This is a genomic window from Vibrio sp. Vb1026 (genome assembly GCF_033338745.1).
Lineage (GTDB): Bacteria > Pseudomonadota > Gammaproteobacteria > Enterobacterales > Vibrionaceae > Vibrio > Vibrio alginolyticus.
This window is the reverse complement of record NZ_JAWOTH010000024.1, coordinates 1-42,696: the sequence shown is the minus strand read 5'-3', so window position 1 is coordinate 42,696 and position 42,696 is coordinate 1. Positions and strand designations below refer to the sequence as shown.

Genomic DNA, 42,696 nt, shown 5'->3' with positions numbered 1-42,696 from the left:
AATCAAATGAGGCCTCATACGGCTTTAAAATACAAAACGCCCGATGAAGTACATCGAGCGTTTTAGTTAAAAAGTGTTAACCCATATCAGGACGGGTCAATGAAACGATTAGCCTGTGTTGCGCATACCAGCAGCAATACCAGCAATCGTCACCATCAACGCTTCTTCCAAGTTTGCAGAAGCTTCTTCGGTTTGACGCGTGCGGTATAGTAGCTCTGCTTGTAGCATATTCAATGGCTCAACGTAGATATTGCGTAAGCGAATCGACTCGAGTCCCCAAGGGTCATGCTGCATCAAGTTTTCGTTGTTCTCTACATTCAGTACCGCTTTGATGTCTTCTTGAAGCTGAGCACGAAGTTTTTCACCGAGTGGACGGAGCGACTCATCCACCAATCGCTCATCGTAGTAGCGAGAGATATCAATATTACACTTCGAGTACACCATCTCTAGCATGCCGAGACGAGTAGAGAAAAACGGCCATTCGCGGCACATCTCTTCGAGCAATGCTTGGTGGCCTTTATCGATCGAGTATTGAATCGCTTCACCTGCGCCTAGCCATGCAGGAAGTACCAAACGGTTTTGACTCCATGAGAAGATCCACGGGATTGCACGTAAGCTCTCTACTCCGCCCTTAGGGTTTCGTTTTGCAGGACGAGAACCAAGTGGCAACTTGCCGAGTTCGAGTTCTGGTGTTGCTTGGCGGAAGTAAGGCACGAAATCTGGCTCGCCACGAACCACATTTCGGTAAGACTCACAGCTTACTTCTGATAGCACTTCCATCAAGTCGCGCCATTCTTGTTTTGGCTCTGGTGGCGGTAACAAGTTGGCTTCCAGAATCGCACTTGCATATAGGTTAAAGCTGTTTACTGCGACATCTGGGAGTCCCAGTTTAAAGCGGATCATCTCGCCTTGCTCTGTTACACGTAAACCGCCTTTCAAGCTTTTTGGTGGTTGCGACAAAAGCGCAGCATGCGCAGGCGCACCACCGCGACCGACTGTGCCCCCACGACCATGGAATAGAGTTAGCTCAACGCCTTCTTCTTCAGCCACTTTAACTAACGATTCCATCGCATGATACTGAGCCCAACCAGCAGACATAACACCTGCATCTTTCGCTGAGTCAGAGTAACCAATCATGACCATCTGGTGGTTTTGGATAAAACCACGGTAAAGGTCAATCCCCATAAGCTGCTTAATGACCGATTCTGCGTTGTTCAAATCGTCTAGCGTTTCGAACAGAGGACACACATCCATGCGGTAAGGGCAACCTGCTTCTTGTAGCAGTAGATGAACGGCTAGTACATCAGAAGCGGTACGTGCCATTGAAATAACGTAAGCGCCAAACGCTTCACGCGGTTGTGCTGCAACAATCTTACAGGTATCCAAAACCTCTTTGACGGGTTCAGACGGTTCCCAATCACGAGGGAGAAGCGGACGTTTAGATGCCAGCTCGTTAGTTAGAAAAGCAATCTTATCTTGCTCACTCCATTGTTCGTAATCACCAATACCTAAGTAGCGAGTTAGTTCAGACAAGACGTTTGAGTGACGCGTGCTCTCTTGGCGGATATCAAGACGTACAAGATGGATACCAAATGCTTTTACGCGGCGTAGTGTATCCAGTAATGAGCCGTTGGCTATTACACCCATGCCACATTCGTTTAGTGACTGGTAGCAGGCATACAACGGTTCCCAAAGTTGCTCGACTTTTTGCAGTGGTGCTTTAACGGCCAGTTTTTGACCGTGGATCTTAGCATCGAGAATATCTTTGGTTTCATTGAGCAGAGTGCGTAATTGCTTCAGGATCGCACGGTATGGTTCGTGCTGATCTTCGCCAGCAAGCTCACGGACTTGATCGTTTGAAACTGTCATAGACAGCTCGCTGATCAACTCGTTGATGTCATTGAGATAAAGATCGGCGGCTTTCCAACGAGACAAAAGTAAGACTTCACGCGTAACGTTGTGAGTAACAAACGGGTTACCGTCACGGTCACCGCCCATCCAAGAGGAGAAGTGCACTGGGCGAGCATCAATGGGTAAACCTTCTCCAAGGTAAGATTTTAGACGGTCATTCATCTCACGTAGGAAGTCAGGTACTGCTTCCCATAGCGAGTTTTCAACGACCGCAAAGCCCCACTTTGCTTCATCCAACGGAGTAGGGCGTTGTTGTCGAATCACGTCTGAATGCCAGCCTTGGGCAATCAGTTGCTCTAGGCGGCGTTCGGTTTTTCTGCGCTCTTTAGAAGAAAGATCGCTTAGCTCCAACTTTGATAAGCACTCGTTTATCTTGACCAGTTTGTTGATCATCGTGCGGCGCGTAATTTCTGTTGGGTGAGCCGTCAATACCAATTCAATATTCAGATCACGAACCGCTTGGGCAGTGTCCAGTTTGCTCACATCGTTTTGTACCAGTTTAGAAAACAGCGAGTTAATCGCGTCTGGTTCGCAAATGTGCTCTTCACAATGGCGTGAAATCGTGTGGTATTGCTCAGCGATATTGGTGAGGTTTAGAAATTGGTTAAACGCGCGAGTAACGGGCGTTAGCTGCTCATCAGGTAGATGTTTGATTTCTTCGATCAAGCTGTCCCTGTCTGCTTGATTCCCTGCTTGAGCTGATTTGGATAATTTACGAATGGTTTCCACTTTCTCGAAGATTTCTTCGCCATGGGCATCGCGAATGGTGTTACCCAATAAGTGGCCTAACATGCGCACATTACTTTTGAGTGCGGCGTATTTCTCGTTCATTGTCGTCCTGCCTCGTAAAAAAACTACATCCATTGTCCTTGTTAAGACTCCAATCTAGCGAAAAGCACCAGTTATAGTCAAATAAAGCAGACTAAGTTTGCAATTATTCCGCTGTCTCCTGATTTAGAGCAAATTTACGGCAGCCATAGAGTAAGAAGTGAAAATTAATTACAAAATAACAAGTTAAATAAGTGTTAAGACTAGCGCTAAATTGTGAAGATAAAAAGATGCAGCTCAATCGAGCTGCACAGACTTTCGAGCTTAAACGGGTATTAACAGCAGTACTTGACCATCGCCTTTGAAAGCACATCAATTGTGGGGTCGATAAAGTCGAAGGATAGAAACTCATCCGGTTGATGGGCTTGGTCGATTGACCCAGGGCCGAGCACCAAGGTTGGACACAACTGCTGTAGAAATGGTGCTTCAGTACAGTAGTTCACGGTTTCTGAACTGGTTTGGCAGATCTCTTCAACACCACCAATAAATGGGTGGTCATGTTGGCATTCGTAACCCGGAATAGGCTCATGCAATGGAATAATCTCCAGTCTCCCAGGCCATTTCGCTTCGACTTCTTTTAATGCTCCGCGCAACATGTTCTCTAAACCATCAAGGCTAATGCCGGGAAGAGGACGCACGTCGTAATGCAGCTCACAGCAACCACAAATACGGTTAGCGCTGTCACCACCGTGAATGTGTCCAAGGTTTAGGGTAGGGCTTGGAATGGCAAAACCCGGATGGTGATATTCTTTAATCAATTTGTCACGCAGTTGCATCATGGCGAACATGACTTCATGCATGATCTCAATAGCGTTAACGCCAAGCGCTGGGTCCGATGAATGACCGGACTTGCCTGTTACGCGAATGGCATTTGCCACATGCCCTTTATGACCTCGAATTGGCACAAGGCTGGTGGGTTCACCAATGATGCAGTAATCCGGCTTAAATGGGGCGTTTGCTGTGAAATGTCGCGCGCCCAACATGGTGGTCTCTTCGTCACAAGTGGCTAATACGTAAAGTGGTTTGCTCTGCTTGCTCCAATCGACTTTCTTCACTGCTTCATAAATAAAGGCGAAAAAGCCTTTCATGTCTGCTGTGCCTAAACCGTAGAAGCGGTTGTCTTTTTCCGTCAGTTTATGCGGATCAAAATTCCATCGCCCTTGATCGAATGGCACGGTATCACTATGGCCAGCAAGTAAAAGGCCACCTTCTCCCTCTCCCATACGTGCGATCATATTGTGCTTGCCTGGCTCGACTTCGATCACTTCAACGCTAAAACCCAGATCTTTAAACCAAGATGCGAGTTTTTCGATGACTTTTGCATTGCCCTGATCCCAGCTCGGATCCGTGGAGCTGATAGAAGAGGTGCTGATGAGTCCTTCATAGACCTCTAGAAAAGTTGGTAATTGCATGGATTCTTCAAATCTCCTGTTGACAGACAGACCACAAAAATGTAAAACACATATTAAATCATATTTAATGAATAAAAAATCAAAATAAAGCAAAAATTAAATATGAATAGTCATTTGAGCCTTTAAGTATATGGATGTTACACAATGCTAAAAACCACGATTATTGGAGCCAGCGGTTACACCGGCGCAGAGTTAGCGTTAATGGTTAATAAACACCCACAACTCACGCTATCAGGTTTATACGTTTCCGCCAACAGTGTTGATGCGGGAAAGAGCATCGCGCAGCTGCACGGTAAGCTAGCGGGCATCATTGATATGCCAGTTTTACCACTAACGGATCCACTGCAAATCGCTCAAGAATCGGACGTGGTGTTTTTGGCAACGACTCACGAAGTCAGCCATGATTTAGCCCCAACTTTCTTGGAGACAGGCTGTCAGGTATTCGATTTATCGGGTGCATTCCGTGTGAAAAGTGAAGGCTTTTACGACACTTTTTATGGCTTCGCACATCAACATAACAACTGGCTAGATAAAGCAGCATACGGCTTAGCTGAGTGGAACCAAGAATCAATAAAAACCACTCCTTTGATTGCAGTAGCAGGTTGCTACCCAACCGCTTCACAGCTTGCAATCAAACCTTTATTAGAACATGCGTTGCTCGATACCAACCAATGGCCAGTGATCAACGCAACCAGTGGTGTATCAGGTGCAGGGCGTAAAGCCTCCATGGTTAACAGCTTCTGTGAAGTGAGCTTGCAACCCTATGGTGTATTTAACCATCGTCACCAGCCAGAGATTGCTCAGCACTTGGGTTGCGATGTGATTTTTACTCCGCACCTCGGCAACTTTAAACGCGGCATTCTTGCCACTATCACTATGAAGCTTGCGCAAGGTGTGACAGAAGCACAAGTGGCACAGGCGTTTGAACAAGCTTATCAAGGCAAGCCTGCGGTGCGTCTTAAAGGCGACGGTATTCCACGTATTCAGGATGTCGAAAATACCCCTTTCTGTGATATCGGCTGGAAGGTACAAGGCGAACACATCATTGTGATTTCAGCTATCGACAACCTACTTAAAGGTGCATCGAGTCAAGCGATGCAATGTCTCAATATTCATTACGGTTACCCAGAACTGACAGCGTTGCTGTAGTCGTTGAAAGAGGGAAATGCGATGACGCAAACCAATCAAGCTCCTTTAGTCATTAAGCTAGGTGGTGCAGCTCTATCATGCACTCAAACCTTAAGCCAACTTTTTGGTGCCATTGCGGCTTACCAAAAATCGGCACAGCGACAAATCGCCATCGTTCATGGCGGTGGCTACCTAGTTGATGAGTTGATGGCAAAGCTTCAGCTTGAAACCGTAAAGAAAAACGGTTTACGCGTAACACCTTACGATCAAATTCCTGTGATTGCAGGCGCGCTTGCAGGCACTGCGAATAAGTTACTTCAAGGTCAAGCGATTGCGGACGGTCTTAACGCTGTGGGCCTTAGCCTTGCGGATGGTGGTTTGTGTCTTGTTGAAGAACTTGACCCAGAACTCGGCGCGGTAGGCAAAGCATCACCGGGTGACTCAGCACTATTACAAGCGGTGCTAAACACAGGTGCACTGCCGATCATCAGTTCAATTGGTTTAACCAAAGATGGCCAGATGATGAATGTGAATGCTGATCAAGCAGCAGTCGCGGTTGCGGGCGCATTAGATGCGGAGTTAGTCCTGTTATCAGACGTGAGTGGTGTATTAGATGGAAAAGGCCATTTGATCAAAACCCTGTCAGAGCAGCAAGCTAACTCGTTGATCGATGGACATGTGATCACCGATGGCATGATCGTCAAAGTTAAAGCTGCTTTGGAGGCCGCCAATGATCTTGGCCGTCCAATTGAAGTCGCGACCTGGCGTTACCCAGAAAAATTAGCACAGTTATTCGCTGGTGAAAGTATTGGTACTCAATTCTTGCCTCAATAAGCATCAGCAAAAGAATTCAATATTAGGAAGTCGTAGTTGGCACTGACCGCCGAGCGCAGCGCCAGTTAAGTTTGGAGAAAAAACATGAGCAAAGTGAACGTAAATAAAGTGGTAGTCGCATACTCAGGCGGTCTAGATACTTCAGTAATCATCCCGTGGCTAAAAGAGAACTACGACTGTGAAGTAGTGGCTTTCGTTGCCGATGTTGGTCAAGGTGCCGAAGAGCTAGAAGGCATTGAAGCGAAAGCAAAAGCCTCTGGTGCTTCTGAGTGTTACATCGCGGACTTGAAAGAAGAAATGGTCGCAGACTACATTTACCCGACACTAAAAACCGGCGCGTACTACGAAGGTAAGTACCTGCTAGGTACATCAATGGCGCGTCCAATCATTGCTAAAGCGCAGGTTGAAGTGGCACGTAAAGTGGGCGCGGACGCACTGTGTCATGGCTGTACAGGTAAAGGTAACGACCAAGTGCGTTTCGAAGGTGCATTTGCAGCACTAGCACCGGACTTACAAGTGATTGCACCTTGGCGTGAGTGGGACCTAGTGAGCCGTGAAGAGTGTTTGGATTACCTAGCTGAGCGTAATATTCCTTGCTCTGCGTCTCTTACTAAGATCTATTCACGTGATGCAAACGCATGGCACATTTCGACGGAAGGCGGCGTTTTAGAAGATACGTGGAACGCACCAAACGAAGACTGCTGGGTGTGGACTGTCGACCCAGAGCAAGCGCCAAATGAAGCGGAATACGTCACGCTGAAAGTAGAAAAAGGTGAAGTGGTCGAAGTTGATGGTGAAGTGATGACACCATATAACGCACTGGTTTACCTAAACGAGAAGGGCGCTAAGCACGGTGTTGGCCGTATCGATATCGTGGAAAACCGTCTTGTTGGGATGAAGTCTCGTGGTTGTTATGAAACACCGGGAGGCACCATCATGATGGAAGCGCTGCGTGCTGTAGAGCAGCTTGTGCTAGACAAATCATCATTCGAATTCCGTGAGGAGCTAGGTCTAAAAGCGTCTCACCTTGTATACGATGGCCGTTGGTTTACGCCACTATGTAAATCGATCCTTGCCGCTTCAGAAGAGCTAGCGCAAGACGTTAACGGTGAAGTGGTTGTTAAGCTCTACAAAGGTCAAGCGACAGTGACGCAAAAACGTTCTGACAACAGCTTGTATTCAGAAGAGTTCGCGACTTTTGGTGAAGATGAAGTTTACGACCAAAGCCATGCAGGTGGGTTCATCCGTCTTTACTCGCTATCAAGCCGTATTCGTGCATTGAACAGCCAGAAGAAATAATCCATTAACATCCATCTTGGATTGAATAAAGACCCGCCATTTATAGGCGGGTCTTTTGGTTTCTAAAAGCGAGTATCTAAAGTTTGTTTGAATATATATGTAAAAATATTGAATTTATACTTTATTTTTTATCGAAATTGCCGTAACGTTGACCCATAAGAAAAAGTGAGCAAATGACCATCAAATTGGTTACTACTCATTCGAGAACGTTAGAGTAAGCAATAGTCATCAGGAGAGACGCAATGGCATTATGGGGCGGAAGATTTACCCAAGCGGCAGACACCAGATTTAAAGAGTTCAATGATTCGTTGCGTTTTGACTACCGATTGGCTGAGCAAGACATCGTAGGTTCAATCGCATGGTCTAAAGCTCTGCTTTCTGTTGATGTGCTATCGGCAGAAGAACAGCAGAAACTGGAACTTGCTTTAAATGAGCTGAAGTTAGAAGTGATGGAAGACCCTCACCAAATTCTTCGCTCTGATGCAGAAGATATCCACTCTTGGGTTGAACAGCAGCTAATCAGTAAAGTGGGAGATTTAGGTAAAAAACTCCACACTGGGCGTTCTCGGAATGACCAAGTCGCCACAGACTTGAAACTTTGGTGTCGTCAGCAAGGTCAGCAATTATTGATTGCTTTAGATCGCCTACAAGCACAAATGGTCCATGTTGCTAAACAGCACCAAGGCACCGTATTGCCAGGCTATACTCATCTTCAGCGTGCTCAACCCGTAACCTTTGCTCACTGGTGCTTGGCTTATGTTGAAATGTTCGAGCGTGACTACTCTCGTCTGAATGATGCCTTACAGCGTCTCGACACTTGTCCACTTGGCTCGGGGGCGTTAGCGGGAACGGCTTATCCGATTGATCGCGAACAATTAGCACATAATCTCGGTTTCCACCGTGCTACGCGTAATTCACTCGATTCGGTTTCAGATCGTGATCATGTGATGGAACTGATGTCGGTGGCGTCGATTTCTATGCTTCACCTTTCTCGTCTTGCAGAAGATATGATCTTCTACAATTCAGGCGAGTCAAACTTCATTGAGTTAGCGGATACGGTGACATCTGGTTCGTCATTAATGCCACAGAAGAAAAACCCAGATGCACTTGAGTTGATCCGTGGTAAGACAGGGCGTGTCTATGGCGCATTATCGAGCATGATGATGACAGTTAAAGCCTTGCCATTGGCGTACAACAAAGACATGCAGGAAGATAAAGAAGGGTTGTTTGACGCTTTAGATACATGGAACGACTGCATGGAAATGGCAGCTCTGTGTTTTGACGGTATTAAAGTGAATGGCGAGCGCACACTAGAAGCGGCGAAACAAGGTTACGCAAACTCGACTGAGTTGGCTGATTACCTAGTGGCGAAAGGCATCCCATTCCGTGAAGCTCACCACATCGTCGGTGTCGCGGTCGTTGGTGCTATTGCTAAAGGCTGTGCGCTGGAAGAATTGTCTCTGCAAGAGCTAAAAGCCTTCTCTGAGGTGATTGAAGATGATGTGTATGACATTCTGACTATCGATTCGTGTTTGGAAAAGCGTTGTGCTTTGGGGGGTGTTTCGCCTCACCAGGTCGCTTACGCGGTAGAACAAGCGGATAAGCGCCTGAGCCAGCGTGACAGCTCGGCGGTGAAAGTGCGTCCTGCACGTTTGACGGACATTGAAACGCTGGAAGGTATGGTTGCTTACTGGGCGAACCTTGGTGAGAATCTTCCGCGCTCTCGTAATGAGCTCGTGAGAGATATTGGCTCTTTCGCGGTGGCTGAGCATCATGGTGAAGTGACGGGTTGCGCTTCTCTATATGTGTATGACTCAGGGTTGGCTGAAATACGCTCTCTTGGTATCGAAGCGGGCTGGCAAGGCCAAGGGCAGGGCAGTGCGATTGTGAACTATTTGGTTGAGAAAGCGCGCCAGATGGCGATCAAGAAAGTCTTTGTTCTAACGCGAACGCCTGAGTTCTTTATGAAGCAAAGCTTTTTACCGACATCGAAGTCATTACTGCCGGAGAAAGTTCTGAAAGATTGCGATCAGTGCCCACGTCAACATGCATGTGATGAGGTAGCGCTTGAGATCAATTTAATGGAGCAAGTGATCCAAAAAACGCATGTGGCATGAACTGAAGTTGTGGAGTGATTTTATTAGCATTCAATGACATAGTCATTTTCCTGTTTACTTACATCAGTATTCGCTAAAAAAATCGAAAAAATTTGGAACCTTTGAGAGGAAGCCCGGTCTATTAAAGTACCACTGCTTTTTCTTAGAAGAATCTAAGAGAGCCCCAGAACTGACATTGGTTTTGGGGCTTTTTTCTATCTGTCACTTTTCTCTTTTTTATTGGCCTTTTTTTGTCCCTTTCGACGTTGCCAAGGCAAGATGACAAAACGCATCCATAAGTGTAGAAACAACAAAACGTTGAAAGCGAAGCCGGCAAAGATCAAAGCGATCGACTCGATGCTTTGTGGATCATCTTTGAGCGTAAACCACCACACAATCCAACACAGTACAGAAAGTACCGTCAATTGATCCAAGCATCGTTGGCAACGTCCAAGTTTTTTCCAAAACCAATGTTCCTCGCAGCGGCGACAAGTCATAGTGTTTTCCAAACCATTAGTGTTGCTTCAGATTATATATCTAACTAAATGGTGGAAAGCGTTTCTTACACGGGCTTAGAGCGCCATGACACAACCAAAAATGGAAAGTTAGCTTTGTAAAAGCTTTGTGGCACGTAATTGATGTATGGTGTGCTGTCAGTCTTTAACAGGAAATATAATGATGTCGACAGAGTTGAAACTTGCGCTGAGTATCGCTGGTGGGTTCTTTATGATCGGTGTTGTCGCGATTTGTATGGTCAGCCGCTATGCAATGATGGCAGCGTAAGAGAGATTTCATTGCACCGAAGTAGTAAAGCAAAGCCTCGTTGATGACGAGGCTTTGCTTTATATTTAGATAGAAGCCTGAAAGCGTTAGCAGCCAGGGCCGCAGTCAAGACAATGTTTCACCATTTCTGGCCCTAAGTGTAGTTTTGCATTCAAATCACGTAGAGCGGTGCGGACGCCTTCTTCAATCACTGGGTGATAGAAGGGCATATCTAACATCTCAGAAATCGTCATCCTATTTTGGTGCGCCCATGCTAAAAGGTGAGCAAGATGCTCTGCATTCGGGCCCATCATTTCTGCACCTAAAAAACGTCCAGTGCCTTGCTCTCCGTAGACATGCAGAATGCCTTTATTACGAAGCATGACGCGCGAACGTCCTTGATTTTCAAACGAGACTTCACCGGTTGCGAAACATCCACATGTGCCTAGACGTGTTTCTAGTTGTTTATATGTTTCGCCAACCATAGCAATTTGAGGGTCGGAGAACACGGCTGAAATTGGTGAGCGACGCAGACCCGCACGAATATCTGGGAAACGGCCTGCGTTGTCTCCAGCAATACGGCCTTGGTCAGCGGCTTCGTGCAGCAGTGGAATTTGGTTACTTGCATCACCTGCGATGAAGATGCTCTCTACCGAAGTTTGCAATGTGTAGTGATCCGCCGTTGGTACGCCACGTTCATCGAGAGCCACATTGGTGTTCTCGATCGCCAGCTTATCGACGTTTGGACGACGACCCGTTGCGGCCAATACGTAATCGACAACGAAAGTTTCTAATTCACCATCATGGTTGATGAATTGGATTTCGACCTTGTCTTCGCCGTCATTGTCTGACGAAGCAATGCGTTTCATGCTTTCGACTTTTACATCTGCATCTAGGTAGAACTCTTCCTTAAAGGCTTTATCTGCATACGCCATCACCTCTGGGTCTGTCAGTGGGCCCACTTGTCCTCCAAGGCCAAAGAGCTTCACGTTTACTCCTAGGCGGTGTAAAGCCTGACCCAATTCAAGGCCGATGACTCCTGGGCCAAATACTGCAACGGACTCTGGTAAGTCATCCCAGTCAAATACATCATCGTTAATCACTAGGCGATCACCCAGTTCATTCCAAGCTGCCGGATATGCTGGACGAGATCCTGTCGCAATAACAATGCGCTGTGCGGTGACCTGAGTATGATCATCTATGATGAGAGTGTGGTCATCGGCAAACTTCGCGTAGCCCGATAGTTTGTCTTCAGCGGGAATATCATCGACACTTTCAAGCACAAAGCCAACAAAACGATCGCGTTCGCGCTTTACACGATCCATAACTTCTCGTCCGTTAATTCGTACTTCACCTTGCGGGTGTATCCCAAATCCAGGTGCTTTTTCGATTTGATGAACACTTTCTGCTGCCGCAATTAACAGCTTAGACGGCATGCATCCGACACGAGCACAGGTTGTTCCGTAGGGACCGCCCTCAATCATTACCACGCTGTTGGTATGAGCTTTTGCTGCTCGATAAGCACCAAGACCAGCCGTACCGCCACCAATAATCGCTACGTCGACATTTACTTGTTTCATCGTGAACTCTCGCTTTTGTTTTAAGCCAAGCTAGCTACATTGAGCTTGGAGAGTGAATTGGATAGTTGAATCTGGATAAGTAGTCACCTTAGTGGCAGATGACTACTTATCTAGACTAGTAGAAGAAGTGGTTTAGGGTTGGCCTCCGAGCCAAAAGGCACCGGAGACCGAGGGTGTAGGCTATGGACAGCTTAGCCTAGATACGCTTCTAGCTCTTCGCTACCGCCGATATGCTTGCCACCGATAAAGACTTGTGGAACAGTCGTGCGACCAGATATAGCTCGTAGACTAACTGTTGTTGCGTCTTTACCCAGAATCACTTCTTCATATTGAAGACCGTGGTCAATCAGATTTTGTTTCGCTTTCATACAGAAAGGGCAGCCTGGTTTAGTGAACACCGTGATGGATTCTTGCGTTTTGTAGTCAGGCGCTATGTAGTTCAGCATCGTATCTGCGTCTGACACCTTGAATGGGTCGCCTGGTTCGTTTGGCTCAATGAACATTTTTTCCACTACACCATCTTTTACTAACATGCTGTAACGCCATGAACGTTTGCCAAAGCCGATGTCGTTTTTATCCACTAACATACCCATGCCATCGGTGAATTCACCATTACCATCCGGGATGAAGGTAATGTTTTCTGCTTCTTGGTCTTGTTTCCATGCATTCATCACGAACGTATCATTGACCGAGATACAAATAATCTCATCCACTCCGTGCTCTTTAAATACAGGGAACAATTCGTTGTAACGAGGTAGATGGCTTGATGAACAGGTTGGAGTAAATGCACCCGGTAAGCTAAATACGATAACGGTCTTACCTTTAAATAGCTCATCGGTCGTTACATTCACCCAAGAGTCACCTTGACGAACTGGAAAAGTAACTTGAGGGACTTGTTGACCTTCTTTAGATACAAACATAATGATTTCCTTTAACTATTTTAAATTATGCGTATAGAGCTTAGCGTTTTTCGTCGCTCTGTTTCGTTTTGTTGAGCCCATTATTGTAAAAATCCTTTGATAGCTCTAATCGTTTGGTGTTATGGTTTTGATAGGTATTAGCTATTGTTAAAGAAGCGAAGCGTGAAGTATGAATATTCGAGATTTTGAGTACTTAGTTGCACTTGCGGAACATAAGCACTTTCGCAAAGCGGCAGAGGCATGTTTTGTTAGCCAGCCAACATTGAGTGGGCAAATTCGTAAACTAGAGGACGAACTCGGGACCACGCTTTTAGAGCGAAGCAGCCGACGTGTTTTGTTTACCGATTCAGGGTTACAGCTGGTGGAGCAGGCTAAACGCATCTTAAGTGAAGTGAAAACCTTCAGAGATATGGCAAGCGGTCAAAGCGGAGCCATGACTGGACCGATGCATATTGGTTTCATCCCGACGGTTGGGCCTTATCTACTACCCAAAATTCTGCCGCAGATAAAAGAAGCATTTCCTGAGCTGGAGCTATTTCTGCACGAAGCTCAAACACATCAATTAGTGCGTCAATTGGAAGAAGGCAAACTAGATTGCTTAGTTTTAGCTTCGGTTGATGAAACTGCGCCATTTAAAGAGATCGAAGTGTATCAAGAGCCATTAAGTGTCGCAGTGCCATGTGACCACGAGTGGGCCTCTCTCGACCATGTTGATATGTTGGAGCTGAATGGTAAAACCGTTTTAGCGTTGGGAGACGGCCACTGTCTGCGAGATCAAGCGTTAGGTTTTTGTTTTGCCGCTGGTGCAAAAGACGATGAGCGTTTTAAAGCCACCAGCTTGGAGACGTTACGCAATATGGTTGCTGCCGGTGCGGGGATTACGTTATTGCCTCAGCTTTCTATCCCTAATGAGAAGCAAAAAGATGGCGTATGCTACGTACCAGCTGTTAACCCAACACCCTCGCGTAATATCGTTCTCGTATATCGTCCGGGCTCACCATTACGAGCTAGGTTTGAAGCTTTAGCAGCGAAGATTAAAGAGGTGTTGGCTTCTTATCCATCATTGAATGCTGCAGCATAAGAAGCAGACATAAAAAAGGGAGAGCTTGATGCTCTCCCTTGTGCTTTTGTGATTTAGAACAGTTCTTCTGCGCCAGAGCCTGAAGAGTAAATACTATCTTCTAAACGGTCGCCAGCGTATTCGGTAGGCTCCGTGCCTTTTTCAAAGTATTCGAACATTGATGTGCTATCTACCTTGTGCGTTAGCATACCGCTGTTGCGATCAATACGAACTCGAATAATATCCTCTGGAATATTTTTACCTTGCTCCGGCGTCCCTTCTAGCGCAACACGCATGAAGTCAATCCAAGCAGGCTCTGCGGTTTTCGCACCCGACTCGGCACCAGAAATTTGGCCTTGCCCTAGGTTGCTGTTAACAGTGGTGCGGCCAAGTGCACGTGAGTGATCATCAAAGCCAACCCAAGCTATCGCAACGACACCAGGTCCATAGCCATTGTACCAAGCATCCTTGGAATCATTCGTTGTACCCGTTTTACCCCCGATATCACGACGACCAAGTTTTTGCGCGCGCCAGCCTGTACCATTCCAACCTGTGCCTTCACGCCAGTTACCGCCACCCCAAATGTTGCTGTACATCATCTCACGCATTAAGAATGCATTCTGTTCGGAGATAACTTGCGGTGCATATTGAGGTTCATCATTTTCAAGGGCATTGTCTGTTGCAAGGCCGTCAATTGCGACGTCTTGTTCGCCAAATTCATCAGCGTAGCGATTTTCTGGCTGCTCGCTCATTTGTGGACAATCCTTATGACAAACACTCTTTGGATTGGCTTTAAACAGTACTTCACCGAATGCATCTTCCACGCGTTCTACATAGAATGGTTCAACGTAATAACCACCGTTTGCAAACACAGAGTAACCTTGTGCCACTTTCATTGGTGTTAAGCTGCCAGCTCCGAGTGCGATGGTCTCAGAGCGTGGTACTTGGTTAATATCAAAACCGAAACGAGTAAGGTACTGACGTGTCTCCTCGAGGCCAACTTCACGGAGTGTACGTACTGCCATGACGTTTTTTGATTGAGCTAAGCCGAGGCGAAGACGCGTTGGACCACCATAAGTCGGTGGTGAGTTTTTTGGTCGCCAAGCTGAACCAGAACCTGCATCCCACTTGTTAATCGGCGCATCGTTAATCAAAGTGGCTAGAGTCAGTCCTTTGTCAATTGCTGCCGAGTAGATGAAAGGCTTGATACTTGAACCAACCTGACGCACTGACATGGTTGCACGGTTAAACTTGCTGTGAACAAAGTTGAAACCACCAACCAGCGACAATATCGCGCCATTTTCTGGGTTCATCGCAACAAACGCGGTGTTTGCTGTCGGCACTTGGCTCAGTTTCCAGCTCAGTGTTGTGTTGTCATCTTCATCGGTTTCACTTACTTCGCGAACCCAAACTTGTTGACCTGTCGCTAGCACATCATGCGCTGACTTTGGTGTTGAGCCTTGGCGGTTATCGGTAATGTACTTACGCGCCCAGTGCATTCCAGTCCAAGGGATGGTTTGCTCTTCATGGTTCTTAACCCATACTTGCGCCGTCTTATCATCGACTTTCGTCACAACCGCAGGGTAAAGGTCACCATAAGTTGGCTGTTTCTTCAGGTGCTTTTCTATTTGCTCATTGCCCCAGGCTGCTTCCCCTTCTTTCCAAAGCACACTTTCTGCACCACGGTAGCCATGACGTTCATCGTATGACAAGAGGTTATTTACCGCAGACGTATTTGCAGCATCTTGCAGTTTAGAATCCACAGTCATGTAGATATTCAAGCCAGAGGTGTAAGCTTCTTCTTCACCGTACTCTTTTACTGCCCATGCACGAGCCAACTCTGCTACGTAAGGCGCTGAAAGCTCAATTTCAGCGCTATGATAACGCGCCACAATAGGTTCATTGCGTGCTTCGTCATACTGCTCTTGTGTAATGTATTTCTCATCAAGCATTCGCATTAATACAACGTTACGGCGTTTTGTTGCGCGCTCAAGAGAGTAAATTGGGTTCATGGTTGATGGCGCTTTTGGCATACCAGCGAGTGTTGCAATCTCACTTAACGTCAATTCATCAAGGCTCTTGCCAAAATACACTTGAGCGGCAGCACCAAAGCCATATGAGCGGTAACCAAGGAAGATTTTATTGACATAAAGCTCCATGATTTCTTGCTTACTTAAAAGCTGCTCAATATGGATAGCAATAAAAATCTCTTTAATCTTACGCATGATCTTCTTCTCATTAGATAAGAAGAAGTTACGAGCTAGCTGTTGCGTAATCGTACTTGCACCCTGTTTAGCCGAGCCTGAAACCGCAACAACAACAGCTGCACGAGTGATGCCGATAGGGTCGATACCGGGATGCTCGTAGAAACGGCTATCTTCGGTTGCGATGAGCGCGTGAATTAAGTCTTGAGGAATTTCGTCATAAGTAACAGGAATACGACGCTTTTCACCGAACTGTGCGATCAGCTTCCCGTCTTGACTAAACACCTTCATAGGTGTTTGTAATTCAACGTCTTTTAGAGTTGCAACATCTGGCAATTCAGGCTTCACGTACTGATAGAAGCCAAATATTGTGGTGACTCCAAGAATTATGCAAATCAATGTTAAAAATAATAAACGCTTTATGAACTTCACCGGAGAATCCCTGATTGGTTGAGGCTGTGTAACGGCAAACCCTTGTACTCTTAGGTCAAAAATTTAGCACATAAGAGATATTAACTCTTATTTGGATGCTAATAACAACCTTTGCACGAAGAAATTTCGGAGCGAGAGTAAGAGATGGATAAGCTAATCGTTACCGGCATCGATATAGGCCATAACAGCCTCAAAGCCGTAGTACTTAAACCCACAGGCAACAATTACGCTCTGTTGGGTTACAAAGAAATATTACTAAAGGAAGGTATTGTCGCTGAAAATAACACCATAAATCATCAAGAAATTGTAAAGACCCTCAAGCAGATAAAAAAAGAACTGCCTTTTGGCGCTAAAAAAGTTGCGATTTCAGTTCCTGATAACTCGGTAATTAGCAAGAAACTGCAAATAGAACAAAATCTTGAAGAGAGTGAAGTTGAGTTTGCAGTGATACAAGCCTTTTCTCATCAATCGCCATTCCCTGTCGAAGAGCTGAGTTTAGACTTCGTTCGTCTTCGCGCTGAGGGCGGGCAGAGTGGCAGTGATAGCTATCAAGTGTTTGCGACAAGAAAAGATGTGGTAGAAGGCCGAGTCGATGCATTACAAAAGTCCGGACTAAAACCTGTTTTAGTGGACGTGCATTCGCAAAGCCTTGGTCATATCTGGAAGCTCACCGCCGATCGCTTTCCTGACAAAAACAAATACTGCTTACTCGATATTGGCACCTTATCGAGCTCCTTCACCATGTTTACCGAACAAGGTGAACTGTTTCACAAAGAGTTTGCTTACGGCACACGCGGAGTAAACAGCGCTTCTCCAGTCGATTTTCTGTCCGATGATGCTCAGGAGAAAACAGAGCTGTTTAACCGTCAAATCGTAGAGCGAGTAAAGCGCCAGATGCAGCTCTATACCTCAATCAATGGCTCACAAAACATCAAGGGTATCTGGTTATCAGGGGAAGGGGCCTCCACTCCCATGCTCGCAGAGGAGTTGTCTCAACAATTGTCGTTAGAGTGTGAATTGCTAAATCCGCTAGGGCTATTTGAGATGAAGGTGTCTAAGCGTAAGCGTCGTGCTGTGGATTGGCAGCATTTCTCAACAGCAGCCGGACTGGCCGTTCGTGGCATTCATTGGCTAGGAGGCGCCCGTGCTTTATCGCATTAATTTACTTCCTTGGCGAGAGAATCAAAGAGAAGAGCACCGACATCGTTTCATCAGTTTGGTCGCATTAGGCATGTTGGTCGCTGTTGGCATCCAGTGGGGTATTGGAAAGTTTTTTGAGTACCAACAAGATCAACAACAGGAGCGGCTCGATTACCTCACTCACTACATTGCCGAACTCGACCAGCGTATTGAAGCAATGAAAATTGCAGAGCTAGAGCACAGCAAAATCCTCGAACGTCTAAAGGTCGTTGAAGGTTTACAAAACGGACGAAACAAAACGACCGAGTTCATGAACTTAATGCCTGCCGTTATCCCTGAAGGTGTATATGTCGACAAGATCAAAATGAATGATCTGGAAATTGAGATCTCTGGGATCTCTGATAGCACTCCAAAACTTGCCACGATGCTGGACAACATGGAGCGCTCGGCCAAGTTGAACGACGTAGAAATGCATTCCATCGTTCACGGCAAAGCCCGTTTTGGGAAAGAGTTTCAAACATTCAAAGTGTCTTTCATGTTCAAAGTAACGGAGAAGAAATTGGAGGCTCAACGTGGTTGATTGGCAGGATCTCGAAATAGATGAAATGGCCGAGTGGCCATTGTTGCCCCAGATTGTAGTAATCGTACTTCTGATCATGGCGATTCAAGGCTTAGGTTATTGGTTTTACCTTAAACCGAAAGAAGAACAGTTGAATCACTTGATTCAGCAGGAGCAGACACTCAAGGTGGCATTGAAGATCAAAGCGAACAAAGTGGCAGCGTTGCCTCAGCTTCAATCTCAATTGGATGAACTTACCACTCGTTACGAGTTATTACTGCAACAACTGCCTGCGCAAAAAGAGCTGGCTACAATGCTCGCTTCAGTGAATGAGCTTGGCATCGACAATAAGCTGACTTTCACCCGAATCGACTGGGGCGAAAAACAATCAGAGCACTTCCTTTATCGTCTTCCTTTAAACATAGAGTTAACGGGCGACTTTCATGACATCGGCCATTTTTCTCAGGCAATAGCGACGCTACCTCGAATCATCACGTTTAAAGATGTGACTTGGCAACGTGTCAGCCAAGAGAGTGAAACCCTGCACTTTCGGGTGCGCGCTAACACCTATCAGTTTAAGCCGGAGGAGACGAAAAATGACAAGTAAGTCTTTGTTGCTGGTACTGATGGGTTCTCTATTGATGGGTTGCCAGGCGAATGATGAATCATTGACGGATTTTATTCGAGGAGTGGAAACACAGGCGCGTCGAGAGGTCGAGAAGCTTAAGCCCGCAGACAAATATGTTGCAGTCACGTACGCACCGGAAGTACAGCGTGCACCCTTTGAATTACCCAAAGAAGCCACTATCGCGACTCAGCCAGTTGCAAGAAAAGATTGTTGGCAACCGCCCTCAAGAAGGCGAACTGGTAAATTAGAAAAATTCCCATTAAGCCAATTACGTTTGAAAGGTGTCATGGGCATGGATAACACGGTTTCTGGCCTTGTTCAGGCTCCCAATGGCACCGTCTATAAAGTTAAGCCGGGTCAATACCTCGGACGCAATAATGGCAAAGTGACCCATGTCAGCCACTCCTACTTGTTGATTAATGAAACGTTGCCCGACGGCTTAGGATGTTGGCAAAAACGTAAAGTTAAGTTGGCTTTGAGATAGCCCCATTTATTTTTGATATTGAGTAATGAAAATGAGACAAGGATTAACACGTACACCAAGGATACTTACTGGGCTCTTCTCCTTATGGTTGTTTGTATTTTTAGCCCCTTTAGCGGCAGCTGAAGAAGTTTCGTCCAATGCCCTAAAAAGTATCGACTTTCGAACTAATAAAGATAAAGACGCCGTGATTGTCGTCGAATTGGCGTCACCGGCCGCGATTGTAGATATCAAGCGTGTACAGGAAGGGTTAAGTATCGATTTGCTTAACACTTCAGTAAAAGACGAGCAATTGTATCTCCTAGACGTGAAAGACTTTTCGACTGTGGTTGAGAGCGTAGAAGTGTTTCGCGACACCTCGACGACGCGCTTGGTTGCGCACATCAATGAAGAATACATGCATGATTACCGTTTAACGGGGCGTTTTTTGGAAATCAAAGTAGCGAAGATCAAACCCAATGAGAAAGCCCCAGATAAAAGCATTTTAGAAAGAGAAGGTAAGCTTATTTCGATTAACTTCCAAGATATTCCTGTGCGAAACGTCTTGCAGCTTATTGCTGATTACAACCAATTCAATTTGGTTGTCTCCGACTCTGTAGAAGGCAACCTCACGCTTCGTCTTGATGGTGTCCCTTGGCAGCAAGTGCTGGATATTATTTTGCAAGTTAAGGGGTTAGATAAGCGTGTTGATGGCAACGTGATTTTAGTTGCTCCGACTGATGAGCTGGACTTGCGTGAGAAGCAGCAGTTAGAAAAACAAAAACTGACGGAAGAAATGGGAGAGCTTTCATCTGAAATCATCAAAGTTAATTTTGCTAAAGCATCAGACATTGCGGAGATGATCAATGGTGAAGGAAATATCAGCATGCTGTCAGAGCGCGGCAGTATGACCATTGATGAGCGAACTAACTCGTTATTGATTAGAGAGTTACCTGAAAACATCGAGGTGATTCGAGAAATTATTGAGTCTTTGGATATTCCAGTTAAACAGGTTCAAATTGAGGCGCGTATTGTGACCATCAATGAAGGTAACATGGACGAGTTAGGGATTCGTTGGGGTTTTACGTCTATTAATGGCAGTAATACAGTGGGTGGTTCTATTGAGAACAACCTCGCCACGATCGGTCTTTATAATGGAGAAGGGGACGACGACGGTGGTGACGCTGATGGAGTGGGGATCGATGACTTCCTTAATGTAAACTTAGCTGCAACCAGCCCGAATGCGACCAGTCTTGCTTTCCAAGTTGCGAAGTTAGGATCAGACACACTACTTGATTTGGAACTTTCTGCGCTGCAACAAGAGTCTAAAGCTGAGATTATCTCGAGCCCACGTTTGATCACTACCAATAAGAAACCTGCCTATATCGAACAAGGTACAGAGATTCCTTACCTAGAGTCATCATCAAGTGGTGCAACGACGGTGACGTTCAAAAAGGCGGTATTAAGTTTGAAGGTAACCCCGCAAATCACACCGGATAACCGCTTAGTATTGGATTTAAGTGTCACGCAAGATAGACCAGGACAAGTCGTGAAGACAGGCACTGGTGAAGCTGTTGCGATTGATACTCAACGTATCGGGACGCAAGTGTTAGTGAATAACGGTGAAACGGTCGTTCTTGGTGGTATTTTTCAGCACAGCATTACTAACTCGGTGGACAAAGTGCCTTTGTTGGGCGACCTGCCGCTATTAGGTGCTCTTTTTCGTCGAAGTTATGAGAATGTTGGCAAAAGTGAGCTGTTAATTTTCGTCACGCCTAAGGTGGTGATTCAGTAGTTCTGTCTCGGGAAAAACTGATTAAATCAAAAATAAAGTTGCAATAGTGGCACCATGCTTGGATAATTTCGGGTCTTATCACGAATTATCTGTGAGGAACTGGTGCCACAAGCCTTGTAGAACAGCAGTTTAGCTGTGTTTTCTTGTGGCGATCTTATTGAATCAATGTTGTAAATTACTGCTAAACATGGCTGAGAAACGTAATATTTTCCTTGTTGGCCCAATGGGCGCCGGCAAAAGTACAATTGGTAGACATCTAGCACAGCAACTGCATATGGAGTTTGTTGACTCCGATACAGTGATCGAAGAACGCACTGGTGCAGACATCTCTTGGGTTTTTGATGTAGAAGGTGAAGAAGGCTTCCGCAAGCGTGAAGAAGCGGTACTTGAAGACCTAACACAAGAGCAAGGCATCGTGCTTGCGACTGGCGGTGGCTCTGTTAAGAGCAAAGAAAACCGCAATCGTCTTTCGGCACGTGGTGTTGTTGTTTACTTAGAAACGACGATTGAAAAGCAACTTGCGCGTACAAACCGCGACAAGAAGCGTCCTTTACTTCAAACGGATAACCCTCGCGAAGTACTGGAGCAATTAGCTGAAGAACGTAATCCTTTATATGAAGAAGTAGCGGATTACACTGTTCGCACTGACGATCAAAGTGCAAAAGTGGTAGCCAACCAGATCGTAAAAATGCTAGAAGAGAGATAAGTCTTTATCTTTTTTTAATTGGAGCAAACCGATGGAACGGATTACGGTCAACCTAGCTGAGCGTAGCTACCCAATCTCTATTGGCGCCGGGTTATTTGAGGACCCGGCGTACCTCTCTCAAGTTCTCTCAAACAAAAATGCAAAACAAAAAGTTGTTGTGATCAGTAATGTCACAGTGGCGCCTTTGTATGCAGACAAAATTTTAAAGCAACTCGAGCAGCTCGGTTGTAGTGCATCCTTGTTAGAATTGCCTGACGGTGAACAGTACAAAAACTTGGATGTATTTAATCAAGTAATGAACTTCTTACTGGAAGGGAGTTATGCTCGTGATGTTGTGATCATCGCGTTAGGTGGTGGTGTTATTGGCGACCTTGTGGGTTTTGCGTCTGCCTGTTACCAGCGTGGGGTCGACTTTATTCAAATACCGACCACATTACTATCCCAAGTGGACTCTTCGGTTGGTGGAAAAACCGCGGTTAACCATCCGTTGGGTAAGAACATGATAGGTGCGTTTTACCAACCTAAAGCCGTGATCATTGATACGAACTGCCTGTCGACGTTGCCTGAACGTGAGTTCGCTGCGGGTATCGCCGAAGTCATTAAGTACGGCATTATTTACGATGCAGATTTTTTTGTATGGTTAGAAGACAATCTTGAGCGCTTGTATGCGTTGGATGAAGAAGCACTAACTTATGCGATCGCACGTTGCTGTGAAATAAAAGCGGAAGTGGTGGCTCAGGATGAGAAAGAATCGGGCATCCGTGCTTTGCTTAACTTAGGTCACACCTTTGGTCATGCGATTGAAGCGGAACTTGGCTATGGCAATTGGCTGCATGGTGAAGCGGTATCTTCCGGCACTGTTATGGCGGCCAAAACGTCGCATCTACGCGGTCTGATCTCGGAAGAGCAATTTGAGCGTATTGTTGCGATTTTGCGTCGTGCAAAACTGCCTGTGCATACTCCAGACAGTATGAATTTCGATGACTTCATCAAGCACATGATGCGAGATAAGAAAGTCCTCTCTGGTCAATTACGATTGGTTTTGCCTACAGGCATTGGCACTGCCGAGGTAATTGCTGATACGACGCAAGACGTACTCAAGCAGGCAATAGACTTCGGTCGCGATATTTAACCTTGTAATGGCGCCTTTGGGCGTCATTCTTGTAGTGTATTAAGGTTATTAGATGAGTGTTGCTCACGTACTGGAATTAGATTCTCAAATCGAGTTGCTTGATAGATTAGGTCTACTGACTAACTTTGGTTCCAATCTCATTGCGATTAATGGTCATGATGGGTACGGGAAATCTTGGTTAGCGCAGCGATACCTTGAAGTGGGTGCCAGTAACAAGAATCAATGTTTGTTACTTTGTCATTCTAATCAAGACGATGTGCAGCATCGCGTCCTTATTTTGAGTCAACTGGTTTCAGACGCATTGTTTAATCAGCAAGAGCCTTTACTTGATAGCCTTGAAAGGCTTTTAGGTGATGAGGCGTGTGACATTGCAATTGTTGTAGATGATGCGCATTTATTGAGTGAGACACTTATCTCTGAGCTTTGGATGCTGGTCTTAGAGGCGCACCATAAGCCAAATTGGACCATCAATGTCTTACTGTTTACACAGTCTGGACGTTTAGACGGTTTGCTAGCACGTCTCAGTTATGGACAAGAGATAAAGCCTGTTGAGCTTGATATTGATATGTTGTCCGAAGTGGAAGCTCGTCGTTTCTTTGAGTCACTTGTTGCGCGCTACGTCGATGATGAGTCTGAGAAACGGGTTCGAGATGCATTTAAAAAAGTCGACCCAGTACCGGGTGACATCATGGCGTTAGGAGAGATGAAAGTGGAAAAAAGGATCATTATCCGCTCGATTGTCGGTTCACCCCTGAATATTGCGTTGGTGGTATTAGTCTTACTGTTGCTTGCTGCTGGTGGCTATTGGTGGATGCTTAGTCAACCAAGTCCTGATGATAAAGCGCAGCAAATTGCTGGCAGTTTAGAGCAAACGGCTATTCCAACTTTTGAAGAGTCAGGAGTCAGTGCAGCGCAGTCTTCACTGCAACCTGTAACCGATGGCTCTAGCAGTCTTGATAAGTCTGGTGCGGTTGATGATTCTGATTCATTACCGCCAGCTGTGACAGAAGAAGTAGCGAGCGTAGGCAGTGATGACAATCAACAAAGAGTGGTGATTGAGTCGAATGTGGTCGATGCATTGCTTGAAGGTAAAGCTGATTCAGCAGACACAAAAGCGATTGATGATGTCGTAGGTACTGAGAAGACAGAAACCGCCGATGAAACTAGCTCCCCTTTGATTAAAGTCGTAAAACCGAATCAAGATATGACGCAAGCACCTGCTCAGTCAGAAGAGGGTGAGGCAAACCAACCTGTTGTGAAATTTTCATTTGCTCGTGAAGAACTAAAAGCGCTATCGCCAAGAGCGTATACTTTACAACTCGCGGCTATGACCTCAATGGAAGATGTACAATCCTTTCTCAATGAGCATCAACTGAATAATCAAGTGCGAATTTATCCTACCGTTCGTAATGACACCGAGTGGTATATCATCACATATCAAGATTATCCGACAATTCAAATGGCTCGTGATGCCGTCGCAAGCTTGCCAGATTCGGTTAAGTCGGTGAGTCCTTGGGCAAAATCACTCCGTCAGGTTCACCGTGAAATTGAACGAGTGAAATAAACCTGAGCTTCCCTGAAAAATATGTTACATTCCGCAGCCTTAATTTTTGGTCGATAGATAGAGCAGTAGATGAAAAAGCAACGAGCCTTTCTTAAATGGGCAGGAGGAAAATACGGACTGGTTGAAGACATCCAACGTCATTTGCCGCCGGCTCGAAAGCTAGTTGAACCTTTTGTTGGTGCGGGCTCAGTGTTTCTGAATACCGATTATGACCATTATCTACTTGCAGATATCAATCCAGATTTGATCAATCTGTACAACCTGCTGAAAGAACGCCCTGAAGAGTATATCTCTGAAGCGAAGCGTTGGTTTGTCGCTGAGAACAACCGCAAAGAAGCCTACCTACACATTCGCGCTGAGTTTAATAAAACCGATGACGTGATGTACCGCTCTTTAGCGTTTTTGTATATGAACCGCTTTGGTTTTAATGGCCTATGCCGTTACAACAAAAAAGGTGGCTTCAATGTACCGTTTGGCTCTTACAAAAAGCCGTATTTCCCTGAGGCGGAATTGGAGTTTTTTGCAGAAAAAGCCAAAAAAGCTACGTTTGTTTGTGAAGGTTATCCTGAAACATTTCGTCGTGCGCGCAAAGGGAGCGTCGTGTATTGCGATCCACCTTATGCGCCGCTTTCAAATACGGCAAATTTCACCTCATACGCAGGTAATGGTTTCACGTTGGACGACCAAGCTGCATTAGCCGACATTGCTGAAAGAACAGCGACTGAACGTGGCATTCCTGTGTTGATTTCTAACCACGACACTACCTTGACACGTCGGTTGTATCACGGTGCGGATCTTAATGTGGTTAAAGTAAAGCGTACCATTAGCCGTAATGGTAACGGTCGTAATAAAGTTGATGAGCTACTTGCGCTTTTTCATGCGCCAGACATGGATAAATCAAGCTCTTAATTCTCACACTATTATATCTAAATAGTGGATCTCCCCACTGGCTTCGGTAGAATTGCGCGCAGATTGTTTGCTCATTACTACTGAGGTCAGGTATGAAAGATTTTCTTATTGCTCCATCCATTTTATCGGCAGATTTTGCTCGTCTCGGTGAAGATGTAGAAAAAGTACTCGCAGCGGGTGCGGATGTGGTGCATTTCGACGTTATGGATAACCACTATGTACCAAACCTGACTTTTGGTGCGCCTGTGTGTAAAGCACTACGCGATTATGGCATCACAGCGCCAATCGATGTTCACCTAATGGTGAAACCCGTTGACCGTATTATTCCTGATTTCGCAAAAGCGGGTGCGTCGATGATTACGTTCCATGTAGAAGCTTCTGATCATGTAGACCGTACACTACAGTTAATTAAAGAGCACGGCTGTCAGGCTGGTGTGGTACTAAACCCAGCAACGCCACTTGCAAGTCTTGAATTTATTATGGATAAAGTCGACATGATTCTACTGATGTCGGTAAACCCTGGTTTTGGTGGTCAATCATTCATTCCTCATACACTAGATAAACTGCGTGCCGTTCGTAAGATGATTGACGAGTCTGGTCGTGATATCCGCTTAGAAATCGATGGCGGTGTGAAGGTTGACAACATTCGTGAAATTGCAGAAGCGGGCGCAGACATGTTTGTTGCAGGCTCGGCGATTTTCGGTGAGCCAGATTACAAACAAGTGATCGATCAAATGCGCGCTGAACTGGCTGAAGTTAAATAAGCACCGATAAGCCAGCGCAATAACACGCTGATTTTAAAGGCTGCCAGCTTGTTGGCAGCCTTTGTGTTTTCTAGTATTAGAAGAAATTAAATATCCACTGCGCTGAGCAAATAATCACTTGCCTATTTTACGCCCTTTCTGTACTATTCGTGCTCCTTAAACTCAGTCAATTATCTTTAGTTCCTTGCTTCCTCTGGACGACTGAGCCATTTGTGGAAGCTGAATAATCCGTAAGGAGCAACCAATGCGTCATTACGAAATCGTATTCATGGTGCACCCAGATCAAAGCGAGCAAGTTGCTGGCATGATCGAGCGTTACACTGGTTCAATCACTGAAGCTGGCGGTAAAATCCACCGTCTAGAAGACTGGGGCCGTCGTCAACTGGCTTACCCAATCAACAAGCTTCACAAAGCTCACTACGTTCTTATGAACGTTGAAGCTGACCAAGCTGTAATTGATGAGCTAGAAACTGCTTTCCGTTTCAACGATGCAGTTCTACGTAACATGATCATGCGTACTAAAGCAGCGATCACTGAGCAATCTATCATGCTTAAGCAAAAAGAAGAGCGTGCTCCACGTCGTGAAGAGCGTTCTGAAGCTAAGCCTGAAGCTAAGTCAGAAGCTGCTGAGTAAGTTTTCTTATGGCCAATCGAATGGAGCTGAGCGGCACCATTGCCAAACCGCCCATTCGTAGTAAAAGCCCTGGTGGCATTGAACACTGTCGGTTTTGGCTGGAGCATCGCTCTACTATTATCGAAGCTGACTTACCTCGACAAGTTTATTGTCGTATGCCGGTAGTCGTCAGCGGGCTTGGGTCACAAGCACTAACTCAGAATTTAGTTCAAGGCAGTAACATTAAGGTAAGTGGTTTTGTCACTTATCAAACCGGCCGAAATGGCGTGGGAAAATTAGTGTTACACGCCGACAACATTACTCAAATTTAAGATCAGGAGATAGCCCATGGCTCGTTTCTTCCGTCGTCGTAAATTCTGCCGTTTCACTGCAGAAGGCGTACAAGAGATTGATTACAAAGACGTAGCAACTCTTAAAAACTACATCACTGAAGCTGGTAAAATCGTACCTAGCCGTATCACTGGTACAAGCGCTAAGTACCAGCGTCAACTAGCACGTGCTATCAAGCGTTCACGCTACCTAGCTCTACTACCGTACACTGACAAGCATCAGTAATCGGTTCATTTTATTAAGAAAGAGGATTAAGCAATGCAAGTTATTCTACTTGATAAAATTGGTAACCTAGGTGGTCTTGGCGATACTGCAAACGTTAAATCTGGCTACGCTCGTAACTTCCTTATCCCACAAGGTAAAGCAGTTATGGCAACTAAAGCTAACGTTGAAATGTTTGAAGCTCGTCGTGCTGAACTAGAAGCTAAAGTTGCTGAGCAACTAGCTGCTGCAGAAGCTCGCGCAGAGAAAGTTAACGCTCTAGAAGCTGTAGTTATCGCTTCTAAAGCTGGTGACGAAGGCAAACTATTCGGTTCTATCGGTACTCGTGACATCGCTGACGCTATCACAGCTGCAGGCGTTGAAGTTGCTAAGAGCGAAGTTCGCCTTCCTGAAGGTGCTCTACGTACAACTGGTGAGTTCGAGATCAGCGTTCAACTTCACTCTGAAGTTTTCGCAACTGTGAACCTACAAGTTGTTGCTGCTGAGTAATTCAGTATCAAGACGAAATACTAAAAAGCACCTCCTTGGAGGTGCTTTTTTTATTTCTAAAACTGAGAGAAAAAGGGTTAAAAAGCGAAAAGTAAATTAACGGAAAATACGCTGTCTGCTTTGCTTAAGCCTTCAGGCACTTTATCGTGATACTGACGAGAGTGCGCCAGTTTCAGTGCAATATCTTCAGTAATATCATTGGTTACACTGAGTTCACTATCAGTACGTGTGTTACTTCTACCTGTTACCAACGTAATATCAGCTGCGAAACTTAAATTATCCAACGCATGCCAAGTTGTGTTGATATTTCCTCGAAAAATGCCTTCTCTAACGATATCGGGAAAGACAATATCGTCATCATCTATTTCGTCTAAGTTTGGCTCTTGATAGCGAAAACCAGGGCCTACCTCTACCTCTAAAATGAAGTTCTCAGTGTAGGAGAACTGGTAACCCAAACCACCTGACAACGTATAGTCTTTAAAATAAGCACTGTAGCGAGAATCCACCCCTTTAAAGCTGCCATACAAATATGTCTTAGGGCCTAACTTGTAGTCACTCTGTAGGGAGTAGGTGGATGAGCGTTTGTCTTCTTCACCGTCTTTGTACAAGTTGTAGTACTTCCATTCACCATTAGAACGTTGTCGACCTGACGTATATTCAGCACTCAAACGAGCATTCAGGGAACGAGAGTCCGTGTTACCTGTGTGAGCTTGATAGCCGAACTCCACCTCGGTTTTTAGTGGGTCGGGTACATCAATATTTTGCTCTGGCTGTACTGATTCGTCAGCATACGATGCACTAGCGCACAGTAGGCTAAAGCTAAGTAACCAGTATCGGGACACATCAACCTCGAACGTAATCAAAAAGGAGGGGCATGATACTGATACAGATATTTGGTTGGGTCAATGGTAGGTTAATTTTTATTAGAGCTAGGCGGAAGAACCAGGCTATTACCTGGGTGGTTCACATGATGATTTCTTAACAAGTAATTGTCGCTTCGGGGAAGCATCTCAGTTAGGTTAAGGTTATAATCGTGGGTCAATAGTAGTTATCGAGCAAAGTCATGGCGGAAAACAGAAATCGCAAACCTTCAGACAGTCAGGTCGACGCAATCAAAGTGCCACCTCACTCACTAGAAGCCGAGCAATCAGTAATTGGTGGTCTTTTACTGGATAATGAACGTTGGGACACCGTTGCCGAACGTGTTGTGAGCAGTGATTTCTATAGTCGTCCACACCGCCTGATTTTTGAAGGTGTAAAAACCATTCTTGAAGCGGGTAAACCTCTCGATCTTATTACTTTATCGGAATATCTAGAGCGTCACGAGTTGTTAGAAGATGTAGGCGGTTTTGCTTACCTCGCTGACTTGGCGAAGAATACGCCAAGTGCAGCTAACATCAATGCGTATGCTGATATTGTCGCTGAGCGTGCGATTGTTCGTGGCCTTATTGGTGTCGCGAATGAAATTGCGGACGCGGGCTATGACCCTCAAGGTCGCAGTTCTGAAGATTTAATAGACATGGCGGAGAGTAAAGTTTTTGCTATCGCCGAGTCTCGAACTAGTGAAAACGAAGGACCACAAAACGTCGACAACATCCTCGAAAAGACGTTAGAACGTATCGAGTTGTTGTATAAAACGCCACAAGATGGTGTTACGGGGGTCGATACCGGTTTCACCGATCTCAATAAGAAAACCGCAGGTTTGCAAGGCTCTGATTTGGTGATTGTCGCAGCGCGTCCATCGATGGGTAAAACGACCTTTGCGATGAACTTGTGTGAAAATGCGGCCATGCAACAAGAAAAGCCCGTACTTATTTTTTCGTTAGAGATGCCAGCTGAACAGTTGATGATGCGTATGTTGGCCTCTTTGTCTCGTGTAGACCAAACCAAGATCCGTACGGGTCAGCTAGATGACGAAGATTGGGCGCGTATTTCTTCTACTATGGGTATCCTGATGCAGAAGAAAAATATGTACATTGATGATAGCTCTGGTCTAACTCCGACCGAAGTGCGTTCGCGCGCTCGCCGTATCGCTCGTGAACATGGCGGTCTATCGATGATCATGGTCGACTACCTTCAGTTGATGCGCGTGCCTTCGTTAACCGATAACCGTACTCTTGAGATTGCTGAGATCTCTCGCTCTCTTAAGGCGCTGGCAAAAGAGCTAAATGTGCCTGTTGTGGCACTGTCGCAGCTAAACCGTTCCCTAGAGCAACGTGCGGATAAACGACCAGTAAACTCGGACTTGCGTGAATCCGGTTCCATCGAGCAGGATGCCGACTTGATCATGTTCATCTACCGTGATGAGGTTTATCACCCAGATAGTCCGTACAAAGGTACGGCCGAAATCATTATTGGTAAACAGCGTAACGGTCCTATCGGCTCTGTTCGCCTCACTTTCCAAGGTCAACATTCGCGTTTCGACAACTACGCGGGTCCTGCATTCGATATTGATGATGAGTAATTCCATGAGCTATATGAAAGCGGCCAAGGCGTGCATTGATTTGTCTGCGTTGCAGCACAACTTACAGCGCGTAAAAGCTCAAGCGCCACAAAGTAAAGTGATGGCTGTCGTCAAGGCCAATGGTTATGGTCACGGATTACGTCATGTCGCAAAACATGCTAACCATGCGGATGCGTTTGGCGTGGCTCGCATTGAAGAAGCATTGCAACTGCGCGCTTGTGGAGTAGTAAAGCCGATTCTATTGCTAGAAGGTTTTTACTCTCCTGGTGATTTACCTGTTCTTGTGACGAACAACATCCAAACCGTGGTGCACTGTGAAGAGCAGCTTATCGCCTTGGAGCAAGCAGACCTTGAAACTCCGGTTGTCGTGTGGCTGAAGATTGACAGTGGCATGCACCGCCTTGGGGTTCGTCCTGAACAATATGACGACTTTGTAACGCGGCTGAAGGAGTGTCCAAATGTAGCGAAACCGTTGCGTTACATGAGCCACTTTGGCTGTGCAGATGAGCTGGATAGCGATATTACCCCACAACAGATTGAGCTGTTTAAATCGTTGACTTCTGGTTGCCAAGGGGAACGTTCACTGGCGGCATCTGCGGGGTTATTGGCATGGCCTCAAAGCCATTTAGATTGGGTTCGTCCGGGTATTATCATGTATGGTGTGTCGCCATTCGATGACAAAACGGCGCAAGATCTTGGGTATCAACCTGTTATGACACTTAAATCCCACCTTATTGCGGTACGTGAAGTGAAGAAGGGCGAAAGTGTTGGCTACGGTGGTATTTGGACCAGTGAGCGAGATACAAAAGTTGGGGTCATCGCTGTAGGGTATGGCGACGGTTACCCAAGAAGTGCTCCAAACGGTACGCCGGTGTGGGTTAATGGCCGTAAAGTACCTATTGCAGGTCGAGTTTCCATGGATATGCTGACGGTCGATTTGGGACCAGACGCAACGGATAAAGTCAGCGACGAAGCGATTCTTTGGGGGAAAGAGCTCCCAGTAGAAGAAGTGGCGGGTCACATTGGTACGATTGCGTATGAACTCGTGACTAAGCTAACGCCTCGCGTCGAGATGGAATACTCAAAATAAACAACGAAAGGCTAACCCAAGGTTAGCCTTTGTTTTATCTACTCACCGTTAATCGTAGCAATAACGCGGCGGCCGCCACCAAAGTCTCGATGCTCACCCAAGTAAATACCTTGCCATGTTCCTAAAGCTAATCGACCATTTTGGATTGGTACCGTCACACTACTGCCAAGCAGTGATGCTTTAATATGTGCCGGCATGTCGTCGTCACCTTCATAGGTGTGCTGATAATAAGGAGCACGCTCTGGCACAAACTTATTGAGGTGCGCTTCCATGTCCATACGCACGGTTGGATCAGCATTCTCATTTAAGGTCAAACTGGCGGAGGTGTGCTGAATAAATAAGTGTAATAAACCTACTGAAAGTTCGTTTATTTGTGGTAATTGTTGTTCAATTTCATCAGTTATCAGGTGAAAACCGCGGCTTCTCGCTTTTAATTGCAGTGTTTTTTGTGCCCACATACGTGTTCCTTTGGAAATTTATAAATTGGCGTCTATCCTATTCCAATTAGAGCCTGTCATTAGTAAATGATATGATTCTTGTCATCGTAAATGAATTGTTCAATTTCAGGGCAGGGAACGTGACCTAACTCAATGTGAGTGTAAAAGCTCTCGGTCATAATTGGCGCCTGAAAAAAAATTACAAAGACTTGTTTTGTGGCAATTTGCCCAAACATCTAATTTATATTCTATTTGCTAAATCGGGGATTCCACAGTTTTCGCTAGACTGTAAGGAATGGAACCTACTGTAACATCGGGATAAAGACCATGTTGAAAAATATCAATCCAACGCAAACACAAGCTTGGAAAGCGCTAACGGCGCATTTCGAATCTGCACAAGATATGGATCTTAAAGAGCTGTTTGCTCAAGACGCAGCGCGTTTCGACAAATACTCTGCACGTTTCGGCTCAGACATCCTAGTCGATTACTCAAAGAACCTCATCAATGAGGAAACTCTGAAGCACCTGTTTGCTCTTGCGAAAGAGACCGAGCTGAAATCTGCAATTGAAGCGATGTTCAGTGGTGAAGCGATCAACCAAACAGAAGGTCGCGCTGTTCTTCACACTGCACTACGTAACCGCGCGAATACTCCAGTTATGGTAGACGGCGAAGACGTAATGCCAGCAGTGAACGCGGTTCTAGAAAAAATGAAATCATTCACTGAGCGCGTTATCGGCGGTGAATGGAAAGGTTACACAGGCAAAGCAATTACTGATATTGTGAACATCGGTATCGGCGGTTCTGACCTTGGCCCTTACATGGTGACGGAAGCTCTAGCGCCATACAAAAATCATCTAAACCTTCACTTCGTATCTAACGTTGATGGTACACACATCGTTGAAACGTTGAAGAAAGTTAACCCAGAAACGACGTTATTCTTGATCGCGTCTAAGACGTTTACAACACAAGAAACCATGACTAACGCGCACACTGCTCGTGATTGGTTCCTAGAATCGGCGGGTGATCAGGCTCATGTGGCTAAGCACTTTGCTGCGCTTTCAACAAACGCGACAGCCGTGTCTGAATTTGGTATCGATACAGCGAACATGTTTGAATTCTGGGACTGGGTTGGTGGCCGTTACTCACTATGGTCTGCGATCGGTCTATCAATTGCACTAGCAGTAGGTTTCGACAACTTCGTTGAGCTGCTTGATGGCGCTCACGAGATGGACAAGCACTTTGTATCAACAGATCTAGAAAGCAACATCCCTGTGATCCTTGCGCTTATCGGTATTTGGTACAACAACTTCCACGGTGCGGAGTCAGAAGCTATCCTACCTTACGATCAGTACATGCACCGTTTCGCGGCGTACTTCCAGCAAGGTAACATGGAATCAAACGGTAAATACGTTGACCGTGACGGCAATGCTGTAACTTACCAAACTGGCCCAATCATTTGGGGTGAACCAGGTACCAACGGTCAGCACGCGTTCTACCAGCTAATTCACCAAGGTACTAAGCTTATCCCATGTGACTTCATTGCACCTGCAATTAGCCACAACCCAGCTAGCGATCATCACCAAAAACTGATGTCTAACTTCTTCGCGCAAACTGAAGCTCTAGCGTTTGGTAAAAATGAAGAAACCGTGAAAGAAGAGTTGGTGAAAGTAGGTAAGAATGCTGAAGAAGTGGCAGCGATTGCGCCATTCAAAGTGTTTGAAGGTAACCGTCCAACAAACTCTATTCTAGTGAAGCAAATCACGCCTCGTACGCTAGGTAACTTGATCGCAATGTACGAACACAAAATTTTCGTACAAGGTGTTATCTGGAATATCTTCAGCTTTGACCAGTGGGGCGTGGAGCTAGGTAAACAACTGGCTAACCAAATCCTACCTGAGCTTGCAGACGAGTCTCAAATCAGCTCGCATGACAGCTCAACAAACGGTCTAATCAACGCATTTAAAGCGTTCAAAGCTTAATGTTTGAATAGATAAAGAAAAGGTCAGCAAATGCTGACCTTTTTATTGCCTGAGGCAAAAACAAAATAGGTTGGCCAGTGCCAACCTATTTTTTCTCTTTTATTCGAAGCAAATTTCGATAAAGGCATTTCCCCATTGGGAAGAGAAAGGCATGATAATAATTGAGCCTTCACACTTGTGGCGAATCGTATGACCTCGGCCCGAAACCACAACCGGTGTTGCCATATCAAAGTCAAAACCACTTTCCGCCAGAATGCGTTTCGCACCACCAGTAACCATGTTGGTGATCTCACCCACCATATCGGTCACTTCTTCATTGAGCCCATTTGGACGTTCACCAAGCATGTTCTGCATGATTTCTAGGGCGAGTGCTTCATCAAAGGTGATCGACATTGAACCACGAGTTTGTGGGCCTACCATACCAATCAGACCAGAAACGTCACCTCGTGCGATCTCATCTTTTTTGATTCGCGGTTTTTGTGGCTTCAGCTCAAGAGAAGCCATAGTTTTTAGCACGTTCATTAAAGAAGCTAAAAACGGGTTTACAAATTCAGCGCGCATAACGTTCTTCTATACTTTTTCTTTCGTCTCGGAGGAACAGGCCTGGCATTCACCATGAGTTTCAATAACTTGGTTGGTCAGTTTGAATCCATGCTTCTCGGCGTTTTCGGCTAACAAGGATATCAGCGTCTCATCTTCGAGTTCAACGACATCACCACATTTATCGCAAATTAGTAATTGGAAAAAGTGCTGCTGAGTATTGAAAGAACAACAAGTAATAAAGCTATTTGTCGATTCCACTCGGTGGATGAAGCCTTGCTCTAGGAGAAAATCTAATGCTCGATAAACAGTGGGCGGCTTAGCCTGAGGCTCACTCTCTTTTAGTTGCTCCAATAGCTCATACGCACTTGAGGCGCGGCGATTAGAACAAATGAGTTCAAATACGCGTCGGCGTTGCGGAGTCAGTCGTACTCCACGCTCTGCGCAGATACTTTCAATTTGTTCAATGATTGTTGGGTTCAAACCTTTCACCATAACTATCGGACGTGCTCTATGATAAATCATTTCTATACGAAGTTCGTTTAGAAATGCTTCATTTTACCCACTATCAGAACGAAAATCATGAATTAAAGCAAGTCGGTGGTGGTGTGAAGGCGGAATAATCATCACAGAATGAATCAACGAATGACAGATTCGTATTACTTCTGCGTATTCCTAAGCACTTGGCTAGTCAGCCAACCAAATCATTCTCGCTGAAACTAGCACCCAGAGGTGCTTGGGTATACAATACCCGACTTATTTTTTGAGCGTACTGCTGCGCTCGACCTTGGCAACATAAAAACGGGTGTTTATATCATGACTCATTCTTGCAGGCTCTCCGTAGCACCAATGTTAGATTGGACTGATCGTCATTGTCGCTACTTCCATCGCTTAATGACCAAAGAAACCCTGCTGTACACTGAAATGGTGACGACAGGTGCGATCATTCATGGAAAAGGAGATTTCCTGGCTTATAACGAAGAAGAGCATCCGTTAGCCCTTCAACTTGGTGGTTCAAACCCAGCAGATTTGGCTACGTGTGCCAAGCTAGCGCAAGAGCGTGGCTACGATGAGATTAACCTAAATGTGGGGTGTCCATCTGACCGCGTACAAAATGGTCGCTTCGGTGCTTGCCTAATGGCTGAACCGCAGTTAGTTGCGGATTGTGTCGCAGCAATGAAAGACGTGGTCGATATCCCTGTAACAGTAAAGACTCGCATTGGTATTGATGATCAAGACTCCTACGAGTTCCTAACGGATTTCGTTTCTATTGTTTCAGAAAAGGGTGGCTGTGAGCAGTTCACTATCCACGCACGTAAAGCATGGTTAAGTGGTCTAAGCCCAAAAGAAAACCGCGAGATCCCACCATTGGATTACCCACGCGCTTACCAATTGAAGCAAGACTTCTCACACCTAACGATTGCGATTAACGGTGGCGTGAAATCATTAGAAGAAGCAAAAGCACATCTTCAGCATCTTGACGGTGTGATGATTGGTCGTGAAGCATACCAAAGCCCATATTTACTGGCATCGGTAGACCAAGAGTTGTTTGGCTCTAATGCTCCAGTGAAGAAACGCAGCGAAATTGTTGAAGAGATGTACCCATACATTGAAGCGCAATTAGCGAAAGGTGCGTACCTTGGTCATATTACCCGCCACATGTTAGGTTTGTTCCAAAGCATGCCCGGTGCTCGTCAATGGCGTCGTCATATCAGTGAAAATGCGCACAAACCAGGTTCTGGTCTAGAAGTATTGCAAGACGCGCTAGCTAAGATTCCAAAAGAATTGAATGTGTAAAATTCGCCAGTGAATGGCTAAAATTACCAACTAAAGAATGATAAAGCCAGAGTGCAGAAATGCCTCTGGCTTTGTTTTTTTATTAAAAATCATAATCTTAACTTCGTTTCTGTAAGTTGGTATGGAAACTGCTCTGTTTATTGAAAACAAATGGAGAAGTGATTATGTTGGAGCTAATCTTTATTTTAGTCTTTGCGGCGACCTTGTTGGTTACGGGTATCACAATGATGACCGTATTCGCAGCAACTGGTATTGCGTTAGTTGTGATGTTTTTACTGGGAATGGTTGGAGCGGTACTCAAACTATTACCATGGTTAATCGTGATTGCATTGGGTATTTGGTTCTTCAAGAATTACGTTGCTCAGCCCCGCTATAAATAATGAGTAACATCATTTAGTTGATGGAGAGGCGTGAGAATATGGTATATTTCCTCTCACGTCCTCTACGTGAATATCAGCTATCTCGGAGTAAATACTACATGACAAATAAAGCGAACATCGCTTTAACGGCATTATCGTTGGCAGTATCTTTTCCTGTTTTTGCAGAGTACTCTGTATCGACAAAAGTCGGTGCAGAGGTATGGGCTGCCGACACTAAAGTTAATGAAGTGAGACGAGATAGCAGTACCGCAGGCACTTTTTACGCGGCGATTGAACATGATGTAAAATACGTCCCTAATGCGCGCCTTCGTTACTCAAGTGTTGATGCGGATTACATGGGGTTCGATAAGCTCGATTTAACCTTGTATTACCACGTTCTAGAGCATGATTTATTGCACTTTGATGCGGGTCTCACGTTCAGTAATTTAAGTGACACTAAATACATTGATGCTGGCTCAAGCAGGCGTGTAGAAGAATTTGATGAGCTGATTTGGGCTTGGTATGGTTACGCAGAAATTCAAGTTCCGGATACAAACTTTGATGTGATTGGTGAGATAAACTTTGGTGACAACAAAGGTATCAAAAGCACCGATTTCATGGCAGGTGTTCAATACAATGTACCGCTCGAAAAAGCTCGACTGGCTTTTCGTGGAGGTTACCGTGTGATTGATTTAGAGTCCGATAAATTCATGTCGGATCTAGGGAAAGAGTTTATTTTTGCTAACGGCTTCTTTGTGAGTGCGGAATACGCGTTCTAAATTCAGCCATGTTAGATATTCGATTTACTTAAAACGTCGCTTTATAAGCGGCGTTTTTTTATATCACTTCATTATATCTAATCGAAATTTCTCCCTATTTGGCTGACTTAGACCATGCTTACCTAGGAGCAATGTGAAAGTTAAAGCAGGGATAGCGATGACAATAAATGAACTAAGACATCTATTCCGTGAAAATCAGCTTATCGAAGCGATTATTGAGCCTGCAATCCAAGAGGGTGGTTGGGTTGTAGAGTTCAGACATGCGCGCGGTGGTTTTGTTTTTCTAACGGACAGTCACGGCGAAGAATGTCTTTATGAAGATTTGGATACTGCGTCAAAATCGGCAATGGCAGTAGGCTTTCAACAAGTCCGCATTGAAGATCGATGAGCAAAAAGTAAGCCGTTCTTACTTCCAAAAAGTTATAAAACATTCACTTCTATTCTTTCTTGTTATTAAGGAGAGTGGGTACTCTATCGTCACGCAATGAATAGGGATGTCGTGATAATGTCTTTTCAAAAGAATGAGTATTCTCACAAGAATGTGTCTGAAGATAATAATGGGCAAGGAGGAAATCCTCCAATCGCAAGCCCTCTGAATGACCAACAAATTAGCTCACTCCAACAAACTGTCTCTGAGTTGTCTTCACAGCAACTTGCTTGGGTCAGTGGGTATTTTTGGGGATTAGCTCAAAATCAACCAAACACAGCGGTAACGCCAATTGCACAAGCAACGGCAGCCGTATCAGCGAAGCCAGCAGGTAAGTTGAGTATTATTTTTGCTTCCCAAACGGGCAATGCTAAAGGTGTTGCTGAAGCTCTGGAACAGGAAGCAAAAGCAGAAGGAATTGCAGTCGAACTTTTTGATGCAAGCGATTACAAAGGTAAAAACTTAGCCAAAGAAACGCATGTCATTATTGTGGCATCGACTAACGGCGAAGGCGAAGCGCCAGACAATGCCATTGAGCTACATGAGTTTTTGCAATCGAAGAAGGCTCCTAAGCTGCCAAACCTGCAATATGGTGTTATTGCATTGGGAGATTCTAGCTACGAGTTCTTCTGTCAGACCGGTAAAGACTTCGACACTTACCTATCAAAGCTAGGCGCGACTCCATTTATCGAGCGTCTTGATTGCGATGTGGATTATGAAGCCCGCGCAACTGAATGGCGTAAGAATGCGTTAGACAAGGTAAAAGATACACTTTCTTCTGGCTCTGAAGCGGATGTGGTTCAACTTCCTGTGGGTCAAGCTGCGACTGCGCACTCTCCTTACAATAAACAAAATCCGTACACTGCGACGTTACTGACCAGTCAAAAAATCACGGGCCGTGACTCTGGAAAAGACGTTCGTCATATAGAAATCGACTTAGAAGGCTCGGGCTTAACGTATCAGCCAGGTGATGCACTAGGTGTGTGGTTTGAAAATAGCTCGGAACTTGCAAATGCCATTCTTGGTAAGGTCGGTTTGTCTGGGGTTGAGACTGTTGACGTTGATGGTGAAAGCTTGTCAATCCACAGTGCTCTTGTGAGTAAATATGAAATCACAACATCTAACCCGCAGCTCATCACAAAGTTTGCCGAGTTATCCGGTAGCAAGAAGCTACAAAAGTTAGTTGAAGATAAAGATAAGCTTCGCGAGTACTCTGCAAATACTCAAATCGTTGATGTACTGGCAGAAAAGAAAACCAAGTTAACCGCAGATGAGTTGATTGGTTTGCTTCGTCGTCTTACTCCACGCCTTTACTCTATTGCATCAAGCCAAGAAGAGGTCGATGAAGAAGTACACCTAACGGTTGCTTTGGTTGAGTACGAACAAAACGACGAAAAACGATATGGTGGTGCGTCTAGTTTCTTAGCACAGCGTCTCGAAGAGGGAGATGAAGTTAAAGTATTTGTTGAGCATAACAACAACTTTAAACTGCCGGAAGATGATAGTACTCCAATTATCATGGTTGGTCCTGGCACAGGGATCGCACCATTCCGTAGCTTTATTCAGGAACGTGAAAACCGCGATGCTGAAGGCAAAAACTGGTTGTTCTTTGGTGATCGCACGTTCACTCAAGATTTCTTGTACCAAGTGGAATGGCAAAAGTATCTCAAGTCAGGAGTACTAAGCCGATTGGATGTTGCCTTTAGTCGTGACCAAGTAGAAAAGGTTTACGTACAACATCGCATCTTAGAAAACGCAGCTCAAGTGTGGCAGTGGATCCAAGAAGGCGCTTATATCTATGTCTGCGGTGATGCAACGCGTATGGCAAAAGATGTGCACGACGCATTGGTTATCGTTGCTGAACAAGAAGGCAAGATGCCGCGTGACGATGCAGAACAATTTATTAATGACCTACGTAAAGCGAAACGTTATCAGAGGGATGTGTACTAATGACTTTTTCTACGGACAATAATAAGCAGGTTGTATTAGGTGAAGAGTTAGGGCCGCTATCTGATAACGAGCGCCTGAAGCGAGAAAGCAACTTATTACGTGGCACCATTGAGCAAGATTTACAGGACCGTATTACTGGTGGCTTTACTGCCGACAACTTCCAGTTAATTCGTTTCCACGGTATGTATCAACAAGACGATCGTGATATCCGTAATGAACGCACAAAGCAAAAACTGGAACCATTACATAATGTGATGCTTCGTGCTCGTATGCCTGGAGGCATCATCACGCCAACGCAATGGTTAGCGATCGACAAGTTCGCAACGGAGCACTCTTTATATGGAAGTATTCGTCTGACGACTCGCCAAACGTTCCAGTTTCATGGGGTATTAAAACCGAATATTAAGTTGATGCATCAAACGCTCAACAGTATTGGCATTGATTCGATTGCAACCGCGGGTGATGTAAACCGTAACGTGTTGTGTACCACTAATCCAGTGGAGTCAGAGTTACACCAAGAAGCTTACGAATGGGCGAAGAGAATCAGTGAACACCTGCTTCCGAAAACACGCGCTTATGCAGAGATTTGGCTAGACGGTGAAAAAGTAGAAAGCACGGAAGAAGACGAACCGATTCTAGGCAAGAACTACTTACCACGTAAGTTTAAAACCACAGTGGTTATCCCACCGCAAAATGACGTAGATGTACACGCTAACGATCTCAACTTCGTAGCGATTGCAGATAACGGCAAGCTGGTTGGTTTTAACGTCCTGGTCGGCGGCGGCTTAGCGATGACGCATGGCGATACATCAACTTATCCGCGCCGCGCTGACGACTTTGGCTTTATTCCGCTGGACAAGACACTTGATGTTGCCGCAGCTGTAGTAACAACTCAGCGCGACTGGGGTAACCGTTCAAACCGTAAGAACGCAAAAACCAAATACACATTGGATCGTGTAGGTAGCGATGTCTTTAAAGCGGAAGTCGAGAAACGTGCTGGTGTTAAGTTTGAGCAAAGCCGTCCATATGAATTCACAGAACGTGGTGACCGTATTGGCTGGGTAGAAGGAATTGATGGTAAATATCATTTAGCGCTTTTCATCGAAAATGGTCGCTTATTAGACTTTCCAGGTAAACCACTTAAGACGGGTGTTGCTGAAATTGCCAAAATCCACAAAGGCGATTTCCGCATGACAGCAAACCAAAACCTAATTGTTGCGGGTGTACCTAAAAACGAAAAAGCGAAGATTGAAAAGATCGCTCGTGAACATGGCTTAATGGACGACGGCGTAAGTGAACAGCGTAAGAACTCAATGGCTTGTGTTGCTTTTCCAACTTGTCCGCTAGCGATGGCAGAAGCTGAACGTTTCCTTCCTCAGTTTGTTACTGATGTTGAGGGGATTCTGGAGAAGCACAACCTACCAGAAAATGACAACATCATTTTGCGTGTAACTGGGTGTCCAAATGGTTGTGGTCGCGCAATGTTGGCTGAAATTGGTCTAGTTGGCAAAGCGCCGGGTCGTTACAACTTGCACCTAGGTGGTAACCGTGCCGGTACTCGAGTACCAAAAATGTATAAAGAGAACATCACGGATAAGCAAATCTTAGAAGAGATTGATCTGCTGGTGGCTCGATGGTCGAAAGAGCGTGAAGAAGGCGAAGCCTTTGGCGATTTCACTATTCGTGCTGGCATTATCCAAGAAGTGCTCGTATCAAAGAGGGACTTTCATGCTTGATTCTGTAGCATCCAAGCTGGAGCTCACAGAGTTACTGACATTAACAAAGACGGAGCAAATCCTCCGTCTTGCTCAAATTAATGTCGAGCTCGAAAAGCTTTCAGCACAAGAGAGAGTAGCGTGGGCTTTAGATAATCTAGAAGGCGAGTTCGCGGTTTCTTCTAGTTTTGGTATTCAAGCCGCGGTTATGCTTCATTTAGTTACTCGCGCCAAAGCGGACATCCCCGTCATTCTAACCGATACTGGTTACCTGTTTGCTGAGACGTACCGATTTATCGATGAGCTGACAGATGCTCTCAACCTAAATTTAAAAGTTTATCGAGCCAAGGAAAGTGCGAATTGGCAAGAAGCTCGATATGGAAAATTATGGGAGCAAGGCGTAGAGGGAATTGAAAAATACAACAAGCTCAATAAAGTTGAGCCGATGCGTCGAGCGTTAAAAGAGCTTAATGTTGGAACGTGGTTCTCTGGACTGCGTCGAGAGCAAAGTAAATCTCGTGCAGGTTTACCGATTCTATCAATTCAGAACGGTGTGTTTAAATTTCTACCAGTAATTGATTGGACTAATAAAGACGTTCATTACTACTTAGAACAACACGGCCTTAAATACCACCCATTGTGGGATGAAGGTTACCTTTCAGTTGGTGATACACATACTACTCGTAAATGGGAGCCGGGAATGTCAGAGGAAGAAACTCGATTCTTTGGCTTAAAGCGAGAATGTGGCCTACACGAAGATGATGGCTCTGAACAAGATGGGTCTGGCATATAGCCATAATGCTCTTTAAATAGAGTTTAGGTTAAGTTTAATAAAGATAGCTGCAATAAAGCAGCTTTCTTTATTTATGGTACTTGAAAAACACGTCTCAAAGAACAATTCTGTGGATAAGTTGTGTGAGAGTTTGGGGTAAAGTTGAATAAATAAAGGTTTGATCGAAAACTCATCGTTTAACCATTATTTTTGCAATTTTTGAAAAATAACACTTGCCAATGTGAGCGCGATCTCTATAATGCCTCCTCGTCGACAGGGCAAGGCCTCACAAGGGGTTAAGCGAAGTTGATAAGGCTGAAAAGAAAAACGAAATAATTTGAAGAAAGTGTTTGACACAATAAATTATCTCGCTAGAATGGCCGCCTCTTCCCAAGTGATGTCAATCACAAAGAAGAGTTGCTCTTTAACAATATAGACCTATCAATCTGTGTGGGCACTCGTTGATGATAATCCAATTCGATACCTCGGTATCAAATTAGGTTTCAATGAAACGAAGTGACCATTGAATCGAAAGATTCAGCACAGTCAATTCAAACATTACTTTATGTAATGTTCAGTATTCATTGA

Annotated in this window: 39 protein-coding genes; 29 read left to right on the top strand and 10 right to left on the bottom strand. The window is 45.3% G+C overall.

Translation table 11 applies throughout. From position 1 onward, the window contains the following. Positions 1-108 precede the first annotated feature (108 nt). Positions 109-2,742, bottom strand: a complete 2,634-nt coding sequence (ppc, locus tag R7E47_RS22240; protein WP_053307549.1) for a phosphoenolpyruvate carboxylase — start codon at positions 2,740-2,742, stop codon at positions 109-111. A gap of 272 nt (positions 2,743-3,014) precedes the next feature. Next, positions 3,015-4,151 (bottom strand): acetylornithine deacetylase, encoded by a 1,137-nt coding sequence (argE, locus tag R7E47_RS22235; RefSeq protein ID WP_005381335.1) that lies wholly within the window; start codon positions 4,149-4,151, stop codon positions 3,015-3,017. A gap of 144 nt (positions 4,152-4,295) precedes the next feature. Between argE and argC the strand changes: the two genes are divergently transcribed. From argC to argH, 4 genes are all read left to right on the top strand, one after another. Further along, positions 4,296-5,300 carry an N-acetyl-gamma-glutamyl-phosphate reductase gene (gene argC, locus R7E47_RS22230; protein ID WP_318085065.1) on the top strand — a complete coding sequence of 335 codons (1,005 nt, stop codon included), beginning with the start codon at positions 4,296-4,298 and terminating at the stop codon, positions 5,298-5,300. A 21-nt stretch (positions 5,301-5,321) separates the two neighbouring features. Further along, a complete protein-coding gene (gene argB / locus R7E47_RS22225) occupies positions 5,322-6,113 on the top strand; it encodes an acetylglutamate kinase (RefSeq protein WP_005381333.1) in 792 nt (263 codons plus the stop codon). Positions 6,114-6,197: 84 nt separating this feature from the next. Beyond that, positions 6,198-7,412: an argininosuccinate synthase gene (locus R7E47_RS22220; protein ID WP_005381332.1), complete on the top strand. Its 1,215-nt coding sequence runs from the start codon at positions 6,198-6,200 to the stop codon at positions 7,410-7,412. 242 nt (positions 7,413-7,654) lie between these two features. Next, entirely contained in the window at positions 7,655-9,529 is a 1,875-nt protein-coding gene (gene argH / locus R7E47_RS22215) for an argininosuccinate lyase (RefSeq protein ID WP_017633526.1), read from the top strand. Positions 9,530-9,723: 194 nt separating this feature from the next. Here the strand turns inward: argH and R7E47_RS22210 are convergent, their stop codons facing one another. From R7E47_RS22210 to R7E47_RS22200, 3 genes are all read right to left on the bottom strand, one after another. Next, positions 9,724-10,005, bottom strand: coding sequence for a DUF3624 domain-containing protein (locus R7E47_RS22210; protein ID WP_025768083.1), 282 nt, complete (start codon positions 10,003-10,005; stop codon positions 9,724-9,726). A gap of 372 nt (positions 10,006-10,377) precedes the next feature. Continuing rightward, a complete protein-coding gene (locus R7E47_RS22205; RefSeq protein WP_053304156.1) occupies positions 10,378-11,850 on the bottom strand; it encodes a dihydrolipoyl dehydrogenase in 1,473 nt (490 codons plus the stop codon). 191 nt (positions 11,851-12,041) lie between these two features. After that, positions 12,042-12,770: a redoxin family protein gene (locus tag R7E47_RS22200; protein ID WP_054866559.1), complete on the bottom strand. Its 729-nt coding sequence runs from the start codon at positions 12,768-12,770 to the stop codon at positions 12,042-12,044. A gap of 169 nt (positions 12,771-12,939) precedes the next feature. On the opposite strand from R7E47_RS22200, the gene oxyR reads away from it, so the two are divergent. After that, complete coding sequence (gene oxyR, locus R7E47_RS22195) at positions 12,940-13,851, top strand: DNA-binding transcriptional regulator OxyR (RefSeq protein ID WP_005381326.1); 912 nt, start codon at positions 12,940-12,942, stop codon at positions 13,849-13,851. A gap of 53 nt (positions 13,852-13,904) precedes the next feature. Here the strand turns inward: oxyR and R7E47_RS22190 are convergent, their stop codons facing one another. After that, the gene (locus tag R7E47_RS22190; protein WP_025768081.1) at positions 13,905-16,466 is read right to left on the bottom strand and encodes a penicillin-binding protein 1A; all 2,562 of its coding nucleotides are present in this window, start codon (positions 16,464-16,466) and stop codon (positions 13,905-13,907) included. A gap of 144 nt (positions 16,467-16,610) precedes the next feature. Between R7E47_RS22190 and pilM the strand changes: the two genes are divergently transcribed. The 14 genes from pilM (at position 16,611) to rplI (ending at position 27,798) form a co-directional block, all read left to right on the top strand. Next, positions 16,611-17,627 (top strand): type IV pilus biogenesis protein PilM, encoded by a 1,017-nt coding sequence (pilM, locus tag R7E47_RS22185; protein WP_005382774.1) that lies wholly within the window; start codon positions 16,611-16,613, stop codon positions 17,625-17,627. Next, a complete protein-coding gene (locus R7E47_RS22180; protein ID WP_318085064.1) occupies positions 17,611-18,186 on the top strand; it encodes a PilN domain-containing protein in 576 nt (191 codons plus the stop codon). Before pilM ends, R7E47_RS22180 begins: the two co-directional genes overlap by 17 nt. Beyond that, positions 18,179-18,772, top strand: a complete 594-nt coding sequence (locus R7E47_RS22175; RefSeq protein ID WP_005382767.1) for a type 4a pilus biogenesis protein PilO — start codon at positions 18,179-18,181, stop codon at positions 18,770-18,772. Before R7E47_RS22180 ends, R7E47_RS22175 begins: the two co-directional genes overlap by 8 nt. Beyond that, positions 18,762-19,277, top strand: coding sequence for a pilus assembly protein PilP (locus tag R7E47_RS22170; RefSeq protein ID WP_005382766.1), 516 nt, complete (start codon positions 18,762-18,764; stop codon positions 19,275-19,277). Before R7E47_RS22175 ends, R7E47_RS22170 begins: the two co-directional genes overlap by 11 nt. A gap of 25 nt (positions 19,278-19,302) precedes the next feature. Further along, a complete protein-coding gene (locus R7E47_RS22165; protein ID WP_165439071.1) occupies positions 19,303-21,048 on the top strand; it encodes a type IV pilus secretin PilQ in 1,746 nt (581 codons plus the stop codon). Positions 21,049-21,235: 187 nt separating this feature from the next. Beyond that, positions 21,236-21,754, top strand: a complete 519-nt coding sequence (gene aroK, locus R7E47_RS22160; protein ID WP_005381319.1) for a shikimate kinase AroK — start codon at positions 21,236-21,238, stop codon at positions 21,752-21,754. Positions 21,755-21,785: 31 nt separating this feature from the next. Further along, the gene (aroB, locus tag R7E47_RS22155) at positions 21,786-22,886 is read left to right on the top strand and encodes a 3-dehydroquinate synthase (RefSeq protein WP_005381318.1); all 1,101 of its coding nucleotides are present in this window, start codon (positions 21,786-21,788) and stop codon (positions 22,884-22,886) included. A 52-nt stretch (positions 22,887-22,938) separates the two neighbouring features. Continuing rightward, positions 22,939-24,450 carry an SPOR domain-containing protein gene (locus R7E47_RS22150; protein WP_033907307.1) on the top strand — a complete coding sequence of 504 codons (1,512 nt, stop codon included), beginning with the start codon at positions 22,939-22,941 and terminating at the stop codon, positions 24,448-24,450. Between the two features lie 69 nt (positions 24,451-24,519). After that, positions 24,520-25,359, top strand: coding sequence for a Dam family site-specific DNA-(adenine-N6)-methyltransferase (locus R7E47_RS22145; RefSeq protein WP_005382762.1), 840 nt, complete (start codon positions 24,520-24,522; stop codon positions 25,357-25,359). Between the two features lie 92 nt (positions 25,360-25,451). Beyond that, complete coding sequence (gene rpe / locus R7E47_RS22140; protein WP_005381300.1) at positions 25,452-26,123, top strand: ribulose-phosphate 3-epimerase; 672 nt, start codon at positions 25,452-25,454, stop codon at positions 26,121-26,123. A gap of 244 nt (positions 26,124-26,367) precedes the next feature. After that, positions 26,368-26,757 (top strand): 30S ribosomal protein S6, encoded by a 390-nt coding sequence (gene rpsF / locus R7E47_RS22135; RefSeq protein WP_005381299.1) that lies wholly within the window; start codon positions 26,368-26,370, stop codon positions 26,755-26,757. An 8-nt stretch (positions 26,758-26,765) separates the two neighbouring features. Further along, positions 26,766-27,068 carry a primosomal replication protein N gene (gene priB, locus R7E47_RS22130; protein WP_005381298.1) on the top strand — a complete coding sequence of 101 codons (303 nt, stop codon included), beginning with the start codon at positions 26,766-26,768 and terminating at the stop codon, positions 27,066-27,068. A 16-nt stretch (positions 27,069-27,084) separates the two neighbouring features. Next, complete coding sequence (gene rpsR / locus R7E47_RS22125; RefSeq protein ID WP_000090472.1) at positions 27,085-27,312, top strand: 30S ribosomal protein S18; 228 nt, start codon at positions 27,085-27,087, stop codon at positions 27,310-27,312. 33 nt (positions 27,313-27,345) lie between these two features. After that, the gene (gene rplI, locus R7E47_RS22120; protein ID WP_005381278.1) at positions 27,346-27,798 is read left to right on the top strand and encodes a 50S ribosomal protein L9; all 453 of its coding nucleotides are present in this window, start codon (positions 27,346-27,348) and stop codon (positions 27,796-27,798) included. 77 nt (positions 27,799-27,875) lie between these two features. Here the strand turns inward: rplI and R7E47_RS22115 are convergent, their stop codons facing one another. Further along, positions 27,876-28,640, bottom strand: a complete 765-nt coding sequence (locus R7E47_RS22115) for a DUF481 domain-containing protein (RefSeq protein ID WP_318085063.1) — start codon at positions 28,638-28,640, stop codon at positions 27,876-27,878. Positions 28,641-28,861: 221 nt separating this feature from the next. Here R7E47_RS22115 and R7E47_RS22110 point away from each other — a divergent pair, with 221 nt between their 5' ends. Further along, on the top strand, positions 28,862-30,262 hold the full coding sequence (locus tag R7E47_RS22110; RefSeq protein ID WP_005382759.1) for a replicative DNA helicase: 1,401 nt from the start codon (positions 28,862-28,864) through the stop codon (positions 30,260-30,262). A 13-nt stretch (positions 30,263-30,275) separates the two neighbouring features. Further along, a complete protein-coding gene (alr, locus tag R7E47_RS22105) occupies positions 30,276-31,352 on the top strand; it encodes an alanine racemase (protein ID WP_005381272.1) in 1,077 nt (358 codons plus the stop codon). Positions 31,353-31,390: 38 nt separating this feature from the next. On the opposite strand, the gene R7E47_RS22100 is transcribed toward alr, so the two are convergent. Beyond that, complete coding sequence (locus R7E47_RS22100; protein ID WP_053350735.1) at positions 31,391-31,810, bottom strand: secondary thiamine-phosphate synthase enzyme YjbQ; 420 nt, start codon at positions 31,808-31,810, stop codon at positions 31,391-31,393. 306 nt (positions 31,811-32,116) lie between these two features. Between R7E47_RS22100 and pgi the strand changes: the two genes are divergently transcribed. Beyond that, entirely contained in the window at positions 32,117-33,769 is a 1,653-nt protein-coding gene (pgi, locus tag R7E47_RS22095; protein ID WP_005381270.1) for a glucose-6-phosphate isomerase, read from the top strand. Positions 33,770-33,868: 99 nt separating this feature from the next. On the opposite strand, the gene R7E47_RS22090 is transcribed toward pgi, so the two are convergent. Further along, on the bottom strand, positions 33,869-34,330 hold the full coding sequence (locus R7E47_RS22090; protein ID WP_005381269.1) for a chemotaxis protein CheX: 462 nt from the start codon (positions 34,328-34,330) through the stop codon (positions 33,869-33,871). Positions 34,331-34,339: 9 nt separating this feature from the next. Further along, entirely contained in the window at positions 34,340-34,804 is a 465-nt protein-coding gene (zur, locus tag R7E47_RS22085; protein ID WP_005381268.1) for a zinc uptake transcriptional repressor Zur, read from the bottom strand. 321 nt (positions 34,805-35,125) lie between these two features. On the opposite strand from zur, the gene dusA reads away from it, so the two are divergent. The 7 genes from dusA to R7E47_RS22050 all read left to right on the top strand — a co-directional run bounded on the left by dusA (position 35,126) and on the right by R7E47_RS22050 (position 42,129). Continuing rightward, entirely contained in the window at positions 35,126-36,106 is a 981-nt protein-coding gene (dusA, locus tag R7E47_RS22080) for a tRNA dihydrouridine(20/20a) synthase DusA (protein ID WP_017821727.1), read from the top strand. Positions 36,107-36,270: 164 nt separating this feature from the next. Continuing rightward, positions 36,271-36,486 (top strand): envelope stress response protein PspG, encoded by a 216-nt coding sequence (pspG, locus tag R7E47_RS22075; RefSeq protein ID WP_005381266.1) that lies wholly within the window; start codon positions 36,271-36,273, stop codon positions 36,484-36,486. Between the two features lie 98 nt (positions 36,487-36,584). Continuing rightward, the gene (locus R7E47_RS22070; RefSeq protein WP_005381265.1) at positions 36,585-37,244 is read left to right on the top strand and encodes a TIGR04219 family outer membrane beta-barrel protein; all 660 of its coding nucleotides are present in this window, start codon (positions 36,585-36,587) and stop codon (positions 37,242-37,244) included. Positions 37,245-37,401: 157 nt separating this feature from the next. Further along, complete coding sequence (locus R7E47_RS22065; protein WP_005381264.1) at positions 37,402-37,632, top strand: hypothetical protein; 231 nt, start codon at positions 37,402-37,404, stop codon at positions 37,630-37,632. Positions 37,633-37,749: 117 nt separating this feature from the next. Further along, positions 37,750-39,621 (top strand): assimilatory sulfite reductase (NADPH) flavoprotein subunit, encoded by a 1,872-nt coding sequence (locus R7E47_RS22060; protein ID WP_017633538.1) that lies wholly within the window; start codon positions 37,750-37,752, stop codon positions 39,619-39,621. Then, a complete protein-coding gene (cysI, locus tag R7E47_RS22055; RefSeq protein WP_017821724.1) occupies positions 39,621-41,357 on the top strand; it encodes an assimilatory sulfite reductase (NADPH) hemoprotein subunit in 1,737 nt (578 codons plus the stop codon). The genes R7E47_RS22060 and cysI overlap by 1 nt, the downstream gene beginning before the upstream one ends. Then, complete coding sequence (locus R7E47_RS22050; RefSeq protein WP_005382748.1) at positions 41,350-42,129, top strand: phosphoadenylyl-sulfate reductase; 780 nt, start codon at positions 41,350-41,352, stop codon at positions 42,127-42,129. The genes cysI and R7E47_RS22050 overlap by 8 nt, the downstream gene beginning before the upstream one ends. The last annotated feature ends 567 nt before the right edge of the window (positions 42,130-42,696 follow it).

Bases quoted from the DNA above. Each gene is read 5' to 3' on its own strand.
- ppc (WP_053307549.1), bottom strand. From the start codon at position 2,742: ATGAACGAGAAATACGCCGCACTCAAAAGTAATGTGCGCATGTTAGGC.
- argE (WP_005381335.1), bottom strand. From the start codon at position 4,151: ATGCAATTACCAACTTTTCTAGAGGTCTATGAAGGACTCATCAGCACC.
- argC (WP_318085065.1), top strand. From the start codon at position 4,296: ATGCTAAAAACCACGATTATTGGAGCCAGCGGTTACACCGGCGCAGAG.
- argB (WP_005381333.1), top strand. From the start codon at position 5,322: ATGACGCAAACCAATCAAGCTCCTTTAGTCATTAAGCTAGGTGGTGCA.
- R7E47_RS22220 (WP_005381332.1), top strand. From the start codon at position 6,198: ATGAGCAAAGTGAACGTAAATAAAGTGGTAGTCGCATACTCAGGCGGT.
- argH (WP_017633526.1), top strand. From the start codon at position 7,655: ATGGCATTATGGGGCGGAAGATTTACCCAAGCGGCAGACACCAGATTT.
- R7E47_RS22210 (WP_025768083.1), bottom strand. From the start codon at position 10,005: ATGACTTGTCGCCGCTGCGAGGAACATTGGTTTTGGAAAAAACTTGGA.
- R7E47_RS22205 (WP_053304156.1), bottom strand. From the start codon at position 11,850: ATGAAACAAGTAAATGTCGACGTAGCGATTATTGGTGGCGGTACGGCT.
- R7E47_RS22200 (WP_054866559.1), bottom strand. From the start codon at position 12,770: ATGTTTGTATCTAAAGAAGGTCAACAAGTCCCTCAAGTTACTTTTCCA.
- oxyR (WP_005381326.1), top strand. From the start codon at position 12,940: ATGAATATTCGAGATTTTGAGTACTTAGTTGCACTTGCGGAACATAAG.
- pilM (WP_005382774.1), top strand. From the start codon at position 16,611: ATGGATAAGCTAATCGTTACCGGCATCGATATAGGCCATAACAGCCTC.
- R7E47_RS22170 (WP_005382766.1), top strand. From the start codon at position 18,762: ATGACAAGTAAGTCTTTGTTGCTGGTACTGATGGGTTCTCTATTGATG.
- R7E47_RS22165 (WP_165439071.1), top strand. From the start codon at position 19,303: ATGAAAATGAGACAAGGATTAACACGTACACCAAGGATACTTACTGGG.
- aroK (WP_005381319.1), top strand. From the start codon at position 21,236: ATGGCTGAGAAACGTAATATTTTCCTTGTTGGCCCAATGGGCGCCGGC.
- aroB (WP_005381318.1), top strand. From the start codon at position 21,786: ATGGAACGGATTACGGTCAACCTAGCTGAGCGTAGCTACCCAATCTCT.
- R7E47_RS22150 (WP_033907307.1), top strand. From the start codon at position 22,939: ATGAGTGTTGCTCACGTACTGGAATTAGATTCTCAAATCGAGTTGCTT.
- R7E47_RS22145 (WP_005382762.1), top strand. From the start codon at position 24,520: ATGAAAAAGCAACGAGCCTTTCTTAAATGGGCAGGAGGAAAATACGGA.
- rpe (WP_005381300.1), top strand. From the start codon at position 25,452: ATGAAAGATTTTCTTATTGCTCCATCCATTTTATCGGCAGATTTTGCT.
- rpsF (WP_005381299.1), top strand. From the start codon at position 26,368: ATGCGTCATTACGAAATCGTATTCATGGTGCACCCAGATCAAAGCGAG.
- priB (WP_005381298.1), top strand. From the start codon at position 26,766: ATGGCCAATCGAATGGAGCTGAGCGGCACCATTGCCAAACCGCCCATT.
- rpsR (WP_000090472.1), top strand. From the start codon at position 27,085: ATGGCTCGTTTCTTCCGTCGTCGTAAATTCTGCCGTTTCACTGCAGAA.
- rplI (WP_005381278.1), top strand. From the start codon at position 27,346: ATGCAAGTTATTCTACTTGATAAAATTGGTAACCTAGGTGGTCTTGGC.
- R7E47_RS22110 (WP_005382759.1), top strand. From the start codon at position 28,862: ATGGCGGAAAACAGAAATCGCAAACCTTCAGACAGTCAGGTCGACGCA.
- alr (WP_005381272.1), top strand. From the start codon at position 30,276: ATGAAAGCGGCCAAGGCGTGCATTGATTTGTCTGCGTTGCAGCACAAC.
- R7E47_RS22100 (WP_053350735.1), bottom strand. From the start codon at position 31,810: ATGTGGGCACAAAAAACACTGCAATTAAAAGCGAGAAGCCGCGGTTTT.
- pgi (WP_005381270.1), top strand. From the start codon at position 32,117: ATGTTGAAAAATATCAATCCAACGCAAACACAAGCTTGGAAAGCGCTA.
- R7E47_RS22090 (WP_005381269.1), bottom strand. From the start codon at position 34,330: ATGCGCGCTGAATTTGTAAACCCGTTTTTAGCTTCTTTAATGAACGTG.
- zur (WP_005381268.1), bottom strand. From the start codon at position 34,804: ATGGTGAAAGGTTTGAACCCAACAATCATTGAACAAATTGAAAGTATC.
- dusA (WP_017821727.1), top strand. From the start codon at position 35,126: ATGACTCATTCTTGCAGGCTCTCCGTAGCACCAATGTTAGATTGGACT.
- pspG (WP_005381266.1), top strand. From the start codon at position 36,271: ATGTTGGAGCTAATCTTTATTTTAGTCTTTGCGGCGACCTTGTTGGTT.
- R7E47_RS22070 (WP_005381265.1), top strand. From the start codon at position 36,585: ATGACAAATAAAGCGAACATCGCTTTAACGGCATTATCGTTGGCAGTA.
- R7E47_RS22065 (WP_005381264.1), top strand. From the start codon at position 37,402: ATGACAATAAATGAACTAAGACATCTATTCCGTGAAAATCAGCTTATC.
- R7E47_RS22060 (WP_017633538.1), top strand. From the start codon at position 37,750: ATGTCTTTTCAAAAGAATGAGTATTCTCACAAGAATGTGTCTGAAGAT.
- cysI (WP_017821724.1), top strand. From the start codon at position 39,621: ATGACTTTTTCTACGGACAATAATAAGCAGGTTGTATTAGGTGAAGAG.
- R7E47_RS22050 (WP_005382748.1), top strand. From the start codon at position 41,350: ATGCTTGATTCTGTAGCATCCAAGCTGGAGCTCACAGAGTTACTGACA.